This is a genomic window from Fredinandcohnia quinoae (assembly GCF_022427965.1).
Taxonomy (GTDB): Bacteria; Bacillota; Bacilli; order Bacillales; family Bacillaceae_L; genus Ferdinandcohnia; species Ferdinandcohnia quinoae.
Genome location: NZ_JAKTTI010000019.1, coordinates 1 through 57671, shown reverse-complemented (window position 1 = coordinate 57671; position 57671 = coordinate 1). Strand labels below are relative to the sequence as shown.

Annotated in this window: 56 protein-coding genes; 23 read left to right on the top strand and 33 right to left on the bottom strand. The window is 37.5% G+C overall.

Going from position 1 to position 57671, the window contains the following annotated elements; all coding sequences use genetic code 11:
* Positions 1-149: 149 nt before the first annotated feature.
* Positions 150-1352, top strand: a complete 1203-nt coding sequence (cls, locus tag MJG50_RS12695; RefSeq protein WP_240256107.1) for a cardiolipin synthase — start codon at positions 150-152, stop codon at positions 1350-1352.
* 48 nt (positions 1353-1400) lie between these two features.
* Here cls and argS read toward each other — a convergent pair whose 3' ends face one another.
* The 4 genes from argS to MJG50_RS12675 form a co-directional block, all read right to left on the bottom strand.
* Complete coding sequence (gene argS, locus MJG50_RS12690) at positions 1401-3071, bottom strand: arginine--tRNA ligase (RefSeq protein ID WP_240256106.1); 1671 nt, start codon at positions 3069-3071, stop codon at positions 1401-1403.
* Positions 3068-3511 carry a YwiB family protein gene (locus MJG50_RS12685; RefSeq protein ID WP_240256105.1) on the bottom strand — a complete coding sequence of 148 codons (444 nt, stop codon included), beginning with the start codon at positions 3509-3511 and terminating at the stop codon, positions 3068-3070. The genes argS and MJG50_RS12685 overlap by 4 nt, the downstream gene beginning before the upstream one ends.
* Positions 3512-3868: 357 nt before the next feature.
* Positions 3869-4243 (bottom strand): cytochrome-c oxidase, encoded by a 375-nt coding sequence (locus MJG50_RS12680; protein ID WP_240256104.1) that lies wholly within the window; start codon positions 4241-4243, stop codon positions 3869-3871.
* Between the two features lie 100 nt (positions 4244-4343).
* A complete protein-coding gene (locus MJG50_RS12675) occupies positions 4344-5270 on the bottom strand; it encodes a substrate-binding domain-containing protein (RefSeq protein WP_240256103.1) in 927 nt (308 codons plus the stop codon).
* A 120-nt stretch (positions 5271-5390) separates the two neighbouring features.
* Between MJG50_RS12675 and modA the strand changes: the two genes are divergently transcribed.
* On the top strand, positions 5391-6164 hold the full coding sequence (modA, locus tag MJG50_RS12670; RefSeq protein ID WP_240256102.1) for a molybdate ABC transporter substrate-binding protein: 774 nt from the start codon (positions 5391-5393) through the stop codon (positions 6162-6164).
* Between the two features lie 4 nt (positions 6165-6168).
* A complete protein-coding gene (modB, locus tag MJG50_RS12665) occupies positions 6169-6825 on the top strand; it encodes a molybdate ABC transporter permease subunit (RefSeq protein WP_240256101.1) in 657 nt (218 codons plus the stop codon).
* A 53-nt stretch (positions 6826-6878) separates the two neighbouring features.
* Here modB and speB read toward each other — a convergent pair whose 3' ends face one another.
* On the bottom strand, positions 6879-7757 hold the full coding sequence (gene speB, locus MJG50_RS12660) for an agmatinase (RefSeq protein ID WP_240256100.1): 879 nt from the start codon (positions 7755-7757) through the stop codon (positions 6879-6881).
* 15 nt (positions 7758-7772) lie between these two features.
* A complete protein-coding gene (gene speE, locus MJG50_RS12655; protein WP_240256099.1) occupies positions 7773-8600 on the bottom strand; it encodes a spermidine synthase in 828 nt (275 codons plus the stop codon).
* Between the two features lie 263 nt (positions 8601-8863).
* Here speE and MJG50_RS12650 point away from each other — a divergent pair, with 263 nt between their 5' ends.
* Positions 8864-10942 (top strand): transglycosylase domain-containing protein, encoded by a 2079-nt coding sequence (locus tag MJG50_RS12650; RefSeq protein WP_240256098.1) that lies wholly within the window; start codon positions 8864-8866, stop codon positions 10940-10942.
* Between the two features lie 373 nt (positions 10943-11315).
* Here the strand turns inward: MJG50_RS12650 and MJG50_RS12645 are convergent, their stop codons facing one another.
* On the bottom strand, positions 11316-11822 hold the full coding sequence (locus tag MJG50_RS12645; protein ID WP_240256097.1) for a YwhD family protein: 507 nt from the start codon (positions 11820-11822) through the stop codon (positions 11316-11318).
* A 52-nt stretch (positions 11823-11874) separates the two neighbouring features.
* Positions 11875-12543 carry a site-2 protease family protein gene (locus tag MJG50_RS12640; protein ID WP_240256096.1) on the bottom strand — a complete coding sequence of 223 codons (669 nt, stop codon included), beginning with the start codon at positions 12541-12543 and terminating at the stop codon, positions 11875-11877.
* 107 nt (positions 12544-12650) lie between these two features.
* On the opposite strand from MJG50_RS12640, the gene thmT reads away from it, so the two are divergent.
* Together thmT and MJG50_RS12630 are read left to right on the top strand one after the other, a co-directional pair.
* Positions 12651-12839 (top strand): 2-hydroxymuconate tautomerase, encoded by a 189-nt coding sequence (gene thmT / locus MJG50_RS12635; protein WP_240256130.1) that lies wholly within the window; start codon positions 12651-12653, stop codon positions 12837-12839.
* Between the two features lie 261 nt (positions 12840-13100).
* Entirely contained in the window at positions 13101-14402 is a 1302-nt protein-coding gene (locus tag MJG50_RS12630; RefSeq protein ID WP_240256095.1) for an NCS2 family permease, read from the top strand.
* Between the two features lie 160 nt (positions 14403-14562).
* Here the strand turns inward: MJG50_RS12630 and MJG50_RS12625 are convergent, their stop codons facing one another.
* The 3 genes from MJG50_RS12625 to MJG50_RS12615 all read right to left on the bottom strand — a co-directional run bounded on the left by MJG50_RS12625 (position 14563) and on the right by MJG50_RS12615 (position 16839).
* Positions 14563-15069: a YwgA family protein gene (locus MJG50_RS12625; RefSeq protein WP_240256094.1), complete on the bottom strand. Its 507-nt coding sequence runs from the start codon at positions 15067-15069 to the stop codon at positions 14563-14565.
* Positions 15070-15087: 18 nt separating this feature from the next.
* Complete coding sequence (locus MJG50_RS12620) at positions 15088-16389, bottom strand: HD domain-containing protein (RefSeq protein ID WP_240256093.1); 1302 nt, start codon at positions 16387-16389, stop codon at positions 15088-15090.
* Positions 16390-16611: 222 nt separating this feature from the next.
* The gene (locus tag MJG50_RS12615) at positions 16612-16839 is read right to left on the bottom strand and encodes a YuzB family protein (RefSeq protein WP_240256092.1); all 228 of its coding nucleotides are present in this window, start codon (positions 16837-16839) and stop codon (positions 16612-16614) included.
* A gap of 226 nt (positions 16840-17065) precedes the next feature.
* Between MJG50_RS12615 and MJG50_RS12610 the strand changes: the two genes are divergently transcribed.
* Entirely contained in the window at positions 17066-17755 is a 690-nt protein-coding gene (locus MJG50_RS12610) for an RsfA family transcriptional regulator (RefSeq protein WP_240256091.1), read from the top strand.
* Between the two features lie 39 nt (positions 17756-17794).
* Here MJG50_RS12610 and MJG50_RS12605 read toward each other — a convergent pair whose 3' ends face one another.
* Positions 17795-18007: a hypothetical protein gene (locus MJG50_RS12605; RefSeq protein ID WP_240256090.1), complete on the bottom strand. Its 213-nt coding sequence runs from the start codon at positions 18005-18007 to the stop codon at positions 17795-17797.
* 315 nt (positions 18008-18322) lie between these two features.
* Here MJG50_RS12605 and MJG50_RS12600 point away from each other — a divergent pair, with 315 nt between their 5' ends.
* On the top strand, positions 18323-18628 hold the full coding sequence (locus MJG50_RS12600) for a hypothetical protein (protein ID WP_240256089.1): 306 nt from the start codon (positions 18323-18325) through the stop codon (positions 18626-18628).
* A gap of 40 nt (positions 18629-18668) precedes the next feature.
* On the opposite strand, the gene lipL is transcribed toward MJG50_RS12600, so the two are convergent.
* A complete protein-coding gene (lipL, locus tag MJG50_RS12595) occupies positions 18669-19499 on the bottom strand; it encodes an octanoyl-[GcvH]:protein N-octanoyltransferase (protein WP_240256088.1) in 831 nt (276 codons plus the stop codon).
* Positions 19500-19949: 450 nt separating this feature from the next.
* Entirely contained in the window at positions 19950-20921 is a 972-nt protein-coding gene (gene pta / locus MJG50_RS12590) for a phosphate acetyltransferase (RefSeq protein WP_240256087.1), read from the bottom strand.
* A 280-nt stretch (positions 20922-21201) separates the two neighbouring features.
* Here pta and hemQ point away from each other — a divergent pair, with 280 nt between their 5' ends.
* From hemQ to gerQ, 3 genes are all read left to right on the top strand, one after another.
* Complete coding sequence (gene hemQ / locus MJG50_RS12585) at positions 21202-21954, top strand: hydrogen peroxide-dependent heme synthase (protein ID WP_240256086.1); 753 nt, start codon at positions 21202-21204, stop codon at positions 21952-21954.
* 238 nt (positions 21955-22192) lie between these two features.
* Positions 22193-22624: a cell wall hydrolase gene (locus tag MJG50_RS12580; protein ID WP_240256085.1), complete on the top strand. Its 432-nt coding sequence runs from the start codon at positions 22193-22195 to the stop codon at positions 22622-22624.
* A 114-nt stretch (positions 22625-22738) separates the two neighbouring features.
* Entirely contained in the window at positions 22739-23152 is a 414-nt protein-coding gene (gene gerQ / locus MJG50_RS12575; protein ID WP_431307280.1) for a spore coat protein GerQ, read from the top strand.
* 36 nt (positions 23153-23188) lie between these two features.
* Here the strand turns inward: gerQ and MJG50_RS12570 are convergent, their stop codons facing one another.
* Positions 23189-23560 carry a DUF423 domain-containing protein gene (locus MJG50_RS12570; protein WP_240256084.1) on the bottom strand — a complete coding sequence of 124 codons (372 nt, stop codon included), beginning with the start codon at positions 23558-23560 and terminating at the stop codon, positions 23189-23191.
* 94 nt (positions 23561-23654) lie between these two features.
* Between MJG50_RS12570 and pxpB the strand changes: the two genes are divergently transcribed.
* Genes pxpB through MJG50_RS12555 form a run of 3 tightly spaced genes read left to right on the top strand, consistent with a single transcriptional unit; the run spans position 23655 to position 26061 of the window.
* Positions 23655-24371, top strand: coding sequence for a 5-oxoprolinase subunit PxpB (gene pxpB, locus MJG50_RS12565; protein WP_240256083.1), 717 nt, complete (start codon positions 23655-23657; stop codon positions 24369-24371).
* Entirely contained in the window at positions 24368-25129 is a 762-nt protein-coding gene (locus MJG50_RS12560) for a LamB/YcsF family protein (RefSeq protein ID WP_240256082.1), read from the top strand. The genes pxpB and MJG50_RS12560 overlap by 4 nt, the downstream gene beginning before the upstream one ends.
* 2 nt (positions 25130-25131) lie before the next feature.
* A complete protein-coding gene (locus MJG50_RS12555; RefSeq protein ID WP_240256081.1) occupies positions 25132-26061 on the top strand; it encodes a 5-oxoprolinase subunit C family protein in 930 nt (309 codons plus the stop codon).
* Between the two features lie 50 nt (positions 26062-26111).
* On the opposite strand, the gene MJG50_RS12550 is transcribed toward MJG50_RS12555, so the two are convergent.
* From MJG50_RS12550 to MJG50_RS12535, 3 genes are all read right to left on the bottom strand, one after another.
* Complete coding sequence (locus tag MJG50_RS12550; protein WP_240256080.1) at positions 26112-26426, bottom strand: hypothetical protein; 315 nt, start codon at positions 26424-26426, stop codon at positions 26112-26114.
* A gap of 105 nt (positions 26427-26531) precedes the next feature.
* Positions 26532-26828 carry a YwdI family protein gene (locus MJG50_RS12545; RefSeq protein ID WP_240256079.1) on the bottom strand — a complete coding sequence of 99 codons (297 nt, stop codon included), beginning with the start codon at positions 26826-26828 and terminating at the stop codon, positions 26532-26534.
* Between the two features lie 750 nt (positions 26829-27578).
* Positions 27579-27857: an HU family DNA-binding protein gene (locus tag MJG50_RS12535; protein ID WP_240256077.1), complete on the bottom strand. Its 279-nt coding sequence runs from the start codon at positions 27855-27857 to the stop codon at positions 27579-27581.
* Positions 27858-28164: 307 nt separating this feature from the next.
* On the opposite strand from MJG50_RS12535, the gene MJG50_RS12530 reads away from it, so the two are divergent.
* On the top strand, positions 28165-28440 hold the full coding sequence (locus MJG50_RS12530; protein WP_240256076.1) for an alpha/beta-type small acid-soluble spore protein: 276 nt from the start codon (positions 28165-28167) through the stop codon (positions 28438-28440).
* Positions 28441-28484: 44 nt separating this feature from the next.
* Here MJG50_RS12530 and MJG50_RS12525 read toward each other — a convergent pair whose 3' ends face one another.
* Positions 28485-29345 carry a Cof-type HAD-IIB family hydrolase gene (locus tag MJG50_RS12525; protein ID WP_240256075.1) on the bottom strand — a complete coding sequence of 287 codons (861 nt, stop codon included), beginning with the start codon at positions 29343-29345 and terminating at the stop codon, positions 28485-28487.
* Positions 29346-29583: 238 nt separating this feature from the next.
* On the opposite strand from MJG50_RS12525, the gene MJG50_RS12520 reads away from it, so the two are divergent.
* The 6 genes from MJG50_RS12520 to MJG50_RS12495 all read left to right on the top strand — a co-directional run bounded on the left by MJG50_RS12520 (position 29584) and on the right by MJG50_RS12495 (position 36191).
* On the top strand, positions 29584-30585 hold the full coding sequence (locus MJG50_RS12520) for a sugar-binding protein (RefSeq protein ID WP_240256074.1): 1002 nt from the start codon (positions 29584-29586) through the stop codon (positions 30583-30585).
* Positions 30585-32033 (top strand): sensor histidine kinase, encoded by a 1449-nt coding sequence (locus tag MJG50_RS12515; protein WP_240256073.1) that lies wholly within the window; start codon positions 30585-30587, stop codon positions 32031-32033. Before MJG50_RS12520 ends, MJG50_RS12515 begins: the two co-directional genes overlap by 1 nt.
* A gap of 11 nt (positions 32034-32044) precedes the next feature.
* Positions 32045-32869, top strand: a complete 825-nt coding sequence (locus MJG50_RS12510; protein ID WP_275695604.1) for a response regulator transcription factor — start codon at positions 32045-32047, stop codon at positions 32867-32869.
* A 175-nt stretch (positions 32870-33044) separates the two neighbouring features.
* Positions 33045-34313: an ABC transporter substrate-binding protein gene (locus tag MJG50_RS12505; protein WP_240256072.1), complete on the top strand. Its 1269-nt coding sequence runs from the start codon at positions 33045-33047 to the stop codon at positions 34311-34313.
* A gap of 73 nt (positions 34314-34386) precedes the next feature.
* Positions 34387-35364, top strand: coding sequence for a carbohydrate ABC transporter permease (locus MJG50_RS12500; protein ID WP_240256071.1), 978 nt, complete (start codon positions 34387-34389; stop codon positions 35362-35364).
* Positions 35364-36191: a carbohydrate ABC transporter permease gene (locus MJG50_RS12495; protein WP_240256070.1), complete on the top strand. Its 828-nt coding sequence runs from the start codon at positions 35364-35366 to the stop codon at positions 36189-36191. The genes MJG50_RS12500 and MJG50_RS12495 overlap by 1 nt, the downstream gene beginning before the upstream one ends.
* A 36-nt stretch (positions 36192-36227) precedes the next feature.
* On the opposite strand, the gene MJG50_RS12490 is transcribed toward MJG50_RS12495, so the two are convergent.
* From MJG50_RS12490 to MJG50_RS12465, 6 genes are all read right to left on the bottom strand, one after another.
* Entirely contained in the window at positions 36228-37253 is a 1026-nt protein-coding gene (locus MJG50_RS12490) for a LacI family DNA-binding transcriptional regulator (protein ID WP_240256069.1), read from the bottom strand.
* Positions 37254-37347: 94 nt separating this feature from the next.
* Positions 37348-39708 carry a glycoside hydrolase family 31 protein gene (locus MJG50_RS12485; protein WP_240256068.1) on the bottom strand — a complete coding sequence of 787 codons (2361 nt, stop codon included), beginning with the start codon at positions 39706-39708 and terminating at the stop codon, positions 37348-37350.
* Positions 39709-39712: 4 nt separating this feature from the next.
* Complete coding sequence (locus tag MJG50_RS12480) at positions 39713-41242, bottom strand: alpha-amylase family glycosyl hydrolase (RefSeq protein WP_240256067.1); 1530 nt, start codon at positions 41240-41242, stop codon at positions 39713-39715.
* 15 nt (positions 41243-41257) lie between these two features.
* Complete coding sequence (locus MJG50_RS12475; RefSeq protein ID WP_240256127.1) at positions 41258-42094, bottom strand: sugar ABC transporter permease; 837 nt, start codon at positions 42092-42094, stop codon at positions 41258-41260.
* On the bottom strand, positions 42094-43395 hold the full coding sequence (locus tag MJG50_RS12470) for a carbohydrate ABC transporter permease (RefSeq protein WP_240256066.1): 1302 nt from the start codon (positions 43393-43395) through the stop codon (positions 42094-42096). The genes MJG50_RS12475 and MJG50_RS12470 overlap by 1 nt, the downstream gene beginning before the upstream one ends.
* A 93-nt stretch (positions 43396-43488) precedes the next feature.
* The gene (locus MJG50_RS12465; RefSeq protein WP_240256065.1) at positions 43489-44814 is read right to left on the bottom strand and encodes a sugar ABC transporter substrate-binding protein; all 1326 of its coding nucleotides are present in this window, start codon (positions 44812-44814) and stop codon (positions 43489-43491) included.
* 321 nt (positions 44815-45135) lie between these two features.
* Between MJG50_RS12465 and MJG50_RS12460 the strand changes: the two genes are divergently transcribed.
* Entirely contained in the window at positions 45136-46899 is a 1764-nt protein-coding gene (locus tag MJG50_RS12460; RefSeq protein ID WP_240256064.1) for an alpha-glycosidase, read from the top strand.
* A gap of 46 nt (positions 46900-46945) precedes the next feature.
* Here MJG50_RS12460 and MJG50_RS12455 read toward each other — a convergent pair whose 3' ends face one another.
* From MJG50_RS12455 to MJG50_RS12420, 8 genes are all read right to left on the bottom strand, one after another.
* Positions 46946-48610 (bottom strand): glycoside hydrolase family 13 protein, encoded by a 1665-nt coding sequence (locus tag MJG50_RS12455; protein ID WP_240256063.1) that lies wholly within the window; start codon positions 48608-48610, stop codon positions 46946-46948.
* Positions 48611-48653: 43 nt separating this feature from the next.
* Positions 48654-50339 carry a glycoside hydrolase family 13 protein gene (locus MJG50_RS12450; RefSeq protein WP_240256062.1) on the bottom strand — a complete coding sequence of 562 codons (1686 nt, stop codon included), beginning with the start codon at positions 50337-50339 and terminating at the stop codon, positions 48654-48656.
* Between the two features lie 18 nt (positions 50340-50357).
* Entirely contained in the window at positions 50358-51377 is a 1020-nt protein-coding gene (locus MJG50_RS12445; RefSeq protein ID WP_240256061.1) for a LacI family DNA-binding transcriptional regulator, read from the bottom strand.
* Between the two features lie 154 nt (positions 51378-51531).
* Complete coding sequence (locus MJG50_RS12440) at positions 51532-52353, bottom strand: carbohydrate ABC transporter permease (protein ID WP_240256060.1); 822 nt, start codon at positions 52351-52353, stop codon at positions 51532-51534.
* Entirely contained in the window at positions 52353-53213 is an 861-nt protein-coding gene (locus tag MJG50_RS12435; RefSeq protein ID WP_240256059.1) for a carbohydrate ABC transporter permease, read from the bottom strand. Before MJG50_RS12435 ends, MJG50_RS12440 begins: the two co-directional genes overlap by 1 nt.
* 108 nt (positions 53214-53321) lie before the next feature.
* Positions 53322-54632 carry an ABC transporter substrate-binding protein gene (locus MJG50_RS12430; protein ID WP_240256058.1) on the bottom strand — a complete coding sequence of 437 codons (1311 nt, stop codon included), beginning with the start codon at positions 54630-54632 and terminating at the stop codon, positions 53322-53324.
* A 392-nt stretch (positions 54633-55024) separates the two neighbouring features.
* Positions 55025-55981, bottom strand: coding sequence for an L-threonine 3-dehydrogenase (locus MJG50_RS12425; protein ID WP_240256057.1), 957 nt, complete (start codon positions 55979-55981; stop codon positions 55025-55027).
* Between the two features lie 30 nt (positions 55982-56011).
* On the bottom strand, positions 56012-57202 hold the full coding sequence (locus MJG50_RS12420) for a glycine C-acetyltransferase (RefSeq protein ID WP_240256056.1): 1191 nt from the start codon (positions 57200-57202) through the stop codon (positions 56012-56014).
* Positions 57203-57478: 276 nt separating this feature from the next.
* Here MJG50_RS12420 and MJG50_RS12415 point away from each other — a divergent pair.
* Positions 57479-57671: hypothetical protein (locus MJG50_RS12415; RefSeq protein WP_240256055.1), on the top strand; the 193-nt coding region annotated here is incomplete at its 3' end.

Sequence of the window (57671 nt, the reverse complement as noted above, 5' to 3'; positions counted from 1 at the left end):
ATTTTCTGACTTTATAGTTCTTATCTCCATTATATAATGAATGAGCATTCAGTCAATATTTTTATAAAACATTCTTTTTTCCAACTATCAATAATCAAGCCTATGTTCGTGTAAACTAAGCAGACCGCGAGACTAGGAGGTGACTTTTAATGAAAATTTTCATTGGAACGATTGCAACTATACTCATTTTATTTGTCTTACTTGGTCTTGATTACACTCTCGGTCGAAAAAGTCATCTTAAAAAGGTAGAAAATCCAGATTATCCGTTCCGATTGAGTGATCTGGCACTGTACACAACAGGTGAGGAGCTTTTTACAGATTTTTTTGAGGATGTCAAACAAGCAAAAGACCATATTCATATTCAATTTTATATTTTTGAAAATGACAAATTCGGTGATGAGCTCGTCTCGTTATTAAGCGAAAGAGCAAAGCAAGGGATTGAGGTTCGACTGCTGCTCGATTGGGTAGGAAGTCATATGGTGACAAAGGAGATGGAAAAGGAGCTTAAGGATTCTGGTGTTCAATTATCCTATAGTAACAAACCAGGATTTCCATATTGGTTTTACAAATTAAATGCTAGAAATCATCGAAAAATCACTGTGATTGATGGAAAAACCGGGTATATTGGTGGTTTCAATGTTGGAAAGGAATATTTAGGGAAGGATCCAAAGTATGGCTTCTGGCGTGATTACCATTTGAAAATAGTAGGTGAAGGTGTCACCGACTTGCAAACACAGTTTGTAAAAGACTGGTCTAGTGCCACGAAGGAGGAAATCGCTCGTAATACAAGGTATTCCCCACCTCTTAATCCCGGTAAAATTAAATTGCGCCTTATTCCGACAAATGGAGCCTATCTACAAGAGGAATTTATTGATTTAATAAGAAGCGCTGAAAAAGAAATCATCATAGGTTCCCCCTATTTTATTCCTGGTGACGAACTGATGGAGGAGCTTATTGCCGCAACACGTAGGAATGTAAAGGTTCGTGTCCTATTACCAAAAAAACCTGACCATCCTTTAGTAAAAGAAGGGGCCTACCCCTACTTTGAAAAGTTGATGAAGGAAGGCGTGGAATTTTACATGTACTTTAACGGATTTTACCATGCAAAAGTGATTGTAGTTGATGATAAGGTCAGTGACATCGGGACTGCTAACTTTGACAAGCGAAGCATGTTCGCCAATTATGAATTCAATTGTATAATCCATGATAAAGAATTTATCCAGCATATTAGAGAAGAGGTCGAGAAGGACTTCCGCCAATCAAATAAATTGCCGATGTCCACGATTACAGACCAAACGTTCTTTCACAGAGTAAAAGTAAAAATTGCCACTTGGATTTCACTTTTTTTATAGGGTGGTATAAAAGAGGCCCCCTACTGTATCGTAGGAGGCCTCTTTTTGTTACATTTTCTCAGGTGCGGATACACCAATTAATTTTAATGAATTTTGAAGAGTAATTTGAACTGCCTTCATTAATGCCAGACGTGCTTTTGTTTTTTCTAGATTGTCTTGATCCAATACCTTTTCAGCATTGTAGAAGCTGTGAAGGGCAGCTGCAAGTTCGTTAATATAGTTTGTGATTCGATGTGGAATTCGTTTTTCAGCTGCTTCTGACACAGCCGCTGGGAATTCACCGAGCTTTTTCAAAAGATCAATTTCCTTTTCCGAGCTAACATGCTCTAACGCAAAATCTCCGTTTAGGGCAATATTCATTTCGTCCCCTGAACGCAGCATGCTACACACTCGTGCATGCGCATATTGTGCATAATACACAGGATTTTCATTTGATTTTGATACAGCTAAGTCTAGATCGAAATCAAGATGAGTATCAGAGCTTCTCATCGCAAAGAAATAACGAACAGCATCAAGTCCTACCTCTTCAATCAAGTCACGCATTGTGACGGCTTTTCCGGTACGCTTACTCATCTTCATCTTTTCTCCATCTTTATAAAGGTGTACAAGCTGAATGATTTCAACTTCGAGTGTATCCTTTTCATACCCAAGCGCTTGAATAGCTGCCTTCATCCGTGGAATATAACCGTGATGGTCTGCTCCCCAAATATTAATCAGCTTTTCAAAGCCACGCTCAAGCTTATCTTGGTGGTAGGCAATATCAGGAGTTAAATATGTGTATGATCCATCATTCTTAATTAAGACACGATCTTTGTCATCGCCAAAGACTGTAGAACGGAACCAAGTTGCTCCATCTTCCTCAAAAATATGTCCTTTTTCACGTAACGCATTTAACGCAACATCAATTTTCCCGTTTTTATAAAGTGAGGTTTCAGAATACCACACATCAAAACCAACTCGGAATTCTTCCAAATCCTTTTGTAGTTTTGCCATTTCATATTTCAAGCCATATTCGCGGAAAAAGTCGAAACGCTCTTTTTCATCCACATTTACATATTTATCGCCATACTCTTCAGCAAGCTTTTTTCCAATCCCGACGATATCCTGGCCATGGTAGCCATCCGCAGGCATCTCCTTATCCAAGCCTAAAGCTTGGAAATAACGTGCTTCAACTGATAATGCAAGATTATTAATCTGATTACCGGCATCATTAATATAATATTCTCGAGATACATCATAGCCCGCTTTTTCTAATACATTGCATAGCGAGTCACCAACAGCTGCCCCACGAGCATGACCTAAATGCAAATCACCAGTTGGGTTCGCCGATACAAACTCCACCTGAACCTTTTGCTTATTGCCAACGGTTGTTTCACCATACGCTTCTCCAGCTTGTAAAATCGTTGGAATTAAGTCCGTAAGATAGGAGTTATTCATGTAAAAATTAATAAATCCAGGTCCAGCAATTTCAATTTTTTCGATGGACGCCTTTGATTTATCAAAATTTGCAACAATGTCATCAGCAATCATTCGTGGTGCTTTTTTCGCAACGCGTGCTAACTGCATTGCCATATTTGTGGCATAATCCCCGTGTGCTTTATCCTTTGGCAACTCTAGTACAGCCTCTGGAATTTGTTCTTCTGTTGCTAGGTTAGCTTTTAAGACTGCTTGTTTTATTTCTTCTTTTAATCGTTCTTTTACTTGGTCGACTATATTCATTCTTCCCGCTCCTTAAATGTAATACTTATTGCATAACGTCCAGACTTTTCACCTTGAAGTGATAGTTCGTATGATAAAAATAACGTCCCTTTACGAGAGTTTTTGTAATACTTGTATTCAATATTATTCGTTTTTGTAGTCATTTCAAATGTACCCATTTGGTTTTGAAAGGTACCGATTATTTCTTCATTCTTCCGATATAACTGCCTCATCTTTGCAGCACCAGAACGAAGTATAAGTACATCTGAATCAGTAATCTTAATAATGGTCTTTACCGGGCCAACCTCTTGTAGTTCTTCAAACGACAAATATGTACTACTTCCCTTTATGTAGTATAGACCATTTGTATCAAAAGCAACATTCTCTTTTCGAAGTCCATCCTTGATTTCAGTAACAAATTTTATTTGAATGGGCGTTCCATTTTGTGAAAAAGCACTCATATGTACACATCCTCGCGAACCTAATATAACTACAATAGTATAATGATTCTTTGCTTGAATTTCAATAGAATCGCGGTTTTCACCATGAGATTCACCTGTAATAACAAAAAATCGGGTAGTTGTATTAACACTCCCGATTGGATATTGATTATATGCACGATAAAACAGTGATATGAATGTTATAACCGATTTATGCGCGTTCAGCTTGTTATTTGCTCGCTACCTCAGACTTATGCACGTTAATCACGAGATTTGCGCGTTAACCCAGACTTATGCACATCAGACACAAGATTTGCACGTTAGCCAAGATTTATGCGCTTTACTGTCTATATTTGCGCATTAGCACATTACCCTAAATTAACGCCCGACACTTTTCACATTCACTAAAATATTTACAACAAAAAGAATAATACCAAGAGTAGTAATCGTACCTCCAACCGCCACAACTGGTTCAAAGGATGCATTTCCAAGCACCAATGCTGCTAATCCAATCATCATAATCGGCAGCCCAATATTATGCAGCCAGAAATGTGCCGTTCCGATCTTCGACTCACCTGCTTGAGGAAATAAATGATAATAAATACCTGCAAGCCCCATGGATGCCCAGCCTAGTAGATTAATATGAACATGAACACCAGTCAGGGTATAGTTGTGCGCCATTGACATATACATACCTAACCCAACCCCAATTAAAAAATAGACAACTGAGATTTTAATCAAACGAACCCCCATGCTAAAACTCCCCCTTTATTCATAACTACTTATACTTCAAAAGTAGTATATTCAGGAGAAAGGGGGAATTGGCATAGGCACTCAAAATATTTCCACTTTTTTAATCCGTTTCAAAAATAATCGTACCAGTTTGTGAAGTATCATAATCACCTAAAGAATAAATCTCTTTTTGGAATGCTGAAGAAACCAAAATTTCCTTAACAATCTGGATCAATTGTTCATTTTTAGGTGTTTTTAAAATAACAAGGTCATATCGTTCTTTTATTAGAGGTATGAAATCAATTCCGACTATTTTTGCTGCCTTTTCAATTCCTACACCTACATCAGCCACCCCTGTAGAAACAGCTGATGCTACACTTAAATGACTCGTCTCTTCCCGTTCATAGCCTACTATGTTTTTGGTGGGAATTTGGTGTATCCTAAGTTGTTCGTCCAATAAAATCCGTGCCCCAGATCCTTTTTCACGATTAATGAACCTAACTTGCCTCTTGCCAATATCAGACCAATTTAAAATCTTCAGGGGATTACCTTTTTTAACATAGAACCCAGCATTCCTAGATAATAGATTGATCAACATGTATGGGTGACCAACTAAAATCTTTTTAACAAAGGGTAGATTGTAGTCACCTGTGTCACCGTCAAACATATGTAAACTCACAATATCACAGTCACCATTGTACATCGCAATTAGGCTGTTAAGGCTACCAGTATGTGAACGTAATGTTTTATAAGCTGAAATTTGCTCAATATTTTTCCCAAGTATGTCTAATACGATATCTTGCCCACTTATGACAATATTTGGGGAGGGGGTTCTTTGTTGTTCATTAGATAAGACTGGTGAAGCAATGATTTTACTCGACTTTTGTTTCTGTATATAATGATCCAAGTCCTTGGCATCCAACCTCATCTGTCTCCCGACGCGGAATACAGGAAGCTCACCTTTTTTAACAAGATCATAAACAGTTAATTTCGATACCTTCAATAGCTGTGATACCTCTTCAATTGTATAAGAAAGCTCGGTTGACATACTCATCCCTCCACCTTATATTTTAACTCAAAAATTTAAAATGAGTGACTTATTTCATTTTCATTCTAATTATAACTAGTTATAATTAGATATAACTTATTATAATTAGGAGTAGATAACATGAAAAGGATATGTAATCTTTTACTTTTCGGAATTATTTTAGTCATTTTTGCAGGCTGTTCTGATCAAGGGGAGCAACAAACAAAACCAGTTGAACTAACAATTTCAGCTGCAGCTAGTTTAGAGAATGCATTGGAAGACATCAAGACAGACTTTGAAAAAGATAACGCAAATATCAAATTAGTCTTTAACTTCGGTGGTTCTGGGACACTTCAACAGCAAATTTCACAAGGTGCACCGGTTGATTTATTTTTCTCAGCAGCCACGGATAAATTTGAAAAGTTAGTAGAGGATGGCTTCATTGAAAAAAATAAAGGAATCAATCTAGTCGGAAATGAACTTGTTTTAATCACACCTAAAGATTCGAATAAAATTAATTCATTTGAGGATTTAATACATACTGATAAAATTGCGATTGGTACCCCTGAAACGGTTCCAGCCGGAAAATACGCAAAGGAAGCATTAGGTAGTTTGAAGCTTTGGGAAGGCATCGAAGATAAAGTTGTATTTGCGAAGGATGTTCGTCAAGTACTTACTTATGTTGAAACAAATAACGTAGACGCAGGAATTGTCTATAAAACCGATGCAATGATTTCAAAAGATGTTAAAATAATTGCAACTGCCAGTGAAGGTACACACGAACCGATTATCTATCCTTTAGGAATCATTAAGGATAGCAAGCATCTGAAAGAAGCTCAGATTTTTTATGACTACCTTCAAGGTGAAAAATCAATCCAAGTATTAGAATCATATGGGTTTAAAGGACTGAATTAATCAAATGACAGCCGACTTTTGGTCACCGATCAAGCTTTCCCTTGAAATTGCAGCCATTGCTAGTGTAATCGTTTTACTCCTCGGGCTCATCTTGGGGAAATTTATGGCTCATGCAACATTCAAAGGGAAGTCAATCATCGAAACTATTTTTCTATTACCATTAGTACTACCTCCGACTGTTGTCGGATTTTTATTAATCATTATTTTTGGACGGAATAGCTTTATCGGACAAGGGGTTGAATGGATTTTCCAGCAACCGATTATGTTTACCTGGTGGGCTGCGGTCATTGCTTCAACCGTTGTTGCTTTTCCACTAATGTACCAGTCCGCGAAGACTGGATTTGAAAGCATTGATAAGGATATTGAGGATGCTGCAAAGGTGGATGGTGCTGGTGGATTCAAATTATTCGCCTTTATTTCGATTCCTTTAGCGCTGAAATCTATTATTTCAGGTGGAATATTGAGCTTTGCTAGAGCTTTAGGGGAATTTGGCGCAACACTTATGTTTGCAGGAAATATTCCTGGCAAAACACAAACCACATCAATTGCCATCTATTTAGCAATTGATTCCGGCAATATGAAAATGGCGTGGTTATGGGTTGCAGCAATGATAGGAATATCATTTTTGATGCTGTTACTAGTGCATGTAACGAAGAAATAGTTAAAGGAACCTTCCCTCGGTATAATCCGTGGAAAGGCCCCTTTTATTATCATCTATTTCTTCTGTACCCAACCCAAAATCATTTCACGAATCAATTTACTTGCAGTGTTCGCGGTTTGCTCAGATGGGTCATAGATTGGTGCTACCTCTACTAGATCACAGCCAACCACGTTGACGTCTGATTTAGCGATGGCATGAATGGATGCTAATAATTCCTTTGATGTAATTCCTCCAGCATCCACCGTTCCAGTTCCTGGTGCATGTGCAGGATCTAGCACATCGATGTCAATGGTGACATAGACAGGACGGCCTGCAAGCTTCGGAAGGATTTCCTTCAAAGGCTCAAGGACATCAAACTTTGAAATATGCATGCCTTTTTCCTTCGCCCATTCGAATTCTTCCTTCATCCCCGAACGAATTCCAAATGAGTACACATTATGCGGCCCAATTAACCCACAGACCTTCTTAATTGGGGTTGAATGTGAAAGTGGCTCTCCCTCATAGTGGTCACGCAAATCAGTATGGGCATCCATATGAATAATCGCAAGATCTGGGTATTTTTTATACATTGCCTTCATCACAGGCCAGGAAACAAGATGCTCCCCACCCATTCCTAGAGGAAACTTACCAGCATTTAAAAGCTGGTCGACATACTCTTCAATCATATCCAAGCTTTTTTGTGGGTTTCCGAACGGTAATGGTATATCACCCGCATCAAAATACTTCACTTCATCTAGTTCACGATCAAGATATGGGCTGTATTCCTCAAGACCAATTGACACTTCACGAATCCTTGATGGACCAAAACGTGAACCAGGACGAAAGCTAACCGTCCAATCCATTGGCATTCCGTAAATAACAGCTTCACTTTCTTCATAACTAGGATGACTTTTTATAAATACATTTCCAGAATAGGCTTCATCAAATTTCATTCACGTATCCCCCACTTACTTCACTAAGTCTGCAACAAATTTCGGTAATACGAAGGCCGCTTTATGTAGCTCTTTCGTATAATATTTTGTTTCAATTTCATGAAAGCGATCGTCACTAACCTCTAGTGGATCGTGCTTTTTAGAACCAATTGTGAATGTCCAAAGACCACTTGGGTATGTTGGGATATTCGCTACGTAAAGACGTGTGATCGGGAAGATTTCCTTCACATCACGCTGAACATTGCGAATCAAATCTGGCGTGAACCAAGGGTTGTCCGTTTGTGCAACAAAGACACCATCTTCTTTTAATGCCTTAGAAATGCCTGCATAAAAACCTTTTGTAAATAGATTCACCGCCGGACCAACAGGCTCAGTTGAGTCAACCATGATGACATCATATTCATTTTCACTGTTTGCAATATGTAAAAATCCATCATCAACCTTTACATCTACACGAGGGTCTTCGAGCTTACCCGCGATTTCAGGCAAGTATTTCTTTGAATACTCGATTACCTTGCCATCGATGTCAACTAATGTCGCTTTTTTCACGCTTGGGTGCTTCAACACTTCACGAATAACACCGCCATCGCCTCCACCAACGACAAGCACATTCTCTGGATTTGGGTGAGTGAATAAAGGTACATGTGCAACCATTTCATGGTACACAAACTCATCAACTTGTGTTGTCATTACCATGCCATCAAGGACAAGCATATTTCCAAACTCTTCAGTCTCGATCATATCTAACTTCTGAAACTCCGTTTGCTCTGTATGTAAGGTTTGCTTAATTTTCGCGGTAATTCCAAAATTCTTCGTCTGTTTCTCAGTGAACCATAATTCCATTTGTATAACATCCCTTCTTAAATAGTTTTTCAAGGTGTTCCCTATCTCCATTCACTTATCTTCCCCTAAACTCCTGTATAAAATTAAGGTTTTTCAGTGAATCTCTTAGCCAACTTTCAAAAGTATAGAATAATCCCACTAAAATGCAAAGAAAAATTTTCACAAATTGGCAATTTAACGTTTAAAAGTCCCCAAATCATTTAATACTGATAAGTATGAGAAAAAGTGGAAAGATTTTTTCCACTTAAGAGAGGTGATCCACGTTGGAGGTAATTAGGAATGATCGACTGAAGATTGCATTAAGGATATTACGTGCATTCTTATTTATTTTTCTAATCATCGCTGTATTAATAACGATTGGTGTTATGAGCCTACTTACATATGCAAAGGTAAAGGGTGCTCCACCACTTGCAGTTCCTTTATCAACATTACTATATGCCGAAGACGGGACATTAATCGGTGAGGAACGTCATCAGGGGGAAACGAGGTATTGGGTATCACTTGATGAAGTATCTAAACCGCTGTTAGAAGCAACGATTTCAATTGAAGATCGAAACTATTTTAGCCATAATGGCTTTGATTATAAACGAATTGCAGGTGCTATACTTGCTGATGTAAAAGCGATGGCAAAGGTACAAGGTGCAAGTACAATCACCCAACAATACGCAAGAAACCTTTTTTTAGAGCATGAAAAAACATGGAATCGAAAAATAACTGAAGCCCTTTATACAATTCGACTTGAACTGAACTATTCAAAAGAGGAAATTTTAGAAGGATATTTAAACACAATCTATTATGGACATGGTGTTTATGGAATAGAAGCCGCTGCAAATTATTACTTTGGGAAAAAAGCGAGTGATCTAACTATTGCTGAGGCATCTATGCTTGCTGGTATTCCAAAGGGTCCTAGTCATTATTCACCTTTGAATAACGAAAAAAAGGCAAAGCATCGTCAGCAATTAGTACTTGCTGCCATGGTTGAAAATGAATATATTTCTAAAAAAGAAGCTCAAAAGATATATGAAACTCCCTTAACCTATTCAAAGGGTGAAGCTATACAAAGGGAAACAATTGCGCCCTATTTTCAAGATATCGTTAAAAAGGAGCTTCACTCAAATCTAAAGCTTACGAAGGAAATGATTGAAACGGGTGGGTTACGTGTATACACTTCCCTAGACCCCGTGTTACAAAAAAATGCCGAGGAAAAGGTTGTTAATACAATTAATGAATCCTCCGATATTCAGATTGGATTCGTTGCAATGGATCCTAACACCGGAGAGGTAAAGGCATTAATTGGCGGTCGCAGTTATCAGGAAAGCCCATTCAACAGGGCCACACAAGCTGAGCGACAACCGGGTTCGACGTTCAAACCATTTTTATATTATGCGGCACTTGAAAAAGGATTTACACCTTCGACTCCCATTCGAAGTGAGGTAACTACATTTACATTTGACGATGGTAGAGCAAGCTATACCCCACATAATTATAAAAATTACTATCCGAATGACACAATCACACTTGCACAAGCAATTGCTGTCTCCGATAATGTGTATGCTGTTAAGACACACCTTTTCTTAGGTGAAGAAACACTACTAAAAACAGCAAAAAGCTTGGGGATTACGAGCGATTTGAAGGATGTACCTTCACTCGCATTAGGAACATCTGGTGTGAAAGTAATCGATATGGTAAACGCCTACAGTACAATTGCAAATGGCGGAAGCTTGAGAGAGCCAGTTTTCATTACAAGAGTAGAAAATTATAAAGGTGAAATCATTTATGAGAAGAAAACAAAGTCTAAGTCTGTTCTTGATCCGGCAAACGCATTTGTCACTACACAATTAATGACCGGAATGTTTGATGAGAAGCTAAATAGCTATACTGCAGTGACCGGAAGCACAATTAGCAATAAGCTTACCCGCTTTTATGCAGGGAAATCTGGATCAACCCAGGCAGACAGCTGGATGATTGGTTATTCTCCACAACTCGTTGCGGGGGTTTGGACGGGTTATGATAAAGGGCAAACGATGGATCTAACTGCCGAAAAACGTTATGCAAAAAATATTTGGGCAACATTCATGGAAGAAGCCCATAAAGACAAGCCACCTGTTCCCTTCAAACCACCAGAAGGTGTAGTCGGTGTATATGTGAACCCAGACAGCGGATTGCTAGCTACAAAGTCATGTCCTGTCTCAAGACTCACTTTTTATAAAAAAGGAACAGAGCCGACCGAGTATTGCGCCGAACATTTAGAAGATCATGACAAAAAAGAGCCAAAACCGAAGAAGAAAAAGAAAGAGGAAGAAGACAAGGGATTCTTCAAGAAATTATTTGACTGGTTTTAACAAAATAAGTAAAGCCCCCAGGTCCTATATATCCTGGGGGCTTTACGTGTCCTAGTACCAATGTGTTCACATTGTAAATTAAGTGTACTTATTTTATGAAAAAAGCTCAAGTTAAAGAAGTTTTGTTCACAAAACTGTCACAAACATGAAATGCTGAAGCGCCTTATTCAAGGAACGTCGACTAAAAGCCGCCACGTCCTGGGACTGCGGTTACTCGTCCCACCGAAAACCTTTGTGGCAAACGTCGACGTCAGCACATCCTGTGCAAGTCCGACAAGCAAATGTTCTATGGCAAAAAAGTCGCCTTTTGACTTTTCTTGCCATAGGTTATTTGACCTCGAGGGGCTAGGCGCTGAAGCTAGACACTGAAATTTCACGCTAGTCCCTCTTTCAACTCATCACTCGATAACTCCCACATTTGGGCATTATGATTTTTCAAAAATGTCGACAAAAGCCCCTTTGATTTTTCATCCATAAAATCAACCATGATTTTTCGCTTTAAGGATTTATCCATTTTATTAACATGGTCTGGAAGAGATTTATAGCCCCGTCTGATTTCACGATTAACGGTCATTTCACAGGCGGTCACACCCGCATAAAAAGGACCTTCCTGCTTTCGATCTATCGTTACCCATACAAGCCAAAACGGCTTTCCTTCAGGCACATCATCTTTATTTGGTAAAAACTTAATACCTTTTTCAACAACACTTCTTGCATGCATCGCACCAATATCTACAAATACATCCTCGTTTTCAATATCCACAAAAACAGGTGAAATATTTTCTAAGCTCAGTGCGCCTATTCCATATCCTTTATGTCCATCTGTTGGATCATTTTTTATAATATTAAAACCGACCTTCTTTTTCTGTTGATCCACCATGTTCACTCCTCACATTATTGTTCTTAATCATCTATTTTACCATCTATTAACTTCATAATCGAAGGATTGGTTCAAAGATTGAAATAAGAAGATTACTCCAGTAGTCTATTCCATTACTTAGTAAAGCAAAAATTGTATTATCACCTAATGGTGTGATCACCAAAATAAGAAAAATAATAATTCCGTAGCTTTCAAACTTTGTCATCTTTGCCCTAATATGATTTGGTACCAAATCTTCAATAATCCGATACCCGTCCAACGGTGGGAATGGTAATAGATTAAATAAGAAAAGCATTAGATTTAAACGTACAAATAAGCTTAAAAAGGTTTGTAGACCTTCTTGGAAAAACTCAGGAAATAATTGAAATAATCCAATTCGGATTGATGTGAAAAACAAAAGTAATGCAATTGCTGTAACCACTAGATTACTTATCGGTCCAGCCACCGTTACGAGAACACCCGCTAAGCGAGGATTTTTAAAATAATGACGATTCACAGGAACTGGTTTTGCCCAACCGAATCCAGCAATAAAAATCAGGATCGTTCCAAATGGGTCTAAATGGGCCAGCGGTGACAAGGTTAATCTCCCTTGTTTCTGCGCAGTTGGGTCCCCAAACTTATAAGCCACATAAGCATGTGCAAATTCATGGACTGTAAAAGCAATTAATAATGTAATAACAACATATGGTATCAATTCTAAAGGAAATGCTAAAAAGCTCACACATTTTCTCCCTTCACCTAGTGATTTACCTAGTATTTATTTTACAATCAGTATACAATATTCTTGGAAACTTTAGAAATTCGAATGATTTTGGGAGTGATTCTACAATGCCATACGTAACAGTAAAAATGCTAGAAGGACGTTCTGAGGAGCAAAAGAAGGCCTTAGTTGAAAAGGTAACTGCTGCTGTTTCTGAAACGAGTGGTGCTCCAAAAGAGAATATTGTCGTATTTATCGAAGAGATGACCAAAAATCATTACGCTGTAGGCGGAAAACGATTAAGCGACGAAAGCTGATTCTAGTTGAATCGGCTTTTTTTGCCTTGTAGGAATGTATAAGATTACTTGATAAGTGCACCAACGACTCGGCATTCGCCGAGTTTTCTTTTTTATAAAAAAAGGACCTTTTTTGAGCTGCATTAAAATCCAAGAATGTTTTTAGTATCATTACTTAGAAACTTACACAAAATAACCTAGATATTTTTCTTGATTTGCTTCGGTAAAACGAATATTATATTTAAGTGACTTTAAAACGTTCGTCTTTTGGAGGTTTACTTTATGTTCAAATTATCAGAACTCAATACAAATGTAAAAACTGAAATTCTAGCTGGAATAACTACGTTTTTAACAATGGTTTATATAGTAGTTGTAAATCCTGTTATTTTATCTGATGCAGGTGTACCATTTGAACAGGTCTTTGTGGCGACCATTATTGGTGCAGTGATCGGGACACTTTGGATGGCACTTTTCGCAAATTATCCAATTGCGATAGCGCCTGGAATGGGGTTGAATGCGTATTTTGCGTATTCAGTAGTCGGTGCACATGAAGATATTACATATCAGGTAGCATTTTCTGCAGTGTTTGTGGCAGGTCTATTATTCATTATCTTATCGTTAACCCCTTTTCGGGAAAAATTAATTGAAGCCATTCCACAGAATTTAAAACACGGAATTACTGCGGGAATTGGTTTGTTCATTGCTTTTATCGGGTTACGTTTAACAGGAATCGTTACTGCACACCCATCAAACCTTGTTACACTCGGTGATCTACATTCACCAGGTGTATTGCTTGCCCTAGGGGGGTTAGCTATCACATTGATTTTGATGGCTCTAAATGTGAATGGTGCACTCTTTTTCGGAATGATTATTACGGGAATCATCGCTTATTTTACTGGTCAACTAGAATTCAAAGAGGGATTCATGAAGTTGCCATCCTTACCTGAAGGTCTCATCATTACAAATCCTTTCGCTGCAATTGGAGATGTATTCAGTTATGGTTTATATGCAGTTGTATTTTCATTCTTACTCGTAACCGTTTTTGATACGACTGGAACTATGGTTGGGGTCGCCCAGCAAGCTGGTTTAATGAAGGGTAATAAGATGCCGCGAGCAAGACAAGCATTACTTGCCGATTCGCTTGGTACAACAGTTGGTGCCATGTTTGGGACAAGTCCAACAAGTGCTTTTGTCGAATCAACTACTGGTGTTGCTGCTGGTGGTCGTACAGGACTAACCTCATTAACAGTTGCAATTCTGTTTATAATTTCAGCATTTTTCGGCCCATTAGTTGGCGCCGTTTCAGGTCTATCAGCAATTACTGCACCTGCACTGATTATTGTCGGTAGCTTAATGATGGGCAGTATCGCACATATCAAATGGAACGAAATTGATGAAGCATTTCCTGCATTTTTAATTATTTTAACAATGCCACTAACGTCAAGTATCGCAACTGGAATTGCCCTAGGATTCATTTCCTATCCATTAATGAAGGTTGTTAAAGGGAAATGGCGTGAGGTTCACCCACTCGTCTATCTATTTGCAGTATTATTTTTCTATCAACTCGCATTTTTACCACATTAAAAACCGAATGGGGCTACTGCTCCATTCGGTTTTTGTTAATAAAGTCCAAGCTTTTGGAACTTACGGTCATTATTTGAGAAATATGGCCGTTATTCCAAATTTACGGTCATTAGCACTGAAATCTAAAAATCCCACAAAAAAAACGGGATATCCCGTTTTTTTATTGCTCAACTTGTTTTCGTAGTGCCTCTATATATTGATATGCTTCTTCAACCTCTTCATCTGTATACTTTTGTTTACTTTTTAAAGTGAATACCTTTTCCTTCACTTCATCCATTTCCAAGCCTTCAAAATAAAGTACGGTCGAAACTAGTTCAAGAAACCTTGCATTTTGTTCGTTCAAATTTTGCATGCATTCTTCTAATGGTGGCATGTCCAATTGGTAATGGCTCATGAATTGTTCGCCTGTTTCTGTTAATGAATAGCGGTATTGATAATAGCCACCTTTTTTCTCTTTTACCTCATTTAAAAAGCCTAAATTACATAGCTCCTCGACTCGTAAAGTCAACTCTTCGGAGTATGGTCCGTAGAAATGAAAATTATATTTTTCGTAAAATGGATAATCAACTTTTTTCGCAATGTATATCATTTTTTGGAGTTTTTTTCGGCCTATTATCTCCCCTGCAGCTGAGAAAGCTCGCATGATTTTCGCATGTTCCGTTAACAAATGTCCCATCTCCCACAACTATGAAATATATAGTAATTCCTTAATCTTCTGTTTAGCCAATCTTTCTGGTGGTAAGTTTTCAATCATGTCCTGTGGAAAATATAATTTATGATCTGTTCTTCTTTTACCAGAAATCGCGTCAACAATTTCAGATTGCCTTGATAGCTCGCGCAACTCTCCATTCGGCATTAATAAATGAATCGGAAGTCGCTCCTCTTCCTCGCCTGGACGATAAAAGTCGTATGGCAAGTCTGATGATGAATCGACAACTAAATAATAAGTAGGGTCAATTCCAGCCTCTTTAAAAAGGTTCGTCAATTCCATCAATTTCATCATTTGCATACTTGGATCAAACTCAACGTATTTAAATAAATTTCGGTTCGTAAACCTACGACATAAATCACTTAAGATCGCATCTTCCTCTTCTTGCCATGCTTGAAAATAAAAGAATATAATAGACTCGTCTAATTTTACGTAATCTTGTAGGGTAAGCTTGTCCTCAAAGATTGAATAAAAATGGATAGGGCGAGTTTTGAAGGAGTATTTTTCATGGTGTAATCGCTTTGCCCGGTGTAAAATTTTCGTTAAAATGACCTCTGAGCTTCTTGTAACAGGATGGAAGTAAATTTGCCAATACATTTGATAACGGCTCATAATATAATCTTCCACCGCGTGCATACCACTACTTTTAAATACAACTTGGTCCTCGTGCGGTCGAATCACACGAAGAATCCGTTCCATATCAAAATTGCCGTAGCTCACACCTGTGTAATACGCATCACGAAGCAAATAGTCCATACGGTCTGCATCAATTTGACTGGAGATAAGACTAATCACTAGCTTGTTTTTATATGTTTTCGCAATCACTTCTGCAACTTTCTTCGGGAAATCGTTGCTGACATTTTTCAGTACACAATTAACCTCGGTATCGCCAACAATGATTGCTTGAGTAAATTCCTCATGATCATAATGAAATACTTTTTCAAATGAGTGTGAAAAGGGTCCATGTCCTAGATCATGAAGAAGTGCAGCACATAAACATAATAAGCGCTCTTCCTCATTCAAAAATGGCTTATCCTTAAACACATCATCAATAATTCTACGAACAATCTCGTATACGCCTAATGAGTGATTAAAGCGGCTATGCTCTGCCCCATGAAATGTAAAATAAGTCGTTCCAAGCTGACGAATTCGACGAAGGCGTTGAAACTCAGATGTTGCAACTAAATCCCAAATCACAGAGTCGTTCACATGAATATAGCTATGGACTGGATCTTTAAATACCTTTTCTTCATTAAGTTTTTGATTGGAGATCGTCATATATTTAACCTCTTCTATCACTGACTGACATATTATCTATCATTATATATTTTTCGAATCGACAAAAAAACCCCTTGACCCGACATGAAAATAGAGCAAACCACTGATACATGTCGAATTTGACGCATCATTTTATTTTTTTCGACACATGCTTAGCCTGTTCTTCAGTTTTCTGTTTTACAATAAAAAATCACCTTTTCTCAAGCAGAGAGAGGCGATTGATTAGTCCTTTTTCACTTTTTTCTCGATCTTTTCAATTAATTCGTCTTCAGTTGGTGCTGAAATCGGACGATTGTTCACAAATGCAAAGGATTTCTTTCGACCTGGGCCACAATATGATTGGCAGCCAACATCAATTTTTGCATCACAATCTATATTCTTCAAGCGTGGAATTAATGTTTTCACATTCGTTGCTTGACAGTCATCACACACGCGAAATTCATTTGACATAAGTTACATCCCTTTCAAAATCACTACATGGTATTTTACCGCGTCCAACTTGTCTTTGCAAGGGAGTTAGCGCAAACTTCAAAATATCTCCATATGTAAGAGATTACGATTTTTGTATAGAATCTGAATCTATTGACCAATATATGTAATAACCATATGTTCCAAGGAATCCATCATAGGAGATCCATGGGAATCTATAACATCATATATTGGGAGATGAAAATTTATGAAAATAAGACAAGACGCTTGGACTGAGGAAAATGATTTATTATTGGCTGAAACCGTACTAAAACATGTTAGGGAAGGTAGTACACAGTTAAATGCATTTGAAGAAGTGGGAGATCATTTAAATCGAACATCTGCAGCATGTGGGTTCCGTTGGAATGCTGTTGTCCGTCACGATTATGAAAAGGCGTTACAGCTTGCGAAAAAACAGCGGAAGCAGCGTCAACGAGTACTTGGACAAAGTCAACCCGTTAAGAAAACATTGCTCTATACGCCGCCAACACCATCACTTGAGGAGTTTGCTGAAGCAATGCCAATCACAATGGAAGATATACCAGTTCAAAGTAAGCGGAACCCAGTGATTAATACTATTGCAACAAAGGTCTCAATGGATCAAGTGATTTCATTTTTACAAACATTAAAACACGGCAACACAAGTACTACAGCACTACAAAGTGAGAATGAGAGATTAAAAATTGAGAAGAATGAGATATTGCATAAAAATGAAGAATTGAAAAAGAAAATTTCTCAATTGGAACAAAGCTCAGAAAATATTCAAGAAGACTATGAAACACTGATGAAGATAATGAACCGAGCAAGAAAACTAGTATTATTTGACGAAGAAGAAGATCGCCCGGCAACTAAATTCAAAATGGACCGTAATGGGAACCTTGAAAAATTAGCGGAATAGAAACGAGGGAAAGAGTGCCAATACTCTTTCCCCCTCTTTTTATCCAAAGATATAATATGCGACCACTGCCAGCAAAACAATAATACCCGCTCCTATGACTGGCCCTAACAATACCATCGTCGTTTGGAGGAACCCCTTTGAGTTTTCAAAATCCTTGCTCCAGGAATACAAACCACCGGTGAAAAACTGATCCCCAAATCGTTCACTTTTACTTTTTGAATGATCCTTTTCCGTAAGTTCCTTATTCTCCATTTGGCCGCCTAGTCCTTTCCCTTTAATCCAAATTCAATTGTTGCCGTTTGAACCTTTTTATCTTCAGAAAATACAAAGGTTACTGCTAACTCTTTTTCAATTGACTCGACAGACAAACTTTACGGGATATGAATGGTCCTTCAAATGTTACTTTCCTTAACATATTCTCCCCCCACAGTATCCCAATTAGTAATTAATACTTTAATCGTAACAAAAATGAAAATATTTTAAAACCAACTGTAAAACAGTATAAATGCAAGGTTGAACTGAATATTAAAGGTATGACAGATGAAGAGATTTATATTTACGTAGGGGATGAAGATCGATTTGAAACCAGTAAGGCTTTCAGATTATATTGTTAAAATTACCCCAACAGAACTTCTTCATGAAAACCTATATGTGAAAACAGTAAAAGTAACCGTCAATAAGCATTATAAAGGAAATCTACAGCTACAATCGGAAATCCTAGCATTACCAGGTTATATAAAGCTGGACGAAGAATATATTGTTTTCTTAAAAAAGGGTGATGAAATGCCATCCATTACTGCACGGAATGGAAGTGTCGTTAAAACGAATTCCCCTCAAGGAAAATATGTAATTGAAAAATACCGTGGGAAATAAATAGATGACAGATAAGTTAATTCAAAAAAAGCACCGGATCTCAATCCAGTGCTTTTTCGTTCCGATCTATAACCCGCTGATAATTTTGTTCAAAGAGTCCCATTTCCTGCTCAGTTAATTGGGAAGCAAATATTTGTTGGCTTTCATTTTTTAATGTTTGAAGAAGATGCAGCATAAGGTCTTGAACTGTTAGATCCTTGTTAACCAGTTCAGCAAGAGAAGCCATAGTTTCTGGCTTGATTTGTGGGAAACTGAATTTCGTCTGCTCCCCCTTTAATGCCATCTCATAAAACTGTCGAATCACGTTGGCACGCTCAGAACCACTGCCAGTCACACATAAATAAACTTGAACGGCAACTCCACCACGTAGACGACGTTGTGATATGCCTGCAAATTTTTGACCATTAATGCTTAAATCATAGCTTCCTGGGCAATATGAACCGACGATTTCTCGCGCCTCAATATCAACCTGATACTCTGCTAGCATTTTTCGTACGAGTTCCAGCATCGCATCATAGCCACGATTAATATCGATCCCTTTTTCTGTATCTGGGAACAGTAATGAGATATTTAATACCCCTTCATCAAGCACAACGGCTAATCCCCCGGAATTTCGAACAATCACCCGGTAGCCATGTGATTCCAAAAGGCGTACACCATCTTTTAAATATGGAAGCTTCGTATCCTGGATTCCTAGGACAATAGTGTTATGGTGAACCCATGAACGTGCAGTTGAAGGCGACTCCTTTCTACCGACAGATGCACAAAGGGTGTCATCCATTGCAAAGGACCTCATTGCATCAAATTGATACCCAAGACTTGATTGATCAATGATTCGCCAGCTTGGTTGCTGTAATAGACTTTCACTCATTTTTTAAAACTCCTATTGAAAAAGTACCTCATTATATCATATTTGTAAAAATTTTTCGTACTAGAGGGGTTAACTAGGGTAAAATTTGAACCAATTTAGGGGGAAATACTATAAGATTTAACAGGATTTTTATTTAATTCAAGTCTTAATTGAGGATATGCACTTTATTACAAATATTTGCACGTTATCTTTTGGATATGCATGTTAATCGGAATTTATGCGCGTTTACCTTGGATTTGCACGTTAATTATAAGATATGCATGATATTCTGATTTTTTGCGCGCCCAGCCCAGGATTTGCACGATACCTTGAACTTATGCTCGTTAATCCCCAAATATGCACATTACCATAAATATATGCACGATAGCCTCCGCACCGTGCTTAGTTTTGCTAAAAACTAAAACAAAAGGATAGCCATGCACAAAGCATAGCTATCCCTTATCGTACAAATCACAAAGCTTGGGCCGCAGTAATCAAAGCAAGCTTGTACACATCTTCTGCATTACAGCCGCGGGACAAGTCATTCACTGGTTGATTAAGTCCTTGTAAAATTGGGCCGACCGCTTCGAAATTACCAAGGCGTTGAGCAATTTTATAGCCGATATTACCCGCTTCAAGGCTTGGGAATACAAATACATTAGCATCGCCCTTAATTACGGAATCTGGTGCTTTTTTAGCAGCAACTGACGGAACGAATGCTGCATCAAATTGGAATTCTCCATCCAGTACTAGGTCTGGTCGTAATTCTTTGGCAATTTTCACTGCATTAACAACTTTTTCAGTTTCCTCAGACTTTGCAGAACCTTTCGTTGAGAAGCTTAACATTGCAACTCGTGGGTCAATATCAAACATAGCAGCCGTACTTGCACTTTCAACTGCAATTTCTGCTAAATCTTGACTATCTGGAGAAATGTTAATCGCACAATCAGCGAAGACATATTTTTCATCTTCACGAACCATAATGAACACACCAGATGTCTTTTTGACACCTTGCTTTGTCTTAATAATTTGCAACGCCGGTCTTACTGTGTCAGCTGTGGAGTGGGCCGCACCACTTACAAGTCCATGTGCTTTTCCTACATACACTAGCATCGTGCCGAAGTAGTTTTCATCCTGTAGGATCTTACGTGCATCCTCTTCAGTGACTTTACCTTTTCTTCTTTCCACAAATGATGTTACAAGATTATCTATTTCAGCATATGTAGAAGGGTCATAGATTTCAACACCATCTAATGAAACACCAATTTCTTTTGCTTTATTTTCAACATCATCCGTTTTCCCAACAACGATTGGTAGTAGAACATTCTCTTTAGCTAAACGAGAAACAGCCGTTAATATACGCTCATCTAATCCTTCTGGAAAAACGATTTTAAGATCCTTCCCAGAAACCTTTTGTTTTAATTCAGTAAATAAATCACTCACTTTTAAAATCCTCCTTGCTGTAATCCGTACTAAACTACATTATGTACACTTTACTAAAATAAAGCATTTTAATGAAAATAAAAACCTATCTGCTCAAAAACTTGTGACAGTATTGTGACCCTATCTTAATTTCTCCAACAAAACCTTATTATAATCCTCAAAAATAAAAATGTGACCTATGTCACAAAATTGTCTAATGTTTATCCACATTGGTATAGGAGAAACTATGTTATAGTAGTGATGAATGTACATACTTAATAAATAATAGGAGTGATTTTTAATGGCTGAAGCAGCTCAAACATTAGATGGCTGGTATTGCCTACATGATTTCCGTGCAATGGACTGGACATCTTGGAAAGCAATTTCTAGTGAAGAACGCCAAGCAGCAATTCATGAATTCCTTGGCTTAGTTGAAAAATGGAATACAACTCAAAATGACAACCAAGGTAGTCATGCACTATACACGATTGTTGGTCAAAAGGCAGATTTCATGATGATGATCCTTCGTCCAACAATGGAAGAATTAAATGAAATTGAAACAGAATTTAATAAATCAAAGCTTGCTGAATATACGATTCCTACTACTTCATATGTTTCAGTGGTAGAATTGAGCAACTATATTGCAGGTGGCGGTGATGAAGATCCGTACCAAAATCCACATGTGCGTGCACGTCTATATCCAATTTTACCGAAATCAAATCACGTTTGCTTCTACCCTATGGACAAGCGTCGTGATGGAAATGATAACTGGTATATGCTTTCAATGGAAGAACGCCAAGGCTTAATGCGCAGCCACGGTATGATCGGTCGTGGATATGCAGGGAAGGTAAAACAAATCATTACTGGTTCTGTAGGTTTTGATGACTACGAATGGGGCGTTACATTGTTTGCAGATGATGTCCTCCAATTTAAAAAGCTTGTCTACGAGATGCGTTTTGATGAAGTAAGTGCTCGTTACGGTGAGTTCGGATCTTTCTTTGTAGGAAATCTTTTAACAGAAGAAAAGGTTTCACAGTTTTTACAAGTCAATTAATTTTACTAAGAAGGGATTTCACTATCCCTTCTTTTTTGATTTTCTTCGTATCCTTGTCATATTTCTACATACAACCTCATACATTTCTTATTGGATACAAATACCTCCCAAAACACATTCCACTAATCATGAAAAAGACCTAATAATATCCCAAAAAAGAGGAACCCATTTTCCACCCGTACAATAAGTTAGTAAAGAGACTTTTTCATACTGTCTGCTTTTTAAGTGAGGTGAGAAGATGGCAGTTCTTGCACATAACGAAGAAGATGTTAAGTTACTGGCTCGGCTTATGCGTGCGGAAGCCGAAAGTGAAGGAAAGCTGGGAATGCTTTTAGTTGGGAATGTCGGGGTGAATCGGGCACGAGCTCGTTGTTTGGACTTTAAAGATATTACATCCATTAAAAGAATGGTCTTTCAAAGTCCCGGAGGATTTGAAGCAACTCAAAAGGGCTATTTTTATCAACGTGCTCGCCCACAAGAAATTGAATTAGCAAGAAAGGTTCTAAAAGGGAATCGGTACAATCCTGGTGAATTTGCATTATGGTTTTTTGAACCATCGGGAGCTTGTCCACCACAATGGTTCAACCAATGGAATTCTGGTCGATTTAAAGCCCATTGCTTTTACACACCAACGCAAGAAAATTGTCCTGGGGTTTATTCAACTTTTTAACTTTATATTTTCTGAGGAGGGTTTATTTTGAGTAAAGATAAAAATCAAATGGATTCAACAGCAAATCCATACGCTGCTTACGGATATAGTGCTCAAGGCTATAATCCGTACGAAATGTATATGGATCCAAGACAGCAATTTGGATATGGATTTCCTTATCAACAACAAACTGCACAAACAGGCTTTCAAGTACCACAAATGCAGCCACAGTTTCCAACAGGTGGAGCAGGAAGCCAAGTTCCTGGTATGCTACCGATTGAGGAATCCTTTATCGAAAACATTCTTCGCTTAAACAAAGGGAAGACAGCTACGGTTTATATGACCTTTGAAGGCAATGCTCAAAAGGTATTCAAAGGTATTATCGAGGCTGCAGGGCGTGACCATATTATTTTAAGTGATCCACAAACTGGCATGCGCTATTTATTATTGATGGTCTACTTAGATTACATTACATTCCCTGAAGAAATTGAGTATCAAGCACAATTCGGATCTGGACTTCAAGGAATGGTACAGTACCCACCACGATAGATAAGAACTAAGGAGTGTCAATTGACACTCCTTTTCCTATAATGCTTTTACAGTACCAACGATTAAAAGTACCCATCCTATTAAAAAAGCTACCCCTCCAAGTGGTGTAATCGCTCCTAATACTTTAATTCCTGTTGTACTTAACACGTACAGGCTTCCTGAAAATAAAATAACGCCTATGAACATGCTCCAGCCTGCAGCGGAGAATTGATTCGATTGTGGAAACTTATCTACTAGAAATGCGATTACAAATAAGCCGATGGCATGGAACATTTGATATTGAACCCCAGTTTGCCATACTTTTAAATACTTCTCAGTAATCTTCCCTTCTAATCCATGTGCTCCAAAGGCTCCAAGTGCAACTGCTAAAAAGGCATTTATCGCTCCTAAAATTAAAAACAACTTCATGTTCATTTCTCCTATCTTTACGGTGGTTTTTATATATTCTACCATATTCTATATATGATATAGTCAAGTTAAGTCAGATAACAGGGTGATACATATGAACTTTTCGATTTTACCTGTCGGAGATAGCGCAATTCAAGTTTTTTACGATCATCGTATTTCCGAATCATTACATAAAAGGATAACTGACAGTAGTAGATTAATTTTAGAAAGAGAGATAAAAGGAGTCCTTGAGCTTGTTCCGGGATTTAATACGATTACGATCTATTATAATCCACTTCAGATTTCCTATGAAAGATTATATGAATCTATCACAGCCATCTGTGCCAATGACTCTGATGGTGTACTCGACATGGGCAAGGAAATTATATATATCCCAACCTTTTATGATGGGGAGGATCTTGAACGGGTTGCACTCTCAAATAATCTGACTGTAGATAGGGTTATTGATCTACACAGTAAACAGGAGTATTTTGTCTATTTAATAGGTTTTCTACCCGGTTTCCCATACTTAAAAGGGTTACGCTCCGAAATTCATACACCAAGACTTGCAAATCCTCGCTTACAGGTCCCACAGGGTTCGGTTGGCATCGGTGGGGATCAAACAGGAATCTATCCTATTGAATCACCGGGTGGCTGGAATTTAATCGGAAGGACGCCGGTACGATTATTTGATCCAGCACTTGCAACACCATTCCTGTTAAAATCTGGCGACTATATAAGATTTAAACCTATTAATGAAGAGCAGTTTTTTGAAATAGAAGAGGCAGTAATACGACAGCAATATGTCCTAGAACGGGAAGTGATTAGATGAAAACAATTGATTTAAATTGTGATTTAGGTGAAAGCTTTGGTGCGTATAAAATTGGGAATGACAAACAAGTCCTTCAATATATTACAAGTGCCAATATTGCATGTGGTTTCCATGCTGGAGACCCTCACGTTATGCAAAAAACGGTCAAGATTGCCAAGGATTATAGAGTTGCTGTTGGCGCACACCCTGGTTTTCAGGATTTAGTAGGGTTTGGAAGACGAAATATGACAGTATCTCCTTCAGATGTATATGATTTAGTACTATATCAGCTTGGGGCACTATCTGCATTTTGCCGGGCTAACGATGTATTGCTCCATCATGTCAAACCACATGGGGCATTGTACAATATTGCCGCAATTGATAGTACGATTGCTGAAGCAATTGCAAATGCGACTCGAAGTTTTGATTCCACACTCCTCTATTATGGATTAGCCGGCAGTAAAATGATTGAAGCCGGAGATAAAGCTGGGCTACGAACGGTATCTGAGGTGTTTGCAGACCGAACCTATCAACTTGACGGCACACTTACTCCGAGAACCGAAAAAAACTCAGTCATTCATGATCCTGAGAAGGCCACTCATCAAGTATTGCAAATGCTGACAAATGGAACTGTGCAGACTGTATGTGGGGCAACAATCCCCATTAAAGCCGAATCGATTTGTGTCCATGGTGATAATGAGCAAGCTATCTTATTTGTAAAAGCATTGAGAGAGATGTTAGTCAAAGAAGGATTTCATATAAAAGCAAGTAGGGGATGAAAATGGGGTACCCACTTTTTAAGGTTGTTAAAAAAGGGCTATATACGACATATCAGGACTTAGGTAGATACGGTTATCAACGCTTCGGTGTTGTAACAGGCGGGGCGATGGATACTTATTCATGTCAGATTGCAAATATATTAGTTGGAAACCGACGAGACGAAGCTTGCCTAGAGGTCACGATGATAGGACCTGAATTAGCTGTGGAGGCCGATTCATTATTAATTGCCGTTTGTGGTGCTGACCTAGGTCTTACAGTAAATGATACTCCCGCTCCACTTTGGAGGAGCTTTGTTGTTCAAAAAGGGGATGTCATTCGCTTTGGGAGGCCAACGTCAGGGGTTCGAGCATATTTAGCAGTTTCCGGGGGATTTACCATTCCAGAAGTATTGGGGAGCAAGTCATTTTTTCAAAAGGCAAAGCTTGGAACGGAGATTGCAGTAGGGGATGTGTTGGACGGTATTGAAACAAGGAACTACAAACGGATTGGGATAAATCAGGAGTGGATCCCGAGATTTGAAAGGTGTGTTACGATCCGAACCATTCTTGGTCCACATAATCACCTTTTTACGAATGAATCGATTCAATATTTTTTATCAGATTCATATGTGGTTATACAAGGTGACAGAATGGGATACCGTTTAAAAGGCCCAACTCCTTTGAAGCATATTAATCAGGCTGATATAGCCTCAGATGCAATACCTCTTGGCGGCATACAGGTTCCCAGTAACGGTGAACCGATTATACTTTTATCAGATCGCCAAACGACAGGGGGCTACACCCGAATAGCTAATGTGATCTCAGTGGACATGTATAAAATTGCACAACTCCCAACTGGTGGGACTATTCAATTTGAAGCCTGTACAATCAACAAAGCACATGAACTCATCCATAGACGCGAACAATTTCTCAAAGCCTTACAAATGGCTTAACATACTCACATCATTGTCCCCAATGGCGCTTGAAACCATTGGGGTTCTGGTTACCGATTTTGAAAGTAGACCTCAAGTGCAGCTTTGATTTTTGCTCCTTCGTCATTTTCCGCTTCAATTTGGTAATGGTCCCCGTCCAAATTGGTTGTAAATGATGTTAAACCTTCTTTTCTTAAAAAATCGTCTACATCTGTGACACTGTCACTTTGATTGCGTAATGTTTTTTGACCAGCAAAATCACCATTTACAAAAACCTCATATCGATCCTCATTTAATTTCATATCAGTATTGTCTTCATCTTCAACAGACCCAATCGGTATGACTCGATTATTTGTCCCATAGCCACCCCAAGATATTCCTGACATTCTTCCACCTCCAACTTTTTATACCCTTAACGTTGCTAAAAGTGAAGGAGAATATTCAAGATTAATATGAAATGCTATTCTGACACAACAACCTCTTAACAATCATTAAAAATCAAAGAGTGAGTCACCGTTCGCATCGTCTTCCACTAGTTTTGTGCTATTCGGTAAATTGGAAATTGGTGCTACTTGTGGTATTGAGGGGACTGAAGTTAACTGCATTGGAGACACAGTTGGTGTTTGTCGATTCTCTGTGTATTCTGAATGATTTTCATCCAATACGAGGTCACATAGAGTTCGAACGGCCATGAAATGCTCTTTAACTTTTAGGTAATTTCCTTCAACTTTTGCTTGCTGCAGTTCTGCTATCATTTTGTCGATAATTTTAGCTACCGAAATATTCATATATGTCACCTCTTTACTTGTTGGGAGGGTTTCTTTTCCTCAAATTTCATACATGGTGAACCCGAGGATTGTTGCACAGTCATTGAGGGCATTGTATGTGTTTTAAAGTTAAATGCCTTACATCCCCTTGGAAATTTGGGATCCCAGGTGGTGTAAAAGTATTTGCATTTTAGGCAATTAATCCTCTTATCCATAAAATCCACAACCTTACGTTAACATGGTATTTATTTTACACGAGATTTCGTTTGAGGCAAACTGGAAGATATTAAAGAAATCCTGTTTTTGTGCATGCTCCCCCGACTAGTGAGGGGATTCGAGCACTTGCGCATCACCATACACCAATTTTTTACATTCTGTGATGGGATTCGCACATTTGCGCATCACCACACACCAGTTTTTTACATTCCGTGAGGGGATTCGTGCATTTGCGCATCACCACTCACCAGTTTTTTACATTCCGTGAGGGGATTCGTGCATTTGCACATCACCACTCACCAGTTTTTTACATTCCATGAGGGGATACGTGCATTTGCGCATCACCACACACCAATTTTTTACATTCTGTGATGGGATTCGCACATTTGCGCATCACCATACTCCAGTTTTTTACATTCCGTGATGGGATTTCCCGCTTCCACTCCACAATCTCACTCAGTAATAACTTGAACATCACCTATACCTACAAAAATTGAAAAAGCCCTTCAGATTGTCTGAAGGGCATTAATCGACACAGTTCTATGTACAAAGTTATTATTTGCCTGAAACTGCGTCTTTAAGTGCTTTACCAGGTTTGAAAGCTGGTACTTTGCTTGCTGCGATTTCAATTTCTTCACCAGTTTGTGGGTTACGACCTTTACGAGCAGCACGCTCACGTACTTCGAAGTTACCGAAACCGATTAATTGTACTTTATCGCCATTACTTAATGCATTTTGAAGAGCTTCAAAAACTGCATCTACAGCTTTAGTAGCATCCTTTTTAGAAAGTTCTGCGCTTTCAGCAACTGCACTGATTAGTTCTGTTTTGTTCATGTTATTATTCTCCTCTCCATTTTAACACATATTCTTTTTACCACGATTTTAATAGGTTGGCAAGATTTAGTTGCATTTCCCCCTCCTATTAAACTGGTGGTATAAGTAATTACATCACTAGATTAACCAAAAAACAAGTTTTTCAAACAGTAATATATCATATTTTATATTTTTTTAATAGTTTTTAAAATAAACCCCCGAAATTACACGTTTTTATCCTAAAAATCTAGTAAAAAAAGAAATCACTCAATATATTTCATGATTCTCGGCAATTTAGGAAAGCCTACCATCAAAGGAGGTTTTCAAAATGCCTAGAAAAAAACGACGACCACTCGTCCCACAGGCCCGGGACAGCTTGGATCAATTAAAAGCAGAGGTTATGGCAAAGCAAGGCTATAAAACCGATAAAAACAATCCCGACCAAGTAAAATTTGAGGTTGCTAATGAACTTGGCATTCCACTAAATGACGAATATAATGGCGCACTCACATCCAAACAAGCAGGGAAAATTGGCGGAAACATCGGCGGAAATATGGTCAAGGAAATGGTAAAAATGGCACAACAAAACTTAAAAAAGCAGTAAATAATATGCCGGGACAACACTTCGTCGTGTAATCCCGGCATTTCTTAACCTTGTATCGCTTCCATGATCGCTTTTGCGACGCCGTGGTTCTCATTCGTTTCTGTTACAACATCACACTGCTTTTTAATCTCTTCAGGAGCATTCCCCATCGCAACAGCACGACCTGCTACTTTGAACATCGAAAGATCATTGTAATTATCACCAATTACCATTGCTTGCTCAATCTTCATGTTGTGATGCTTTACAAATGCTGTTAGTGCATTTCCTTTTTGAGCATCGATAGAGTTGATTTCAATATTTTCGCTCCCAGATGAACTCACTGCAATTCCAGTAAGTTTGACTAGTTCATCCTTTGCATGCTGTAACTTTTCCTGTTCAAAAGAAAAGGCAATGAGTTTATACACCTTTACATTCTGATCTGCCAATACACTTTCATAATCCTCCACCAAATGAATCAAACCATTTTCAAATCGCTCTTTAGCTGCTTGTAAGGATTTTTCATAATTACTTTGTTTGCTGCTACTCATATAAATATCCAATATAATCGTGATGGCTCGATCATAGTCGTCTGAGTATGTTCCATTATCAGTATACAATTCGAAATAAATATTGTTATCCTTCAAAATACGGATGATTTCCTTCGTTTCGCCAAGACCAATTGGATTTGATAAGAGGACGTCTCCATTAGAAGACCGAATTTCTGCTCCGTTTGCACAGATGATCGGACATTCAATCCCGGCATCGTCCAGTACATATTTTGCTTCAAGATATGATCTTCCTGTAGCGACTACGACCTCAATTCCTTGTCTCCTTGCTGCCATTATGGCACTTTTATTTTCTTTACTTATGACATGGTTACCTGTAAGAAGTGTACCATCCATATCAGTTGCGATGCATGTTATCATTGTATTCTCCTTTTCATTGCCTCTATATTTTATTTTCCACAATTTATATCAAAAGTATGTAGCGGAAGCTTTTCTCTCTCCCTTAAGTCTAAAGCAAATAATCTACGAAAAGAAATAGAATGCTTACGCTTCTCTTTTAAAAAATATATACAATATTCTAATAAATAATTTATAGTAGTAGTAGAAATGTTTTGTAAATGCTTTCATCCCTTTAAATTCTACCTTTGGAGGAATCACTGTGTCACGCTTAGCAAAAATATTATACAGTTTTGGAGTGACTCTTTTTCTCATTAGCTTTTCACTTACCTGTTATTACACATTCAAAATATTTCATTTTGATCATCCTACATCACAGAATACCACTGAAAAGCCACGCTATCATTTTGTTCTTGTTCCTGAGGAGTTAGATAATGATTACTGGCGACTCGTTGAAAATGGCGCAAAGGACGCTGCAAAGCACCATAATGTTCTTCTTGAGTATATCGGGCCTACCCAAGCAAATACTGAAGAGCATATTAAAACACTTGAAATGTCAGCTGCTGCAAAGGTTGATGGGATTATGACACAAGGACTTAATGAGGAACAGACGACACCACTCATTAATCGGATTGTTGATAAGGGAATTCCCGTCATTACAGTTGATACAGATGCGATTAATAGCAACCGCATGTCCTATATTGGAACAGATAATTACTACTCTGGTTTTATTGCTGGAAAAGCATTAATTGAGGATACAGGTGGCAACGCTAATGTAGCAATCATTACGGGTAGATTTGATGCCTCACATCAACAGCTACGTGTACAAGGCTTTCAGGATGCCGTAAAAGACGTGGAGGGCATTCATATCGTTACTATTGAAGAATCCAATATAACGAGGGTTAAAGCCGCAGAAGCAGCTAATAAGGTGTTACAGGAGTACCCAGAGGTTAATGCATTTTACGGGACAAGTGCTTTAGACGGTATCGGAATTGCGCAAGTCGTTGAATATTACAATAGACAGGACGAAATGTATATTCTTGCATTCGATACAATTGTAGATACGATCCATTATATGGAGAAGGGAACAATTGAAGCGACTGTTGTTCAGGAACCTTATGAAATGGGCTATAGTGCAGTCAAGATGATGATTGATTTAATAGAAGGGAAGCACGTCCCACAAACGGTCCATACAGAGACAAGGATCATTAGAAAAAAGGACCTACCTCTTGATTCACGTGATATTTTAGGAGTGAGTCCATGATGATTTTCCGAATTCGTACAAAGCTACTACTCTATTTTATCGTCCTGGCCGTGCTATTAAATGCTGTTGCCTTTCTTTTTTATACAGGCAGTGAAAAAATCGTGTCAGAATATGATAATAGCTTTGATAAATTTTTATTATTAAACGATATTTCACAACAAGTAAACTCACTAAATGAAAAAGTTCAGTCCTTTATTATCGAAGAAGATCCAGCATTTTTAACACAATACGCTGATGTTAAGAAAAGGCTGCTTCATTTTCAAGATCAGCTACCATCTGAATTACATACAGAAAAAAATTCTATTGCCATTTCCAATTATAAAAATATGATTGATAGTTTTATTGAAGAATCTGAATTAACAATTGAGGCATTCCATCAAAAAGAAATTAATCAATATTCCTTTCATTTGAATGAGGCTACTAAATTTGCAGGATTTATTCATGAGACCACATTAACACTATTAAATAATGAACTAACAGATTATCAAATTTTTTATAAAGAAATTGAGAAGCGTCGAAATTACTATAAATTGATGGGCTATTCCCTATTTAGCTCTACCTTTTTATTAAGTACATTATTGGCTCTATGGTTATCTGGCGGCATTACGAGACCGATACGAAGATTATCAGTGGCAGCTACTGAAATAGCGAGAGGCAACCTAATGGGGGAGGAGATTAAGGTTACAACAAAGGATGAGCTTAAGCTGCTTACCGTTACTTTTAACCAGATGAGATTTAATATTCGCGAGCTTGTTAGTGAAATCAAGCAAAAGTCTGAGCTTGATCAGCTATTAAAGGAATTAGAACTAAAAAGCCTACAAAATCAAATCAATCCACATTTTTTATTTAATACATTGAACACCGTGTCTAAAATGGCATATTTCGAATCTGCTGAAAATACTTCTAGATTAATAGAAGCCATTTCAGCATTACTTCGTTATAATCTTGGTGATTTGAATAAATCATCCACTTTGTATGATGAAGTAAAAATTGTAAAAGAGTATTTTTTTATTCAACAAACACGTTTTGGTGATCGAATTGAATTCGAAACCGATATTGACCAAGAGTGCTTGAATGTCGAAATCCCATGTTTAATTTTACAGCCAATCATTGAAAATGCGTTCATTCATGGTGTTGAGTCTTATGAAGAGGGTGGTACGATTGGTTTGAAGGTATACAGGAAGGCTGAGACCATCTATGTTGAAGTGACTGATAATGGGTTAGGTATGGATCGGGCAACACTCCAACGAATACGCAATATTGCTTCGGGTATCACTTCAGAAGTTACCTTGCATATTGAAAAATCACATGGACACTCAACTGGAATTGGGATAAAAAATGTCATCAAAAGACTTCAGCTTTTTTATAAACGAACGGATGTAATTGAAATTGAATCAACTCACCAGGAAGGAACCACCTTTCGATTACTACTTCCAATAATGAAGTGAGGTGTTTGAAATTGATAAAGGTCATTATCGTTGATGATGAGGTACTAGAAAGAAGAGCATTATCGAGTATAATTTCAAATGAATTTAGTGAAATTGAAGTAATTGGTGAGGCTCCTAATGGGCGGATTGCAATTGAAATGGCTCAGGAACATCGTCCACATATGATGCTAATGGACATTAAAATGCCTGGAATTGATGGTGTCGAAGCAGTGAGGGAAATTAAAAAAACCTATCCTGACATTAAATTTATAATGGTTTCAGCCTTTAATACGTTTGAATATGCGAAAGAGGTCATGCTGCAAGGGGTGAAGGAATATATTTTAAAACCAAGTCGCAAAGAAGACATCATCGAATCGGTTCAACGTGTTCTGACAGAAATTAAAGAGGAAAAGAAAAAAATGGACCAGCAAGAGGATCTTCACAAGCAAATGAAGCGGCTCATTGCCTTATCACCTAAGGAAGGGCTTGCGTCAATCGGAATGGTTGAGCCAAATGTTGATATTTGGAAGGACAACCATACGAAAGCAATCATGGAGAAGGCAAAGTCGTATATTGAAGATAACTTTCGAGAATCTTTAACTCTTGAAGAAGTAGCTGAACATGTGGAACTAAGTCCATTTTATTTTAGCAAGCTTTTTAAAGATCGATTTGGTGTCACATTTATTGACTTTGTCACAACGGTAAGGATGAACTACGCGATGAAGGAGATGGCGGACGCAACAAAAAGTTTAAAAGAAATCTGCTATACGATTGGCTACAAGGACCCAAATTATTTCAGCCGTGTTTTTAAAAAACATACGGGTTTCACACCTACCGAATATCGAAGCTCACTTTGAGTAAAATGACCGCTTATGTATTAATACAAGCGGTTTTTAATTTCTAACTGTTATGAAACAAAAAAGTGAAGGTATTCGCAAAATTGTGAAGATGGTTCCTCCCCCTTTATCAGAATTTTCATGATACATTTTAGTTGATAACGTTTTCAATTTATAAAAAGGGGGAAAATGATCTATGAAAAAAGGGTTTATGGTTTTTGTTTTATTCGTTTTTGTTTTAGCAATGACTGCTTGTAGTTCTAAGACTGACTCTGACAAAAAGGATAAGAATGCCAAGCTAGATATTTTCAGCTGGTGGACTGGTGCCGGTGAAGAAGATGGTCTAAAGGCATTATTAGAATTATTTGAAGAGAAATATCCAGATGTTCCGATTGAAAATGCTGCAGTTGCTGGGGGAGCTGGTACGAATGCCAAAGCAGTTCTTGCAAGCAGAATGAACGGGGGCGACCCTCCAGCAACATTCCAAGTTCATGGTGGGGCAGAGTTGAACGAGGGCTGGGTAGCAGCCGGAAAAATGGAGCCAATCAATGATCTCTATGAGGACGAGGGATGGGGTGACAAATTCCCTCAGGATTTAATTGACATGGTAAGTAAAGATGGAAAAATCTATTCAGTTCCAGTTAATATTCACCGTGGAAATGTGCTCTGGTATAACAAGCATGTATTTGAGGAAAACGGGTTAGAAGCTCCAACTACATTTGATGAATTTTTTGAAGTAGCTGATGCGCTTAAGGCAAAAGGAATTACACCACTAGCATTAGGTGACAAAGAGCCTTGGACAGCTACTCAATTATATGAAACAGTATTATTAGGTGTACTAGGTACTGATGATTACCTAAAGCTTTGGACTGGCGATTTATCATTTGATGATCCTAAGGTAGTTGAGGCTGCTGAAATCTTCACAAAAATGCTTGATTATATTAATGAGGACCATGCATCACGCAACTGGCAGGATGCTTCGCAATTAGTTGCCGATGGAGAAGCGGCAATGAACGTAATGGGTGACTGGGCAAAGGGTTATTTTGTAAATGACTTGAAGAAAGTTGTTAATGAAGACTTTGGATACATTACGACTCCAGGAACTGATGGTAAATTCATGGTTATTACAGATACATTCGGATTACCTAAAGGAGTAAGTAATGCGGATGATGTTAAGAAGTTCTTGTCTGTATTAGGTTCTGTTGAAGGTCAGGATGCATTTAATGTGTTAAAAGGGTCAATCCCAGCTCGTGTCGATGCAGATGTATCGAAATATGATCAATACGGAAAAGACACAATCGAGGATTTCAAGGTTTCTGAACTATCACCAAGCTTAGCGCATGGTTCTGCAGCGGCAGAAGGCTTCCTAACAAAGGTTAACCAAGCAATTAATATTTTCGTCACACAAAAGGATGTTAAACAATTTACCGATTCAATGACTTCAGCAGCTGCTGAGTTAAAGTAGGGTTGAACATTTTAAGAAGGGGATGAGAGTACTCTCTTCCTCTTTTTCTTCATCAATGAAAGGGGGATTATCTATGGAGCCAGTAAAGTCAGCTTCGGCATCCATCATACAACAGCAAGAAATCCTACCAAAAAAGAAGCGTACATTTACCACTGATCATTTATTAGCAATTGGATTCATTATTCCTTCGATTGTGTTAATCGCTGTATTTGTTTATGGATTTATCGGCTGGACTGGATATGTGTCATTGAGTAATTGGAATACTCTCGTTCCAGATTTTTCATTTGCCGGATTGAAAAATTATCTGTATTTATTTGGGGACTTCCGTTTCCAAGCTGATTTACGTAATACATTAACGTTTACAATTTTATTTATTGGTGCGGTCATTATTTTAGGGCAATTTTTAGCCATTTTATTAGACCAAAAGCTCTTAAAGGGAGAGTCGATTTTCCGAAATATTTTCTTCTTTCCAATGGCACTATCATTTGTCGTAACAGGGGTTGTGTGGCAATGGCTCTTAAATCCTTCGACAGGGGTTAATCTCTTTTTAGAAAAAATTGGACTTGATTCAAAATGGTATACAGATACAAATATTTTACTAGGTTTTCCTTGGGGAAAAATTGAGTTTGGTATTCCTGTGGCCGTCATTGCAGTTGTCATTGCTGCAGTATGGCAAATGACCGGGTTTTCTGTTGCAATGTATCTTGCTGGACTACGAGCTATCCCAGAAGAAGCTAGAGAAGCTGCTAGAATGGATGGTGCTTCTGAATTACAAATCTATCGAAAAATCATTATCCCATTATTACGTCCAATCACAGTGAGTGTTGTCATTATTATGGCCCATATTTCTCTTAAAATCTTTGATCTAATCTATGCAATGACAGGTCCTGGGGCAAACTTTGTAACAGATGTTCCTGGGGTATATATGTTTGAAACGACCTTCCGGGGTAATTATTATGCAAATGGTGCTGCAATCGCGATTATTATGCTACTATCTGTTGCTATTTTTATTGTCCCATACTTAATCTCAAGTCGAAAGGGTGATGCGTAATGTCTACAGCAACGAAAACCCTGACGAGGCCTTTACTTTACATTGTCTTAATCGGATTGAGCTTATTTTATCTGATGCCTGTGTACGTCATAATCGTAACGAGCCTTAAGCCACTTGACCAAATTACACTTAGTGAAATGTGGAAATTGCCTGCTACAATTGACTTTAGCAGCTATGCGGTTGCTTTTGAAAAGCTTGTCCCAAATTTCCTTAATTCCATTTATTTAGTTGTACCCGCTACTTTGCTATCAGCTCTTTTTGGGTCTCTTAATGGGTATGTTCTATCGAAATGGAAATTCAAAGGGTCTAATACAATTTTTACATTTATTCTATTTGGGATGTTCATTCCATATCAAAGCATCCTCATTCCGATGATTCAATTTTTGCGAGAGGTTGGCTTATATAACACGATTACGGGACTTGTGTTTGTCCATGTCGTGTACGGGCTTCCGATTACAACCTTGATGTTCCGCAACTTTTATGCAAGTATTCCAGATGAAATGATTGAATCAGCGAAAATTGATGGTGCCGGTTTCTTACGTGTATACCGACATATTATGGTGCCACTATCCATATCAGGTTTTGTCGTAGTTGCTATCTGGCAATTCACAAATATTTGGAACGAATTCCTGTTTGCTGTTACGATTACAACTTCTGATCAACAACCAATCATGGTTGCCCTTCAGAATCTATCAGGAAGTCAAATTGTTCAATGGAATGTGCAAATGGCAGGCGCTCTACTTGCAGCACTTCCAACCCTGCTCGTGTATATCTTTTTAGGTAAATACTTTGTAAGAGGATTACTTGCTGGGTCTGTAAAGGGATAAAATAAAAACATCACCAAATCCGGTGATGTTTTTATTTTACGCTTCTATTTCTCCACATGATTGTCTTTTAATGAGCTGATGTGGGATAATGATTCGTTTTACAGGTTCTTGTGGATCCTCTACTTTTTCAATGAGGTTTTTAGCCGCCTCATATCCTAACCGGAAGATGTTAATATCTACTGATGTTAAAGGTGGTCTTGAAATTTCCGTCAGAAGGACATTATTAAAGCTCACGACTGATATATCATCAGGAACAACCTTTCCTATTTCATCGAGTTTGTTAACGACACCCAGTGCCATTAAGTCATCCGCTACAACCAATGCGGTTGGCGGTTCACTTAACGATAATAATTCAGTAATTGCTTCCTGACCGCCTTCTTTGAGGAATTCTTCATTACTGATATATTCATCACGATTTGGAAGCCCTGCATTTTTAATTGCCGTTTCATAGCCTAGTAGCCGATCAATTGTCACGACCAAGCTAAGACTACCACCGACAAATGCAATTCGTTCATGACCGAGTCCAATTAAGTATTCCGTCACTTCCTTTGAGGCCCTGAAATTATCATTATCAACATGTGTAATTTGTTCAATATCCTTATATGGTTTCCCGATGACAACGAACGGGAAATTATTCTTTTGCAAATAGTTCACAACTTCATCATCAAATCGTGAATATAAAAGAACTAACCCATCCACTCTGCGTCCTTGAACCATCTGGACAACGCCTTCATAAATTTCATCTGTCGTCTCTCCAGTAGACCAGTATAACGAATATTCCTTCTCATGTGCACCTTTACTTATGCCACGAATGACCTCAGGAAAGAAGGGGTTTTGGAATACCTTATCCGCAGAACTTGGCATTACTAGTCCGATCGATTGAGTACTCTTACTGGCAAGACTTCTAGCAATTAAATTTGGGTGATACCCTAATTTCTCCATTGCCTTTCGAACTCTTATTTTTGTTTCTTCACTAATTCTAGGGTTATCCGCAATAACCCTAGAAACCGTTGACGGAGCAACATTTGCAAGCTTCGCAACATCCTTGATTGTTACTGTCATACAACCACCACTCCCTTCCCTGGCATAATCTGTTTTTTGCCCATGAGTGGTTATACCTTTTACTTGGAAAATTTATCATTTTTGTATTTAGGATCTATATACTAATTAATAGTCGGTTATCATTCCTTTTCATACTTTCAACCATTTTGCCATTCACAAATACAGTTTGAATATCCTCTGCATTGTGCACTTCAATCTCTATTAAATCCCAATTAGGACGATATGAACCTTCCTCAACCATTGTAATATGAATTGTGTTTTTTTGACATTCAGTTTTTATGATTTTACGGAAAAAATGACCTGTTTGATACTCAAAGGAACTACCATCATCATCATAGATTGAAAATTCAAATGTGCCATATGAACTATTATATAGGTGAATTGTCATTTTTTCATTAGAATATTCTGTTGATTGTCTAACATCACCATGTACGACCGCTGTTCCCTGCTTAATAAAGATTGGCAACGTATCCAAATCGGCATAAATCATATGGTGCTTTCCACCCTCAAATACATCATCTGTCCAATAATTCACCCAGTTTCCTTCAGGTAAATAGACAACGCGGTTCGTTGTACTTGGGGTCATGATTGGAGCGATAATGACATTGCTTCCTAACATGAACTGGTCTGAAAGATTACTTGTATTTTTGTCATTTGGATATTCCATCATTAACGGTCGAACAATCGGTACTCCAGTTTCATGGGCTTCGGCAAATAATGTATACAATTGTGGTAACCATTTATATCGAAGTTGGATATATTTTTTTATAATCGCTTCATATTTTTCACCATATGACCACGGTTCCTGTCTAGCAAATCCAATCGCACTATGGTTGCGGAAATATGGAGTAAATGCCCCTACCTGTGTCCATCTTGCTAATAACTCACCATTTGAATCATGTGCAAATCCTCCCACATCTGGTCCTGCAAATGGAATACCAGACACTCCAAGGTTCATCACCATCGGCAATGACATTTGCAAATGCTCCCAAAAGCTGCGATTATCACCAGTCCATACTGCCGCATATCGCTGGACTCCAGAATAACCAGCTCTAGTTAATAAAAATGGTCGTTTTCCTTTTAAATTTTTCTTCATACCTTCGTATGTAGATTGCCCCATCAGCAACCCATAAATATTGTGTAATTCACGGTGTGTTCTTGGATCACCATCATTATCATGCATAACTTTTAGATCCATCGTTTTCGTCTCATTGAACACGGATGGCTCATTCATATCATTCCAAATACCTTCAATACCTAAGTCTGTATAAAATAAATGTTTATCCCCCCACCACTCGCGGGTGCTTGTTTTCGTAAAATCAGGAAATGCACTATTACCTGGCCAAACATCTCCAAAATAGATGTTTCCTTCAATGTATTTGCAAAAGAGATCTTTGTTCACACCTTCTTGATAAATAGAGTATTCAGAGTCCTCCTTTACCCCTGGGTCAACAATTGGAACCACACGGATCCCTACTTCCTTCAAATCCTTAATCAATTTTTCCGGTGAGGGAAAACGATCCCGATCAAATGAAAATACTCGATAACCATTCATATAATGGATGTCCAAATGAATAACATCAAGTGGAATCTCTTTTTCTAAAAAGGTCTTAGCTAGTTCTCGTACCTCTTGTTCTGTCTCATAACTATATCGTGACTGATGATAACCAATTGCCCATTTTGGCGGAATTGGCATCCTCCCTGTTATCTCGGTATATTGACGCAGCACATCCTTAGGTGTTGGCCCTGCAAATACGTAGTAATCCATTTGACCACCTTCTGCTTGGAATGAATACTCATTCGTACTTGAACGTAGGTCGAAGGTTGATTTGTATGTATTGTCGAAAAAGATGCCATGTGCCTTCCCATTTCTAACGGTTAGAAAATAAGGGATTGATTGATATAAAGAATCTGTCTCCGGATTATGCGGAGCATACACATCTGTATTCCACATCGTCATTTTTTCTCCGCGCTTATCTAGAAACCCAGATTTCTCTCCAAATCCGTAGAAATGATCTGCTTCATCCATCTCTTTATAACAGATTACTTCTCCAGTATGTTTAAGGCCCATTCCTTTTAATGATTCACGAACTAATAATGTCCCTTCCTGATCTGAAACCACAACCCGAAATGGATTTTTCGATATAGAAACAACCAAATCATCTGTTTTTAGAGAAATTTCTGCTTCCTCTTCTTTGACTAGTACATTCACATCATCAGGAGCCTTAACAATAGCAGGGCTCCCCTTTAATGATGGTTTTTCAAATGGATTCATGATGATTCGAACGATGTCCTGACGATAAAAGACGATCGTTACTTGACCATTCTCACAAATACTATGAAATTGATTATGATCCTGTTTAAAAGAGTGCAAGCTTCCGATATCTTGATAACTAGTATTTTCAATCATTTTCTTCTGTCCTGGGTGAATAGCAAAACTAGTATCTTGTAACATGATTCTACCTCCTATTGTTTACTCTTTTTCGAAAGATAAAAAAGAAGATGATGAACAGCAAAGGAACTATGACGACTGGAATCATATACATACGACTGGTTTCTTCTTTTTCCTCCAATACATATACTTCTGCAGTTTCACTTTCAACAGTTAACTTATATCCATCCTTCGAACTTTCAATGACTTCCTCATCTAATACCCCACGTAATTGGTGATCTGACATAATCTGTTCAGTAGATAGTTCAACTTCTTGAGACTTCGTCGAATTATTGATTGCAATAATAGTAACTTCATCCTCATACACACGTTTGAAAACAGTCATTCCAAGTCGATCATATAGCACTTCGAAATCGCCTTTTCTTAATGCCGGATATTGCTTTCTTAGTTCACTTAATCTTGAAAGATATGTCACAACTTCATTAGTTGTCCCAAATTCCATATCCCTTCGGTTATCAGGATCTTCCCCGCCATCTAAGGCAATTTCCGTTCCATAATAGATAATCGGGATACCCGGAGCTGTATACATATAAGACAGTGCCAGCTTAATTCTCTTCACCGGGTCTTGATCCCTTTCCTTCGCAAGACGGGTAAACCGAACATTATCATGATTGTCAATGAAGTTCCCTAGTATATTTGCATTTCCATACAATGTCGTATTCCGTTTCCAAACTGCTTGTAGCCGCCCCATCGATTGATCTGGTCTACTAAATATTCGAGCTGCTTCATTGAAAAATGGATAATCAACAAATGAATCAATCCCTGTATTCCCATAATCCGCGACATACTTAGGGTCTTCATGCCATACCTCGCCAATTAGGAAGAAGTCATCTTTAACTGACTTAACTTCCTTTGAAAATTCCTTCCAAAACCATTTCGGAACATGCTTCACCGTATCTAGGCGATATCCATCCACATCAGTCTCTGTTATCCACCATTTCGCCATATCTAAAAGGTATTTCTTCACTTCTGGATTTTCCTGGGCTAAATCCGGCAAACCCGCGAGCTCGCCATTTTCTACATCTTCTTGATTATCCCAATTCAAAATACCCTTTCGTTCATGAAACCAATCCTTCTTCTCAGGATCTGTTAACCACGGATGCTGATAGCCTGTATGGTTAACAACAAGGTCTAAAATCACTTTTATCTCTCGTTTATGAGCTTCTTCAACTAAACTCTTAAACTCCTCAAGTGTTCCAAAATGCTCCTCGACATCATAAAAATCTTCCGTCCAATATCCGTGATAGCCCTTAGGTTCATTTTTTACAATCGGTGTTAGCCATATTGCAGTAAAGCCCATATCCTTGATATAGTCCAACTTCTTTGTTATCCCTTTAAAATCCCCACCATGATAGGCCTTCGGGTCATTGACATCCACTTCATAATCATTGGATTTATCACCATTATGAAAACGATCGACCATGATAAAATAAATCATTTCATCCTGCCATGTCCGCTCTTCATTATCCTCGGCTTGAACAGGGATAAAGGAAAGGATGAAGGTTAAAATCAACATAAAGGATAGTGTTCTCTTCATCTTCTCCATTCCTCCTTATCCTTTATTTGCACCAGCTGTTAAACCTTCAGCAATATGCTTTTGGAAAAGTAAAAATACAATTGTTATCGGAATCGCTACAAGAATTGCACCAGCTGCGAACGTTGTGAATTCCGTATTCCCACGCCCTGTAACAAATTCAAATAAACCAATCGCTAATGTTTTATTTTCATTTGAGCGAAGAACAAGTCGGGCAAAGATAAAATCCATCCATGGAGTAATAAAGTTATTTACAGCTATAAATACTAAAATTGGTTTCGATAATGGGAACATTACTTTAAAGAAGATCGTTGTATGGCCAGCACCATCCATTTTTGCTGCTTCCTCTAAGCTCCTAGGAAGACCATCAAAATAACCTTTTACTAGCCAAGCACCAAATGGAATCGATCCACCGGCATACACGAGAATAAGCCCCCAATGGTTATCTAATAGATTAATTTGCAATAAGAGAATATAGATTGCAATCATTCCCATAAAGCCAGGGAACATTTGTAATACAAGCATTGTCATCAAGCCTTGTCTTCTTCCTGGAAAGCGAAAGCGAGAAAATGCGTACGCTGCAGTTACGACAAGGAATGTAGACAATAGCATATTAAAGAAAGCAATTTTAAATGTATTTTTATACCAAATTAAATAATCAGTTTTATTGAATAAATCTCTAAAATGATCGAGTGTTAACCGATCAGGTATTAATTTTGTAGAGAATAGGGAATCTCCAGGGTTAAAAGCCCCAATAATAATCCAATACACAGGGTACAAAACAGTAATTGCAGTAATTGTTAAAATCGTATATATTAAGCCAACAGTGAATTTATCTACTAATCTTTTATTCATCATGACATCATATCCTCTTCTTTAAATGCTCTTGTTTTTCTAAAGTTCCATACTGAGAAAGCAGCAACAACAAAAAAGATTAGGATGGAAACAACTGAAGCCATTGCAAACTGACTTTGCTCCAATGTCATTTTATATATCCAGGTTATTAAAATATCGGTTGAACCTGCATAACTATAATTCACGTTGACCGGATTTCCTTGAGTCATTAAATAAATCACATTAAAATTATTAAAGTTTCCTGCAAATGCCATAATTAATAATGGTGCGGTTGAGAACATGACAATTGGCATTGTAATCGTTCGAAATCTCTGCCATGGTGATGCTCCATCGACCTCTGCTGCTTCAAATAGGGATTTGTCAATTGTCGTCATGACTCCACTCATTAAAATCATCCAATACGGGAAACCAAACCACATGTTAATGAATACTAACGTAAACTTTGCCCAAAATGGATCTGATAGCCACGGAATTGCTGCTAAACCGATCGCTTCTAAATATTGATTAATCGGTCCAAACTCACCATTAAATAGATTTCTCATGATTAAAATACTAATAAATTGTGGAATTGCCCACGGGAGAATGAAAATTCCTCTCCAAAAACGCTTTAATTTAATCCCTTTATTATTAATTAAGATTGCAAAAAATAGCCCAACAAAAAAGGTAGTTGCAGTTGATAAAATAGCCCAAATTATCGTCCAAGAAAATACACCATAAAACGTATTACTCCATGTCTTCATATTGAAGAGATCAATAAAAGTTTGGAAACCAACCCAGTCAACTAGACTTTTAGGTGGTAGATGGTTTGGACCAGAATAGTTCGTAAATGCAATCAAAATACCAAATAGCAATGGTAAAACAGTTAAAAATGCTGTAAACAAAATCGATGGTGTTAATAAAATGTATGGAAATCCATTTTCCCACATATTTTTTAATGTTGCTTTAAAGGAATTTGGCTGTATCCCTTGATCTCTTACTTTCCCTACTTTATATGCATCCCTAACATTTAAATAATAAATCCATAGAAATAGAAGAAACGAGATTAAGAATATAATTCCTTCAATCAACAGGAAGATCGAATGATCACCTTGAATCACTTCAAAGCCTTTTCTTTGTTGGGTTGTTTCGCCAAGTGTTGTTAATCCCCACATTGCCCATCTGAATGGAAGTGACCAGAAAACTAGAAGATAGACTTCTAAAACTAAAAATAAAATACCTTTTATAAATTGACGATGATATATTTGTCCGAGCCCCATAAACAAAAAGGATAATAATGCCCCTATTTTCGCTTTGGAATGCATTGAGCCTCCCTCTTTCTACAAAAAATTTGTTTGATATAGTCCACTTGGATAAAAAGCGAGCCAATACCGGTATGGTATCGGCTCTTTCTTCTATTATTTTTGTTGAGAAGCAACTGCATCTTTAACTTGCTGTGCGGCTGCATCGAGTATTTCTTTGACATCTACTTCTTCATTCCAAATTGATACAAATGCTTTACCCATTGGATCCCAAACAGTTTGCATTTCAGGAATATTAGGCATCGGTACTGCACTTTGTGCTTGCTCTAAAAATGCCATTGCATATTCATCTGCTTTTAAAGCATCATTTTCTAGTAACGCTTTATGTGGAGGAATTTGACCAGTAATTTCAAATCGTTTTGCTAACATTTCCTCACTTGTAGCAAATTGTGCTAGTAATGTTGCAGCCTTAGGATATTTTGAATAAGCATTCACATAATACCCTTTGATTCCTGAGAAACTTGTTGGTACTTCTCCATTATCAAGCTTTGGAAGTGGAGCCACACCAAAGTTTATACCTGCATCTTTATGGTTTGTGATATCCCATGGACCTGAAATACGGTATAAGAGTTGATTATTATTAAAGAATGAACTAATGATATCAGCAGTAATATCTTCATTTTTCAGAGGTAGCAATTCATTGCGATACTTACGCATGAATTCTCCTGCCTTAACTGCACCTTCATTATTTAAACCAACATCAGATGGGTCTGTATTGTCACTACCGAAGATGTAACCTCCGTACCCGCCTAAAAATGCATGAGCATAATAGTAGTTACCTACTTCCATCATTAGACCAAATTTACGATCCTTATCAGTAGAATCCTTTTGGAATTCTTTTGCTTGAGCAAATAACTCTTCAAATGTTGTTGCTGGTTTTTCAACTAAATCTTTATTGTAATATAATGCATATGTTTCAATTGCAATCGGGTACCCGTATAGAGTAGATTCCCCATCTTCTGTATATGATGTTCCATTGATAGCCGCTTCCATGAAATTCTCTTTATACTCATCAGGGAACATATTTTCAAGAATCAAACCAGAAGACACCATATTTCCTACATGGTCATGTGGTGCATGGAATACGTCTGCACCAAGCCCTGCTGGTCCATCTGTCTCTAATTTCCCTGCTGCATCCACGTGAGATACCTCTTGAACTTCTACAGGAATATCATATTTCTTCGTAAATTCCTCTGCTACATATTGAGCCCATTCCATTTCACCATCGGCATTATCCCACATAATAAGTGACGCGCCTTCTTCTGGCTCAATTGCTACCGTTTCTTCTTGAGCTGGAGGAGTTTTCTCTCCTTCTTTTTTTCCTTCATCTTTCGGTTCAGTGCTTGCCCCTGGTTTACTGCATGCAACTAACACAGAGAACACCAGTAATGCTAGAAATGATAGTTTTAAAAATCTTTGCATGAATTTTCCCACCTTTTTTTATTTTTTTAGAAAATACTACAAACAAAAGTAAAAAACTAAAAATTCCATTAGTTGAAAACGCTTCCTAAAGATGTTATAAAAAAAGATACTTCAAAACTAGTAAGTTTAGATGCACCACTTGTTTGCGCAAACGTTTTCCTTCAATCTGAGATTATTGTATAATCAATTGAAAACGTTGTCAATTACTTTTTTGTTTTTTCTAAAAATTATATCTTTTCTTGCATCACGATGAATATTGTATGTTAAACTAAGAAAGATAAGGACACAAATTGAATCAAATTTTTTATAAGGAGGGCTAGGATGTTTAAAGAAGCTATCGATCATAGACCAAAAAATAATTTTGCTTACACGTACTCAGAAGATAAAATGCACATACGTTTGCGCACAAAAAAGAAAGATATTAAATCTGTTAATCTCATTTTTGGAGACCCGTATGATTTTGTGAATGGGAAGTGGATGTATCTTAAATCTGAAATGAAAATGAGCGGATTTGATGAGTTATTTGATTATTGGTTCATTGAGGTCACTCCGGAATTTAAGCGCCTACGTTATGGATTTGAAATTTCTGACGGGCTAGAAACTACATATTACACAGAAAAAGGGTTCTATCCAGAACCTATTAGTGAGATAGGATATTACTTCTGTTTCCCATTTCTCAATAAAATTGATATTTTTGTAGCACCTGAATGGGTAAAAGATACGGTTTGGTATCAAATATTTCCTGAACGATTTGCTAATGGAAATGAGGATATTAATCCACCAAATACACTTGCTTGGGGGAGTACTAACCCGACGCCAGAAAACTTCTTCGGTGGTGATTTTGAAGGAGTCATTAACCATATTGATCATTTAGTTGAACTGGGCATAACCGGTATTTACTTTACGCCGATATTTAAGGCGTATTCAAATCATAAATATGACACAATTGATTATATGGAAATTGACCCTCAATTTGGGGATAAGGAGACCTTTAAGCGTTTGGTTGAAACATGTCATCAGCACGGAATTAAGGTCATGCTCGATGCAGTCTTTAATCACAGCGGCTATTACTTCCCACAGTTTCAGGATGTATTAGAAAACGGCGAGAACTCCGTGTATAAAGACTGGTTTCATCTTAGGGAGTTTCCAATTCAAATTGAACCTAAGCCAAACTATGATACATTCGCTTTTACTCCTCTTATGCCTAAGCTTAATACCGAAAATCAAGAGGTTAAGGATTATTTATTAGAGGTTGGCCGCTATTGGGTACGAGAATTTAATATTGATGGCTGGCGATTAGATGTAGCGAATGAAGTTGACCATCAATTTTGGAGAGAATTCAGACAAGAAGTTAAAGCAATTAATCCTGACGTATATATTTTAGGTGAAATTTGGCATGATTCGATGCCATGGTTGCAAGGTGACCAATTCGATGCAGTGATGAACTATCCTTTTACAACAGGTGCAGTTAAATATTTTGCAGAGGATACGATTCAAGCCACTGAATTTACGAATATGATTTCAAAGGTGCAGCATATGTATCCAAACAATGTGAATGAGGTTGCCTTCAATCTGTTGGACAGTCATGACACTCCACGAATTTTAACAGTATGTGGTGGCAATAAGGAAAAATTAAAGCTATTATATGTTTTCCAAATGTCATTTACCGGCTCCCCTTGTATTTATTATGGGGATGAAGTTGGTATGACAGGTGACCATGACCCTGGTTGTCGTAAATGTATGGTTTGGGATAAGAACGAACAAGATCACGAATTATTTAACCATCTCAAAAAGCTAATTCGTCTTCGCAAGGAACATCAAGCATTCAAAGAGAATGATATTCGCTTTATCGAAGCAAATGACGAAACGAATCACATTATTTATTCAAAAGCAGCAGGTAATGAGGAATTTATTTTTATCTTAAATAATTCTGCTGATAAACTAGAGGTTTCCGTTCCAGTCAACGGCAAGGATTATACTGATATTTGGACTGGGAAAACATATACGAATGAAGCCACCAAGATCCATTTAACACTAAACTCATACGGTTTTTCTATCCTTTGTGTCAGCAACCATTGTGGATAAGTGAATAACAAAAGCCTATGTTCATATTAGAACATAGGCTTTTTTGTTATGAAAGGCGATACACTCTTGCTTCGTATGGTTTTAGTTCAAGTTTATCTGTTGCTGAATGATGATCTACTTGATAGTTAGCAAGCAGTAGTCCTTCATCATTCATAATGATAGTAGGAACATGGAAATCTGCCTTTTTCTCAGATAAGTTCGCAATGACAATGACCTTTTCTTCTCCAAGCGTACGAGTGTAGACATACAGCTGTGGATCATCCTCAAGCAATAGATCATAACTACCATATGTGAAGATTTTATTTTCCTTCTTCAAACGAATCATTTTCTTATAAAAGGCTAAAATGGAATTAGAATCATTGCTTTGCTTTTCAACATTGATTTCCTCGAAATTCGGATTAACCCCAATCCAAGGCTCACCCGTAGTAAAGCCTGCATTCTCCTCCGCAGACCATTGCATCGGTGTTCTAGAATTATCGCGACTTGATGCCCTTGTAATCTCCATGATTTCCTCGTGCGAGACACCTTCACTGCGTTTCTTCTTATATAGGTTCTTAGTTGCAACATCATTATAGTCTTCAATGTTTGCAAAGTGAACATTTGTCATTCCGATTTCCTGACCTTGATAAATAAAAGGAGTCCCTTGCATTAGGAAATACATCGCACCAAGTGCAGTTGCACTTTCACGCCAGAATTCCTGATCATTTCCCCATGTTGAAACGACCCTTGGCTTATCATGGTTCTCGATGAATAATGCATTCCAACCCTTACCCTCGAGACCTTTTTGCCATCTTGTAAATACCTTCTTCAATTCGACGATATCTAAGCTTTGATTCGTCTCTGCATCCCATAAGCCTAAATGCTCGAATTGGAAGACCATATTAAACTTGCCCTTTTTCTCATCTACCCACTCATCAGCATGCTCAATATGCACACCATTTGCTTCACCGACAGTCATAATATCATACTTAGCAAATGTCTCTTCTTTTAGTTCTTGAAGAAATGTTTGAATCCCTTCCCGATTCATATGACCATCAAATGAAGGCACATAATCTAATCCATTCGGATTTGGCAAATCAGGAAGTCCAGCAATTTTCTTAATATGACTAATTGCATCAACTCGGAAACCATCAATTCCTTTATCAAGCCACCAATTAATCATATTGTATAGTTCCGTACGCACTTCTTTGTTTTCCCAATTAAGATCTGGTTGTTTTCGGGAGAAGATGTGTAAAAAGTATTGGTTTGTTTGGTCATCATATTCCCAAGCAGACCCATTAAAAATACTCTCCCAATTATTTGGCTCTTTCCCATCTACTGCATCACGCCAAATATACCAATCACGTTTTGGATTATCCTTACTTGAACGTGATTCAATAAACCATGGATGTTCGTCACTCGTATGGTTGATTACCAAGTCAACAATCAGCTTCATTCCACGCTGATGTGTCTCATGTAATAATTGATCAAAATCTGCCATCGTACCAAAATCATCCATAATGTCCTGGTAATCACTAATATCATAGCCATTATCATCATTTGGAGATTTATAGAATGGACTAACCCAAATAACGTCGATTCCCAAGTCTTTTAAATAGTCTAACTTTGAAATAATCCCCTGCAAATCACCTATCCCATCACCATTAGAGTCCATAAAACTCCTTGGATAGACTTGATAGGAAACAGCTTCCTTCCACCAAACCTGATTCATTATATTTCCTCACTTTTCTACATCGCTCTATTTTCTAAAATACTTAAACCTTCAATTTATAAACACGAGCCTCATATGGCTTAAGCTCGATTCTATTAATTGACTCTGCTTCGTCAACCTCATAGTTGCTAATAAATAGTTCTTTTGATTGATAATGACATTCGCTAGGAAGCTCAAAATTAGACGCCTCTTTTGAAAAATTCAATATCACCAAAAGCTTTTCTGCTCCAAGTGTTCTCGTATATGCATAAATCGTTGGATGATCTGGTAAAAGCAAATCATATGTACCATACACAACGATTTCATTCTCTTTACGCAGTTGAATCAACCTTTTATAATAATGGAAAATGGAGTTCACATCATTAACTTGTCGGTCTGCATTAATTTCATTGTAATTAGGATTTACCTTTAACCAAGGTGTACCGGCTGTGAATCCCGCATTTTCACTATCATCCCATTGCATTGGAGTTCTTGCATTATCTCTTCCTTTTACATAAATGGAACGCATAATATCCTTTGGATCATTGCCTTCCTCTAACTTTTCACGGTACATATTCAGCGTTTCAATATCTTGATAATCATCAATTGAATCAAAATGGACATTAGTCATCCCAATCTCTTCACCCTGGTAGATATATGGGGTACCTTGTAGCATATGCAAAAAGGTTGCTAACATTTTTGCAGACTCAAGCCAATATTCACCATCATCACCGAATCTTGAAACCATTCTCGGTTGATCATGATTATTTAAATACAAGCTATTCCAACCATCGTTTTCTAGACCCTTTTGCCACTTTGTAAAAGTAAACTTCAAGTCTTGCAACGTAAGGGGCTTCAGCTCCCATTTTCCACTTGGACCTGAATCTAAATCCATATGCTCAAACTGGAATACCATATTAAGTTCTTGACGATCTTCACCTGTGTAAAGCTGTGCCTGCTCTGTATCCACTCCTGGCATTTCACCAACGGTCATCACATCATATTTTGAAAGAACTTCTTTGTTCATTTCCTGCAAAAATTCATGAATTCGCGGGCCATTCATATAGAAGTCCGCACCTGAGGCATATTTCTTCCCTTCATGCGTCTTACCATCTGGTAATCCCGGGACTTTAGAGATTAAATTGATAACATCCATGCGGAATCCGTCAATTCCTTTATCCAACCAGAATTTCATCAAATCGTATACTTCTTGGCGAACCTTCGGATTTTCCCAATTCAAATCAGGCTGCTTTTTACTAAAAAGATGTAAAAAATATTCATTTGTTTGTTCATCATATTTCCAAGCAGATCCACTGAAAATTGACTCCCAATTATTCGGTTCCTTGCCTTCTTTTCCAGCTCGCCAAATATAGTAATCACGATAAGGATTATCCTTTGATTGTCTCGATTGTTGGAACCATTCATGCTCGTCTGAAGAATGATTGACAACGAGATCCATCATAAGCTTCATTTCACGAGTATGCATTTGTTCGAGTAATTCATCCCAATCTTCCATCGTTCCAAACTCTGTCATAATTTTGCGATAATCACTAATATCATAGCCATTATCATCATTTGGGGATTGATAGACAGGAGAAAGCCAGATCACATCTATACCTAAGTCTTTTAAGTAATCAAGCTTCTCTGTAATCCCCTTTAAATCACCAATTCCATCGCCATTCGTATCATTGAAGCTTCTTGGGTAAATTTGATAAACTACACTTTCTTTCCACCACGTTTTATTCGCCATTTTCCTCGCCCTCGTTTCTTATAAAAAACTTGAACATGATTTACGTTCAATCATCTTAGCTGGTATGGTTATTCGTTTTGGTAAAGACTCAGGATTTTTGATTTTCTCTATTAAACAATTTGCCGCTTCATAGCCTAATTGAAAGATATCAATATCAACTGAAGTTAATAATGGCTTTGAATGCTCTGCCATAAAATAGTTATTAAAACTAATAATTGATATATCTTCTGGAATTCTAATATTTAATGCTTCTAAATGACTAAATAACTCTAATGCAAGAAAATCATCTGTAACGACAAGCGCTGTCGGTGCGTCTGGAGAGGTTAAGAATGCGGTAATCGCACTTTTCTCACCTTTTAAATAGCTTTTTTGAATAATATAGTCCTCTCGAAATTCAATACCAGCTTCATGAAGTGCCTGTTTATAGCCTTCTATTCTGTCTATTGATAAAACAAAATCCATATCAATTCCTACAAATGCAATTTTTGAATGCCCTAATTGAATAAGGTAATCTGTCACCTGCTTAGTAATATAAATATTGTCATTATCAACAAATGTAATTCGTTCTGCCCCAACATAGGGGCGTCCGATAACTGTAAAAGGAAATCCAACATCAAGTAAGTATTTCATCACTTTATCATCTGTTCGGGAGTATAGAAGGATGAGTCCGTCTACCCGTCTTCCTTGCACTACTCTTGTAACTTCTTCAAAAATTTCATCCTCCGAACCACCTGTCGAGAGGTACATGCCATATCGATTTTCCTTAGCTTTTACGCTAATACCTCTAATAACCTCAGGAAAGAATGGATCTTGTAGTACGGTTGATGCAGAAAAAGGCATCACAATTCCAACCGTCTCCGTACTCTTAACGACAAGGCTACGAGCCTGGAAATTTGGGTGATAACCAAGCTGTTTCATTGCCTTTTTTACACGTTTCTTCGTTTCCTCGCTAATTCGCGAATTATTGGAGATGACTCTTGAAACTGTTGAAGGAGATACATTTGCTACTCTCGCTACATCTTTAATTGTGATTGACATATGGATCCCCCAAACTAGCTGTTCTTTCAATATATGTCCAGCTCCAGCGCCTAGGCCCTCGAGGTCAAATAACCTGATGCAAGAAAAGTCAAAGAACGACTTTTTTGCATCAGAACATTTGCTTGTCGGGCCTGGACAAGGCGCTTGCGCTTTTCTATTTAACCGATCCTTCTGATACTCCCTTGATAATTTGTTTTTGTAAAAAGAAGTAAACAATAATTACAGGGATAATTGCGATCGTTAATCCAGCTAGAGCTAAATGCCATTGCTTCGTATATTGACCGAAGAAATAGAACATTTTCAATGGAATAGTTTGCATTCCCTCTTGGTTAATTACTAGTGATGGTAATAAATAATCATTCCATATCCAAATAATATTAAGAATGGCAACTGTAACAGTAATTGGCTTTAGCATTGGGAAAATGATATGCCAAAAGATTTGGAAGCGATTTGCTCCATCAATTGTTGCTGCTTCATCTAATGATTTTGGAATAGCTGTAAGTGATCCATGATATAAAAAGATGGATAAACTACTACCAAATCCTAAATACATAAATATAATTCCAAAGCGGTTTAATAGCTCTAATTTCCCGAAGATTGATACTAACGGAATCATAACTGATTGGAATGGTATTAACATTGCAGCTACAAAGAGCATAAAGATTAATCCACTTACCTTACCTTTTCTTCTTGAAAGGGCATATGCTGCCATCGAAGAAAAGATAATGATAACAATTACACCTAAAATTGTAATTAGAGCTGAGTTGAAAAAGGTTCTAAGGAAATCAAGCTCTTCAAATGCTGTTACATAGTTATCCCACGTAAATACATCAGGAAGCTTTAATGTATCAGTAAAAATTTCTCGTTTTGTTTTAAATGAGTTAACTAGCATTAAATAAAAGGGAGATAGCCATAAAAGAGCTAAGAGTATGCCGAATATCTCTAATGCGTATAATTTTCTTTTCTTGCTCTTCATTACATTTCAACCTCCCTTTTCTTGTTCACATACACTTGTGTTAATGAAATCGCCGCGACAAATATGAAGAAAATAATTGCCTGCGCTTGGCCGTAAGCCCATTCGTTTCTTGAAAAGGCTGAATCAAAGATTTCCATTGCAACCATTTCTGTTGATCTGAACGGACCACCACCTGTTAATGATAGGTTTTGATCGTAAAGTTTAAATGAATTCGATAAGGTTAAGAACAAGCTAACCGTGAATGCTGGTGCAACAAGTGGAAATGTAACGTGAAAGAAACGTTGAAAACTATTTGCACCATCAATTTCTGCTGCTTCTAATAATTCCTGAGGCACACCCTCTAAATAAGAAATATAAATGACCATAATATACCCAGCCATTTGCCAGCTCATGAGAATTGCCAACGCCCAAAAGCCTGTTGTTTCTGTTGATAACCAGCCTTTTAGTCCTTCAATCCCAGTTAAATCTCCTATGCTCGCAAATACCTTCATAAAAATAAATTGCCAAATGAATCCTAGGATAAGTCCGCCAATTAAGTTAGGCATGAAGAAGATGGTTCGTAGAATTTTATTAGATTTTAGTTTTTGAGTGACGAGTAATGCTAATGAGAGACCAAAAAGGTTAATTAAGAAAATCGATACAACTGAAAATTTAATTGTAAACCATAAAGAATTTATGAAATTTTCATCTTGAAATAATCTTTTATAATGGTCAAAGCCGATGAATTCAGTGATTTGAATTCCATTCCAATCTGTAAACGAATAATAGACCCCGAATAGTAATGGCAGTACAACTACAACCGCAAGCGCAAACAGGGTTGGAGCTAAAAATAACCAATACCAAAGGTTACGTTTTTGCATTTTATATTCCTCCAATAATTGAAGTAGCAATCAACTACATTCTACTTATAAAGAGAGAAAACAAAGCAACACTTGCCGCCGCCTTGTTTTCCTTGTCTCTTGTTTCTATTATTTTCTTGCATCTTCCCAAGCTGCTTTAGATTCTTTAACTAAATCTTCCCAGCTCATGTTGTCACTAATGTATTTTTGGATATTAACACCAAGTTGTTGTTCGCCCCATGAAGTTGGATAGCCCATGAATACCCAAGGAATTGTTTTTCCTTCTGAAGCATAGTCATAAACTGCTTTTCCTAGTGGATCAGAAATTTTACTTGCATCAAAGCCATCATATGCAGGGATAAATTTGAAATCATTTAATACAGTTTCTTTACCTTCATCAGAAGTATATAACCAATCAAGGAATTTTTTTGCTTCAGCAATTTCTTTTTCATCTTTGTTTTTATTTACAGCCCAGTACATTGGAACACCTACTGGAATTGAATCTTCTTTGTATCCTACAACCGGAAGAGGTAAGATACTAATGTTGTTATTAGCTAATTCTTCATCAATTCCCGCGATTGAACCGTATACCCAGTTACCTTGTTGAATCATCGCAACTTTACCAGTTGAGAAAAGCTCTTCAACTTGCATTGAATAATCAAGGCTTACAGTTGGTTGTACAGAGTAATCATTTTGTAAGTCTAATACTTTTTTGAATGCATCTGCATATTTGAAATCAACAGTTTTTGCTTCGAAAGTATCAAGTACTTTACCTTCGAATTCAGGTGAAATGAAAGTATTTGATAAGTGTAATCCTGTTACCCATGCTTCTTTACCTGGTAGTGCAAATACTGCATCAAGACCTAAATCTTTCTTTTTGCTATCTAATGTTTTAACAGCTTCTTCTAGAGCTGCGAAAGTTGTAATATCAGCTGGATTGATTCCTGCTTTTTCAAATACTGCTGTATTGTAGATAAGTCCATAACCTTCTTGGTTGTATGGAAGACCTAGAACTTCACCATCTTTTGAAACGCCTTCAAGAGTTCCTTCAAGTGCAAGACCTGCTGCTTTTGTGTCAGAAAGGTTAGCTAATTTGCCATCCCAGTCTTTAACATCTTGTGGACCACCAACGTTGTAGATTGTTGGTTCATTACCTGAAGCAAATTTTGAACGTAGGGCAGCACCATAATCTTCTCCGCCACCTACAGTTGTGATATTAATTTTTACACCTTTGTTTAATTCTTCATATTGCTTTGCAACTTCCTCAAATTGATCTTTGAATTCTACTTTGAATTGGAAAATATCCACAGTTACATTATCTTTTGAAGATGATCCACCTTTATCTTTAGCATCTTCATCTTTGTTTCCGCAACCTGCTAGTACAACACTAAACATAAATAGCAGTGCCATTACGGCTGGTAAGAATTTCTTTGCCTTCATGCTTAAAACCCCCATTTTAGTTTTTAATAAATGAAATCGATGCGCAACACCGGAAATCGTTTGCATTAAATTGAACTTTTCCGTCGACTTTAATCAAGTTTTGGGAATTTCCACTTTAACATTAAACGCTTTCAAATTATGCGTATATATATAGATAACAACAGCTATCATCATCTATTTTTCATCAAAATAAAGTTATACTTTATTTTGCGCAAACGATTTCATTAACTAACACCACAATAATATCACGGAAAAAATACAATTACAACAAAAAAGTTTTATTTGCATTTATTCTTTCTTAATATGTGGCAAAAAGTCATAAATATACGATTTCCAAACAGCTTAAATATAGTACGTTCATGCTTTTTTCAAACAAAAAAACTCCCGAATAATCAGGAGTTCTTTACTAATTTCAACATTAATTTTTCAAGCATATCCTTTGTCATTGAGGACAAGTCATACTTAGCTTTAAAGCCCCATTCTTCCTTAGCTGCGGTAGCATCAATTGAATTTGGCCAGCTATCAGCAATTGCTTGGCGGCTTGGATCCACATTGTATTCCATCGTAAAGCTCGGGATGTGCTTTTTAATTTCTGCAGCAATTTCTTCTGGTGCAAAGCTCATAGCTGTTACATTGAATGCATTTCTGTGCTTAAGCTTCGACTCATCTGCTTCCATTAATTGAATGATTGCATTAAGAGCATCGGGCATATACATCATATCCATATACGTTCCCTCAGCAATATATGACGCATAGCGACCATTTTTAATTGCTTCATAGTAGATTTCCACAGCATAGTCTGTTGTGCCTCCACCTGGAAGAGCAACATATGAGATAAGGCCAGGAAAACGAAGTCCCCTTGTGTCCAGCCCAAATTTATGATTGTAGTAATCACACAGAAGTTCACCTGATACTTTATTTACACCATACATTGTTGTTGGACGTTGAATTGTGTCTTGAGGTGTTTGATCCTTCGGTGTTGAAGGACCAAAAGCACCAATCGAACTTGGTGTGAAAAACTGACATCGTAACTCCCTTGCAACCTCAAGCGCATTCACAAGCCCACCCATATTTAAATTCCATGCTAGTAGCGGCTTTGCTTCAGCTGTCGCTGATAAAAGTGCTGCTAAGTGAATAAGCGTATCCGCATCATATTTTTTCACAATATCATGCATCGCTTTTCCATCAGTTACATCTAAAATTTCAAATGGGCCATTGTTAACAACCTCACTACCATTATTGCGAATATCTGTCGCAATAACATGATCTGCCCCATATACTTCTCGCATTCTTGTAATGAGCTCTGATCCAATTTGGCCAAGAGCCCCTGTTACCACAATTTTCTTCATTCTAGATTCCTCCAAAAAGGTATGAGATTGTTATTTAATAATTCCCATATCCTTGGCGACTTTTACATATATCGCAACTGCTTGATCGAGCATTTCTTTTGTATGCGCGGCAGATGGCATATTTCGAACACGTCCTGTTCCTTGTGGGACAGTAGGAAATACAATTGACTTCGCATATACGCCTTCATCAATTAGCTTCTTACTGAATTCTTGAGTCTTCAGCTCATCACCGATGATAACTGGTGTTATTGGTGTTTCACTATGTCCAATATCAAAACCACGTTCTTTTAATTGTTGTTTGAAGTAATTTGCATTGTCCCAAAGCTTATCATGAAGCTCTGTGCTTTCCATTAAAATATCAATTGCTTTTGTTGCTGCAGCTACATCTGCTGGTGGTAATGCAGTTGAGAATAAAAATGGTCTACTGCGAACCTTTAACCATTCAATCAATTCCTTTTTACCCGCTACATACCCACCAACAACACCAATTGCTTTTGAAAGTGTTCCAATCTGGAAGTCGATTTTATCGGATAAGCCAAAATGCTTAACCGTACCAGCACCTTTGCCTAATACACCAGAACCGTGTGCATCATCGACATATGTAATTAGATCAAATTCCTCTGCAATTTTCACAATTTCGGGTAGGTTGGCTACATCTCCATCCATTGAAAAGACACCATCTGTAATGACCATGATTTTATTATATAAACCAGATTCCTTCGCATCTTTTGCTTTTGCACGTAAATCATCCATATCAGAGTGATTCACACGGATAATTTTTGCCTTTGATAGACGACAGCCGTCAATAATTGAGGCATGGTTAAGCTCATCTGAAAGAATCGCATCATTTTTATCCATAACAGCTGAAATGGCTGCCATATTACAGTTAAAACCAGATTGGTAAGCAATTGCTGCTTCTGTATGTTTAAATTCAGCTAGCTTTTCTTCTAATTTGACATGAAGATCAAGTGTACCATTAATCGTACGAACTGCACCTGCTCCTACACCATACGTATGAATCGCTTCTTTTGCGACCTCTTTAAGGCGCTCATCTGTTGCCAAGCCTAAATAGTTATTAGAGGAAAGGTTAATGAGTTCCTTCCCATTAATTTTAATAATTGGACCATTCGCACTTTCTAATGGATCAATTACATTAAAGAGCCCTTTCGACTTCAGATCTTCAAGATTTTCATGTAAAAAAGAATCTAATACTTTTGACATAACGACATCCCCCTTTTGTTTGTTTAAATTACACAAATGTCCACCCTAGAAATACACAAAATAACTTAATAAACCTTTATATATCAACATTTAATATTATCACTATATCACAAATTATATCATTTGTTTATATGAGGTGTACACTTTTTTCTTATCATACTATTATATTGTTTGCAAAGCTATAATGTGTAATTCACGTGAATATTGAGTTATTATTCTAAATTATTCAAAATATTGTTATAATAAAGGAAATATTTTCTGGTGGGAGAAAAGAAAATGAAAATGGCTGATGAGAAGGAGATTTCTTATATCGAAAAGGCATCAAGATTTACATGCTTGTATTTTATAGTTTCACTGCTTTTCCTGACTTTTTATAATTTAGCGAAGAACGACAAACTTGGATTAGAGACAGGTATACTATTAGTAGGCATCCTTTTATTTTTTCGCTTAAAGGCATATTATGCAAAAA

Bases quoted from the DNA above. Each gene is read 5' to 3' on its own strand.
- cls (WP_240256107.1), top strand. From the start codon at position 150: ATGAAAATTTTCATTGGAACGATTGCAACTATACTCATTTTATTTGTC.
- argS (WP_240256106.1), bottom strand. From the start codon at position 3,071: ATGAATATAGTCGACCAAGTAAAAGAACGATTAAAAGAAGAAATAAAA.
- MJG50_RS12685 (WP_240256105.1), bottom strand. From the start codon at position 3,511: ATGAGTGCTTTTTCACAAAATGGAACGCCCATTCAAATAAAATTTGTT.
- MJG50_RS12680 (WP_240256104.1), bottom strand. From the start codon at position 4,243: ATGGGGGTTCGTTTGATTAAAATCTCAGTTGTCTATTTTTTAATTGGG.
- MJG50_RS12675 (WP_240256103.1), bottom strand. From the start codon at position 5,270: ATGTCAACCGAGCTTTCTTATACAATTGAAGAGGTATCACAGCTATTG.
- modA (WP_240256102.1), top strand. From the start codon at position 5,391: ATGAAAAGGATATGTAATCTTTTACTTTTCGGAATTATTTTAGTCATT.
- modB (WP_240256101.1), top strand. From the start codon at position 6,169: ATGACAGCCGACTTTTGGTCACCGATCAAGCTTTCCCTTGAAATTGCA.
- speB (WP_240256100.1), bottom strand. From the start codon at position 7,757: ATGAAATTTGATGAAGCCTATTCTGGAAATGTATTTATAAAAAGTCAT.
- speE (WP_240256099.1), bottom strand. From the start codon at position 8,600: ATGGAATTATGGTTCACTGAGAAACAGACGAAGAATTTTGGAATTACC.
- MJG50_RS12645 (WP_240256097.1), bottom strand. From the start codon at position 11,822: ATGGTGGATCAACAGAAAAAGAAGGTCGGTTTTAATATTATAAAAAAT.
- thmT (WP_240256130.1), top strand. From the start codon at position 12,651: ATGCCATACGTAACAGTAAAAATGCTAGAAGGACGTTCTGAGGAGCAA.
- MJG50_RS12630 (WP_240256095.1), top strand. From the start codon at position 13,101: ATGTTCAAATTATCAGAACTCAATACAAATGTAAAAACTGAAATTCTA.
- MJG50_RS12620 (WP_240256093.1), bottom strand. From the start codon at position 16,389: ATGACGATCTCCAATCAAAAACTTAATGAAGAAAAGGTATTTAAAGAT.
- MJG50_RS12615 (WP_240256092.1), bottom strand. From the start codon at position 16,839: ATGTCAAATGAATTTCGCGTGTGTGATGACTGTCAAGCAACGAATGTG.
- MJG50_RS12610 (WP_240256091.1), top strand. From the start codon at position 17,066: ATGAAAATAAGACAAGACGCTTGGACTGAGGAAAATGATTTATTATTG.
- MJG50_RS12605 (WP_240256090.1), bottom strand. From the start codon at position 18,007: ATGGAGAATAAGGAACTTACGGAAAAGGATCATTCAAAAAGTAAAAGT.
- MJG50_RS12600 (WP_240256089.1), top strand. From the start codon at position 18,323: ATGAAGATCGATTTGAAACCAGTAAGGCTTTCAGATTATATTGTTAAA.
- lipL (WP_240256088.1), bottom strand. From the start codon at position 19,499: ATGAGTGAAAGTCTATTACAGCAACCAAGCTGGCGAATCATTGATCAA.
- hemQ (WP_240256086.1), top strand. From the start codon at position 21,202: ATGGCTGAAGCAGCTCAAACATTAGATGGCTGGTATTGCCTACATGAT.
- MJG50_RS12580 (WP_240256085.1), top strand. From the start codon at position 22,193: ATGGCAGTTCTTGCACATAACGAAGAAGATGTTAAGTTACTGGCTCGG.
- gerQ (WP_431307280.1), top strand. From the start codon at position 22,739: ATGTATATGGATCCAAGACAGCAATTTGGATATGGATTTCCTTATCAA.
- MJG50_RS12570 (WP_240256084.1), bottom strand. From the start codon at position 23,560: ATGAAGTTGTTTTTAATTTTAGGAGCGATAAATGCCTTTTTAGCAGTT.
- pxpB (WP_240256083.1), top strand. From the start codon at position 23,655: ATGAACTTTTCGATTTTACCTGTCGGAGATAGCGCAATTCAAGTTTTT.
- MJG50_RS12560 (WP_240256082.1), top strand. From the start codon at position 24,368: ATGAAAACAATTGATTTAAATTGTGATTTAGGTGAAAGCTTTGGTGCG.
- MJG50_RS12555 (WP_240256081.1), top strand. From the start codon at position 25,132: ATGGGGTACCCACTTTTTAAGGTTGTTAAAAAAGGGCTATATACGACA.
- MJG50_RS12550 (WP_240256080.1), bottom strand. From the start codon at position 26,426: ATGTCAGGAATATCTTGGGGTGGCTATGGGACAAATAATCGAGTCATA.
- MJG50_RS12545 (WP_240256079.1), bottom strand. From the start codon at position 26,828: ATGAATATTTCGGTAGCTAAAATTATCGACAAAATGATAGCAGAACTG.
- MJG50_RS12535 (WP_240256077.1), bottom strand. From the start codon at position 27,857: ATGAACAAAACAGAACTAATCAGTGCAGTTGCTGAAAGCGCAGAACTT.
- MJG50_RS12530 (WP_240256076.1), top strand. From the start codon at position 28,165: ATGCCTAGAAAAAAACGACGACCACTCGTCCCACAGGCCCGGGACAGC.
- MJG50_RS12525 (WP_240256075.1), bottom strand. From the start codon at position 29,345: ATGATAACATGCATCGCAACTGATATGGATGGTACACTTCTTACAGGT.
- MJG50_RS12515 (WP_240256073.1), top strand. From the start codon at position 30,585: ATGATTTTCCGAATTCGTACAAAGCTACTACTCTATTTTATCGTCCTG.
- MJG50_RS12505 (WP_240256072.1), top strand. From the start codon at position 33,045: ATGAAAAAAGGGTTTATGGTTTTTGTTTTATTCGTTTTTGTTTTAGCA.
- MJG50_RS12500 (WP_240256071.1), top strand. From the start codon at position 34,387: ATGGAGCCAGTAAAGTCAGCTTCGGCATCCATCATACAACAGCAAGAA.
- MJG50_RS12495 (WP_240256070.1), top strand. From the start codon at position 35,364: ATGTCTACAGCAACGAAAACCCTGACGAGGCCTTTACTTTACATTGTC.
- MJG50_RS12490 (WP_240256069.1), bottom strand. From the start codon at position 37,253: ATGACAGTAACAATCAAGGATGTTGCGAAGCTTGCAAATGTTGCTCCG.
- MJG50_RS12485 (WP_240256068.1), bottom strand. From the start codon at position 39,708: ATGTTACAAGATACTAGTTTTGCTATTCACCCAGGACAGAAGAAAATG.
- MJG50_RS12480 (WP_240256067.1), bottom strand. From the start codon at position 41,242: ATGAAGAGAACACTATCCTTTATGTTGATTTTAACCTTCATCCTTTCC.
- MJG50_RS12475 (WP_240256127.1), bottom strand. From the start codon at position 42,094: ATGAATAAAAGATTAGTAGATAAATTCACTGTTGGCTTAATATATACG.
- MJG50_RS12470 (WP_240256066.1), bottom strand. From the start codon at position 43,395: ATGCATTCCAAAGCGAAAATAGGGGCATTATTATCCTTTTTGTTTATG.
- MJG50_RS12465 (WP_240256065.1), bottom strand. From the start codon at position 44,814: ATGCAAAGATTTTTAAAACTATCATTTCTAGCATTACTGGTGTTCTCT.
- MJG50_RS12460 (WP_240256064.1), top strand. From the start codon at position 45,136: ATGTTTAAAGAAGCTATCGATCATAGACCAAAAAATAATTTTGCTTAC.
- MJG50_RS12455 (WP_240256063.1), bottom strand. From the start codon at position 48,610: ATGAATCAGGTTTGGTGGAAGGAAGCTGTTTCCTATCAAGTCTATCCA.
- MJG50_RS12450 (WP_240256062.1), bottom strand. From the start codon at position 50,339: ATGGCGAATAAAACGTGGTGGAAAGAAAGTGTAGTTTATCAAATTTAC.
- MJG50_RS12445 (WP_240256061.1), bottom strand. From the start codon at position 51,377: ATGTCAATCACAATTAAAGATGTAGCGAGAGTAGCAAATGTATCTCCT.
- MJG50_RS12440 (WP_240256060.1), bottom strand. From the start codon at position 52,353: ATGAAGAGCAAGAAAAGAAAATTATACGCATTAGAGATATTCGGCATA.
- MJG50_RS12435 (WP_240256059.1), bottom strand. From the start codon at position 53,213: ATGCAAAAACGTAACCTTTGGTATTGGTTATTTTTAGCTCCAACCCTG.
- MJG50_RS12430 (WP_240256058.1), bottom strand. From the start codon at position 54,632: ATGAAGGCAAAGAAATTCTTACCAGCCGTAATGGCACTGCTATTTATG.
- MJG50_RS12425 (WP_240256057.1), bottom strand. From the start codon at position 55,981: ATGAAGAAAATTGTGGTAACAGGGGCTCTTGGCCAAATTGGATCAGAG.
- MJG50_RS12420 (WP_240256056.1), bottom strand. From the start codon at position 57,202: ATGTCAAAAGTATTAGATTCTTTTTTACATGAAAATCTTGAAGATCTG.